Consider the following 54,329-nt stretch of genomic DNA (forward strand, 5'->3'; position numbering starts at 1 on the left):
GGTAGTTAAACGCCCATAAATAGTAGTATAGTTGTTTAGTATTTATACTTTAAACTATGAGACACTTTGGACAGATTCTAAAAAAACTAAGGAAGTCACGTGGCTTAACTCAAGAGCAACTTTCCCACAAGTTAAACTTGAGCAGGAGCCAAATCAAAAACTGGGAAACTGATCGATACCAACCAGATATAGATACTTTGGTTATTATCGCCTCCTTTTTCAATGTATCGGTAGACGTGCTTATTGGCTTCAAGAGTGATTTTGAAGATGAACCACTACAAGAACTATTATCCAATGTTCAAACAACGTATACGGCGTTGAATGAACATCAGAGAGAACGTTTCTGTAAGCAAGTCTCCGTATTAATCGATATGCTTGAAGATAATCAAGATATATTCTGATTTAAGTACATTGTAGAAGAAAAGGTTTCCATTGGATAGTGGTAAAAATTTACAAAATATCACAAATCCAACCAACAGGACTAATTGGTCCTGTTTTTTATTTTTCTTCGACAAAATATGACAAAATAGTTGTAACCGTTTCTGTTATTATGTTCTAGAAATCTTACATTTAATCACTGGAGGAACTACATAATGGGTAAAATTTTTAAGTTTGGGTGTTTAGGAATCATTGCTTTAATCGTACTTGGTGCTATCGGAGCGGCATTCGGCGGAGGAGACGACAAAGAAGAAAAAACTTCTTCTGATCCGAAACAAGAAACACAAGCTCCAGCTGCTAAGGAAGAGCCTAAAAAAGAAGTTAAGAAAGAAGAACCTAAAAAGGAACTTTCTAAAGAGGGTGAATCCTCAAACGTTAAAATCGCTGTTGGAACTGTTGAAACTTTAGAATCAGTTGGTTCAGAACATATAAACGAAAAAGCACAAGGTGTCTTTAAAGTTGTTGAATTAACTCTTACAAACAATCAAAAAGATGCAATTACATTAAGTAGCAACAGCTTTAAATTAGTTGATAACCAAGATCGTGAGTTTTCTCCTAATTCTGCTGCTCAAATCAAATTAAACGTAGCAAATGGCGGTAATTCTAAGTTTCTATTAGAAAAACTAAATCCTGGACTGTCACAAACAGGTAAAATCGTATTTGATGTACCTAAAGATGTGCAAGGTCTAGTATTAAAAGCTCGTGGCGGCATGATGGGTAAGGAAATTACATTAAAAGTTGAATAATAAATTGAGCACTCGAAAGAGTGCTTTTATTTTTTCTCAATGAACAAAACTACTTAACGTGATAAAATAATATTTGGATGAGAGTCCAATACATATTATTAAAATTAAAGTGGTTATCAAGTCGGAGGAAGGCACCTGTAGGTGTCTTTTCTTTTTGTATACTATAAAATTTCACGTACTATATCCGTTGTGTAAAACCTAATTCAGCGATAAGGCCTATTCTACCATCCCCCACCATAATAAAAACCCCCTAAATAGGAGGTTTACTATAAGAATTTATATAATTTGTATACTGTTTTTCTTGATACTCCCATCTTTTCTGCTAGTTGTTTTTTATTTAATGATGGATTATCTAGAATTATATTTTTAAGCTCATCTACCTTTTTTTGTCGTATTTCCTCTTGTTCTTTTAAATATTGTTCTCTTGGTATAGATTGTCTTGACTCTCTTTTTCTTATTTTATCAAGTTCTCTACGTTCCTCTATAGACATGGGAACGACATTATTCCTTTTTTTACTACATATTGTTATTTTCTTATTCTGCGAACCTTTTTTTCTTCCACCTTTGTTAGCTAACCCATTATTTATTGCATGTTTCATATTCTCTTCATTAGTCAACCATTCTAAATTACAAATACGATTATCTGTTTTTATACCATTGATATGGTTTACCTGTGGCTTATTATCTAAATTAGGGATAAAAGCATTGGCAACCAAACGATGAACAGTTAATGTATGACGTTTATCTACTGCATTTAAACTAACAATACAATATCCTTTATTAGTTAGACCTGGGCTTAAAATCTTACCACGTACTTTTTTCTTAATTCCTCTATAATCAACTACAATTCTATCTAATGATCTTACTCTACCTAAAGAAGAAACTTCATAAATTCCTTCATAACCAGAAACAGGCTTCCATAACTCAGTAATCACCAATAAAACCCTCTTTCTAAAAAATAATATAGTCCAATTACTACAGGTTTTAAAAGACACACCAGTGCGCACTTTAAAATTCCAAGTAGAAGTCCATATATATACGGTTTTAGAAGATTTACTAGTGCGCACTTTTATAATTGCTTCTTCAACTTACGTACATATGACTCAGAAATACCCATGATTTTAGCTATTTTACGTTGCGACGCCTTCGGATTTGCTTCCATAACCTCTTTTAATTGTGATAGCTTGTCCTGTTTCTTATCATTCTCAGCTGCTAGGTATTCTTCACGAGTGGCAACACCTTCAGCACGTCGCTTCGCACGCTTCCTTTCCGTGTCACGTCGTTGTTTCTCCACTTTATCTATTAAAGTACTCATTTTTTCTTTTTCATCTTGTGTGAAATCAATATTAAGTTTACGAATTACCGTATCATTTCGCATTGGTTTAATAATGTTCGGCGGTAATCCCGTACGCTTATAATCATTTTTCGCGAATTCATCAAAGAAAATCATAGCATCCTTATACGCATTCTTTGCTGTACGTTCCACTTCTTTTTTCGGTTGCGGATCAGCAAGCTTTGCATTTAACTGGAACGTCATTTCTAACGTCGCTGCTTGGTTCTTAACGATTAAAGCCGTCGTAAATGAGTAAATGTATGTTAAATCGTTTCGATTCTCTATAACGCCGTTTCTAAGCTCTACAATCATTTCTAAATCAGCTTTACGCTTCGTATTTAAACTGTAGAGGTCCATTACCCCTTTACGTGCTGGTAACGTCGTTAGAGTGCCTTTACGTTTCGTCTTACGCTTTTTCTCTAGTGGCGGTACATATTCATATAGTTCTTGTAATGAATACTCTCTTTCCGTCCATAAATCCACTGTGATTTGTTGTCCGGTTTTACCATGAGTGCTATATGGCAAACGGAATACACGGGATAAATCAGAACATGATCCGTCTGCACCTAGCGGCATAAGCATTTTTACAAAGTGATTTGTTATGTATTGAGTTAAATATGCCATTTGTGGAGCAGCGCCCCCACTTATGCTATAAACTAATTGCACCCCTCGACCATTCATAATGATATTTGGGCACGGCAATGATCCACTGAATACGAAATCATGCAATTGTTTTATCACATACTCTTTTGAGAGTCCTATTTTATAAAAGTCCAAGTCTACGCCTATATTTCTTATTTGCTTCAAATCAGCCGTTTTACGACTTCCGTGTTCAAATGCATTAAGAGATAGATAGACATCTTTTAGACCACGTTCTGATGCTTTTAACAAATGCTTTAAATCACGTAACCCATACCAAATTTGTTTATGTTGCTCGTTACTTAAATCAATCGTAACAACATATCCTGATTTCTTCCGTTCTGATAAGTAACATTCATACCAGGAATCAATGAATGTTTCCTCTTGCGGCTTCCGAATTGCCACCGACATACAAATAGCCTCCTTATACAAATAAAAGGAAGCTACACAAGAATATATTACACTTTACCTGTCTAATAGTTTTTGATATTATATAGACAGAAGTTAATAAACACCAAGAATTTTCTTGTGTAACTATTTGAAGGATCCATTCTCAAACTTTGGTCGGGGAGAGAATGGGTCCTTTCGTCTTTTATTCCGTTTTTTCTACAATTATTGTAACGCAAGATTCATATACTTACAAGGACAGATGACAAGCCTAGCGCTTGTCTTTTTTTATTTTAATAGCAGGTAAACACTTGTTGTTACAGAATTGATAAGCAATATGTTAAATTGACAAAAACAAAATGATATGTTTTCATTTTGTTATTATTACAACTACATAAAAATAATGTATAAATTACATTACGTTAATATTAACGTTAACATTAAATTGACGTAAAAATAACGGAGGTGCCTAAATGGCTTATAAATTAGCTTTTGTACAGAATAAAGGCGGTGTTTTGAAGTCTTCAATGACAGTAAACTTAGCTGGTCTTTTTGCAAAACAAGGTAAGCGAGTATTAATCGTAGATGCCGATCAACAAGGTAACTCTCTTCTTTCTTTCGGTAAGAATCCAGATAAGTATCGTACGACTTTACATGATGTATTAGTTAACTTTGCTCCTGCTAGGGAAGCTATTGTAAACGTCTATAAAAATATTGATATTCTTCCTTCTAATGAAATGATGAGTTTCTTAGATTTCGACATCCTACCAAACTTAGATAAATACATAAATCCGTTTTTACTTCTAAAAGTAGCGTTAATGTCTGTTGAAGATGAATACGATGTAATTTTATTCGATAGCCCACCGAGTTCAGGTTTAATCCAAAGTAATGTTATTTGTTGCACAGACAGAATTATCATTCCTTTCCAACCAGAACAATATAGTGTGCGTTCTTTAATTAAAATCATCGATGTTATTAATCAATTCAAACAAAAGCACAACCCGAATTTAGACATCGCTGGAGTAGTTGCTACACTTGTTCAAAAAAACACGAAGCTACATACAGAAGCGATTAAACAAGCGAGACAATTCTGTAATAAAGAAAACGTGCATTTCTTTAATGCTAATATTCCAAGAAGTATTTCATTCGCGAACTCAATCGCTTATAACAAATTACCCCTTACTTTAGCTAAAAAAGATACTGAATTCGCATTTTACTACAAAAGTTTATTTAAGGAGTTGAATGAACATGAGCAACCGCAATATAGCTGATTTGTTTGGTGACAGTGCAGTTAGAAATGATGATGATAACAATACACAAAAACAAAACGAAGAAGTGACATCAGAAGAAACGAATGACGTTAACGTTAATATTAATGATAATGTTAACGAAACGTTAGAGGAACAAAAACATAATGATAACAAAACAGAAACAAAACATAAAATTAATGATGTTATCGAGAATGACGATATCCTTGGATTCCTGAAAGAAGAGCAAGAGAAGAAAGTAGTTGGGTTCCATTTAGATAAAGATGTAAGACAAGCTTTCCAAAAGGTATTAGGGAAGAAACCTCAACGTGGGGCACAATCAGAACTTGCTAATAGAATTTTCCGTGACTTCTTTGAAAAGAGAGGATTGCTATAAACTCTACATTTTGTAGGGTTTATTTGTATTACTATAACGTTAACATTAATGTTAACGTTAACAAAACATTGCTAATACGTATTTATAATGTTTTGTTTTTGTTTTTGTTTTCAATCAAAGAAAAAAGCCCTTCATTGGGCTTTTTATTCTATATTCTTATACAAGTACATAACATAGATATTGCCTGTTACCCTTGTAACTCTTCCCATCTTCGACCGTACAATTGGGTGTGCAGTTTAGTTAGGGAAGAGTTACTATATTTCTGTTCAACAGGTGGTTTCATTTGTCTACTCAACATACTTGAAAGAAAAACCACCTGTACTCTTCCTTTCGCCATTCAGTACTTTATTAATGTGTTGACGACATATTCCATGTTCACGCGCAAATATCGATTTGGAACTTGCATATAATTTTTCGCCCGTCTTTAGATTTGTAGCTTCAAACCTTTTATGTCTTCTTTGATTGTTTTTTTGTTCAAAACTTGTAGCCCAAGTGCAATTTCTTTTTTCATAGTTTCCATTCGAATCTTTTCTTTCTAGCGTTGTTTCTTTTTCACCATGCTCTTTGACATGCTTTTCGTAACTTTCGTACATATCAGCCATGAAATTTTCGAATGTATGCCATTCGTCACACATTTTTATCCCTCGACCACCGTAGTTTTTATACGAAATGGAATTTGGGTCGTATATTCGCTTTCTAATATTTGCCCATATTCTATAAAATCTGGTTTGACTCATTCCATGAGAACGAGTCATATTTCTAAATTTATTTACAGAAAAACAGCCACAAGACCTAACTCTTCTACTATCTTTTCTGATTAAATCACTTCTTCGGACATTTGTCTCTTTGCCACATTCACATAAACAATGATAAAAAATCAAGTTTTTATTATTAATTCTTTGTCTCGCTAAACTAATTACAGTTAACAAACCGATTTTTTCTCCTATAAGTTCTTCCGGGCTAGCCATTGAATCTCCCCCTTTTCTTAATTTTATCAAACGCGGCTCATAATATAAAGTAACCGTCTTTTTTATTTTTGTAACTCTTCCCAGCTTCTACCGTACATTTCCGCATGTTGGATAGTTAGGGAAGAGTTATTATATCGTTCCTCTTCATCTCTCGGCGGCAGCATATGGACCATAAATGCATGTAATGGTTCTTTTGTATTCAAAATAGCAATTGAATAATGTTTAGGCGTTCGTAATGCGTCCTCTATTGTGAAAGTTGGATGCAATCTTTCTTTTGCGAGATCAAAAGTCCCTTTATGATCGTTGGCAAATAAGAACTGATTCACGCCACCAGCAATAAGATTATCCCGTAAATAATCCGGCAATTTACCCCAATGATGAAAAGCGAATATTGAACCCAATCGCTCTTTTCTGCCCTCAGTCGCTATGCGTCCCATTAATTTAGCAAGACCCTTTGATTCAACCTGCTCCGGTTCGTTAAAAATTAGGAAGCAGCCGTGTCTATCCTTATCTTCCTCACTCATTAGCATTCTAGTCATTAACACCTTTAAAGTAACCCAATGAGCTAATATATTACTAGCTGCACCTAATTTACGTTTAGGCATACGGATGATAATTACTTTCCCTTCCTTCATCCATTTCTCGAAATTGACGTTTTCTTTTGGTTGTTGGGCAAATATATCGTGTAATGTATCATCACCAAAAAACATATTTAGTCTGCTTAAAATAGCATCACACTTATTACTTAATGCTTCATTATCTCCCCACTGCAACAACTCTTTTGCTAGTCTTTCGTAACCTTCCTCCAGTAACTCACTTATTCTATCGACACGGAAATCTTCATCCTCAATAATTTTCTTAATGTTAGAAAGAGATCCTTTGCTGGCTTTTGCTGCTTCCATTAAATATTTCTCAGAACGTGCTAAACCTTCTAGATTCATAAAATCAATCATTTCTAAAGCAAAGCGCGAGCCACCTTTTCTTCCTAATTTCTCTATAACTTCCGTTAAATCCATCGGGATGATATAGTCCTCATTTGATAAATCTAAATCAATTATTTTATCAGGTGGTAGTAGATCGCGTATTCCATCAGCCATTCCTTTATGGCCGGGCTGACATATCCAATCAGGAATAACAAATGAAATATTATGTTTCATTGCACCTTCATAAACAAAATTTTGGATACTATTATCTTTTCCGCTCCCTTGTTTGCCAATGAAGGTATATCCGCAATAGAATTCTTCCTTTTGATCCGCTTGTAAACCAACATTAATTTTCTTGTCTTTATGTTCTGCATAACCAATCAATAGATTTTTAGGATTTTGCAGCACACTTGGAATATCCGTTTCCGTTCTCTTTTTCACACTTAACGCTTCTTCATACCGTCTTTGTAGCTCCGCTGTAGGCATTTGCATTGCTAACTTAGCCATTTCATCCGTTGAGATTAAATTAACGTTACCGTTCATTTTTGTGCGTTTGGAGAGGTGTAGTGTATTTAACTCTTGGAGAACTTCTTTCTTTCTGCTCTTTATGTTAATTTTAACGCCGTGTAATTCGTTATTATCCGCTATTTCGCTAAATGAGAGGGATAAGGTTTCGCTTATCGTTTCACGCGTCAGACGGTCTTGTGAGTGCGCTGCTATGCGTATATGACTTTTAAAAACGGGATTGTTTAATTTTTCACGACTTGCATTACTAATATGGCGTGAATTAATCTCATCCTCCAAGCTAAACGGATTTTCAACTACTTTCCCTTTCTCATATGACTTATTGCTTTTGAAAAAAGTATTCGCCAAAGCATTAAACAAATCCGTAATTAAGAAATTCACTTCATTCACGAAACCTCCAAGCGCCTGTTTTGAAGCGCCTAGCACCATCCTAGAGTTAATTGTGGCTCTTTGCGGTACTTTTCCTTTAGAAAGTTTCTCGTAAGCCCAAGACGCGTTCTTAATCCACTTCTGACGGTTCTCTGCTTCATTACAGATACTTAGCCTTGCAAAGTCTCCATCAAACTGTAATTCGTCTATTGTGTTCATAACTGCAGCAATCGGTGTCTTCTGCTCATTCGCGTTTGTGTTCAAGCTGAATATATCGTGTTTTAGATACTTCAACTCCTGGATAATCGTATTTTCTTCCGGGACTTGTATTTGCTCAAGAGAAGCTTCTTTTATGGTGACACTCATCTTATTTTCTAATTTTCGTTTCAACTTAGTTGCTTGGTACTCTGAAGTTGATACATAAAACTCAATTTTCTTTTGGCCGTTCTCTTGTTTAAATATCACATCGAACCAAAACAGATCCTTTTCACGGTATACAAATCGTAGTCCATCGCGTTCTAAACGTGTTCCTGGTGATTCATACATTTCGTACATCTTATAAATGGCTTTCCATAATCGACGCGTGTTATTTGTAACATTACTGTGTGGAATAATACGGTACACGACCATTTTGTTTTGCTGTGTTTGAAAGAAATCAGACCACGCTATTGTTTCAGTACGTTTCCACCACTTCTTTTTCTTCTTTGGTATTTCTGCCGGCACACCACCAAGATAAAGCGCGGGGTAATAAAATTTCTGCTCATGATCCGGTAAAAACTCTTCTTTCTTCTCATCCACTTCAAACACCTCCAAGGATTGTAAGTGCAAGAATCAAAAGAGCTGCATACCAACTTACTGTCTTCATAAGGCTCCCTTTCCCTAACATGGATGAAATGATGATGAATGCGCCTGCTGCGATTGTGGTGTATCCCATAATGTCGGGAAGGCTTACAACAAACCAATTCCATAACAACACACCGCATTCTTTAATGGAATGACCAATCGGTTTTAAAATGAATTCTATTTCTGTATGAATGATGCTATCGCTAAAATCGTTTAGTATATCCATAAATGATCCTTCCTTTGCCTTCTCACCGATGTAACCACCTGCATTTGCTAAAACCATTTGACCACCATCTAAGATGAATTTCATGATGCAATCCCCCTTATATTCCTTGTAAAAAGTTTCTGATATCAATCGCATGCCGAGCGAGCACATATCCACAAGATACACCAATAAGAATTTCTAACGCTTTTGTGCGATGCCCCAAAGCCCAACTTGCTCCACTAAAAATAATGACAAGTACTACTCCTGCATCAAACGCATTCATAATCGCGCCGTGGACATTTCCAAAAGTGCTGTTAACTGTGGCCGCAAACGCCGCTTTGGGTAGAATCGTGATAAGTGAACCGATAGTACCGGTAGTAACTCTTTTTAATACGGTAATATCACTTTTCTCCTTATTTTTGTAACTGCCATCCATAAACGAACGGAACGGTATTACCTCTGTTTTCGCCATGATGTACACCTCTCACATGTTATTTTTTTAACAGGACATACTAACGGTAAATCCTTAAAATTGGAGGGATTAACAATGCATGTAGCTATTGCTGTAACAGTAGGAGCAATTATCGGTACATTAGTTAATATTTTCGTGGGCTAGATGGCATAAATGGCAGTGAACTTGGAGAAGTTTGCTGCTTCTTTGTTTGCGATTTAAGTTGTTGGATTCTTTCGGATGCAGTTGGTTGCGATTTTGGTTTTGAAGGCGCAGCAGGAGTTAATGTTTTTTCTGTTTTAATTTCCGTTCCCTCTACTTTTGGATGTTCAGATTTCCTTGTATGCTCTTTTTCTACTTCCGCAAGACTCATAGCTTCCCAAATAAGTTTCTTCACGTATCCGCTAAAATTACGGCGTTTAACGTGTTGCAACATTAATCTATCTTTCTCGTTCTTCTCGTTGAAAGCTACTGGTTTGCTGAATTTAGCCATCTATAACACTCCCTTTTGGTAGTAGCGGTAACATCGCTTTGTTAAAAGGTATTTCGTGCGGCTTGAACAATATTCAATCTTTTTTGAAGTTTAGAAAGTTTAATTTTTGGACAGGCTGATTACAAAAAATAAAAGGGAGCGTTTAATCATGTTTGGTTTAGGTAAACGCAGATCTAAATTCGGGAGATTTTTAGATAAGAACGGAATTTCTCAACAAGATGTAGTAAGGGAGAGTGGAGTGAACAGAGGAACAGTCAGCAGAATTTGCCAAGGGGATGCTTTTTCTCCTTCTATGAAGAATGGGCAAAAAATCATTAAAGCCTTAAGAAAACTTACAGGTAGAAATATAGACTTTGATGACTTTTGGACTATGTAAAATGATAATACCGCTATTACTAAAATAGGCATAAAAAATAGCCCTACTTTTGCAGTGGACTTGTTGGTTAGCTATAAGCGCGCTATACGCTATTAGCTATATGTCGGGAACGTAAAAATATTGCATGTACATAAAATATTTTCTCAAATAAAAAAAGGCCGCCCAAAAGGACGGCTCTTTTCTCGCTCAAACTATTCTTTTGTATAGAAGTATTTAAGTCCTTTCGTATCTAACCATGCTGTTGCTCGATCTAGTTCATTCCCTTGGCGATATGCTGTTTCAAATCTAACTAATCCTTGTTTATCTCCATATGAGATAATACGAGATTCATACCCAAGAGCATCCATCATTCCTAACATCTCAGGTACTAACGCTGTACCAAACTCATACGTAACAACTTTGCTAAATTTATTCACTGTAATCTCCACCTCTCTGTTATTTGTACTTGATTGAATTGTTTTGCCAACAATAACCTCAGCTACCGCTTTAGCTGCCTTGTCAAAGTTAGCACGGTATTTTTGCATATCTGTTTCATTATCGATAAAGCAGATTTCTGGAAGTAGTCCGGTCTTCGTTTTATTAATCCAACCTAATTCTGTTGAAAACTTAATTCCTCTATCTCTTAATCCAAATGCATCGGCCATCGCTTTTGAAATTTTAGCTGCTAATTCTCTATTACCGTATGAAGGATGTAACCACACTTCACAACCTGTACCGCCTGGAGTGGCATTTAAATGGAACTGCAAATCTACATCACTATCTTTAACTCGTAAGTGGTTATTGGCTGCATTATTCCAAACATCGTATTTTGTCGTTCCTACTTCGTCAGAACAGTTCACATAATCCCATCCTGCTGATTGTACATATTTAGCAACAGCATCTAAGAAACGTCTATCCTCCACATGCTCGATTCCGTATTGACTATTTGCTCCTGGTACCTTTTGATTATGACCACCTGAACCTGCAAATTTACCCATTATTCAACATCTCCTTTTTGATTATCGTCATGATCTGACCAAATACCTAAAGCGATACCAACAGTTAGCAAATAAGGCGCCAGTTCATCTAAGAAACTCTTAGCTTCTGGCACACCAAATTTCGTAAACAAAAATCCAAGCAAAGAAAAAACCGCAACCCATGTTTTCCAGTTGCGGAATCGTTTTTTGATATTATTTTTTGATTGATTCATTACTAATCCATCTCCTTTTCTACATTGTCCAGTCTTTTATGAGCTTGTTTTGAGCTTTCTTCAACTCTTGTAACACGCTCGCTAAGCTGCTGCATTTGTTTTTCGTTCGCTTTTAAATCAATACGAATGTCATCAACACCTTTGCGAATGTATCCCAATTCCGCTTTCATTTCTGCCCCTTGTTGACCATCCGCTTTAATTTCTTTCGAGCGATTTAGTGCGTAAGAAAAGTATCCAATTACTGCTGATACGATTGCGATTAGTACTCCAATTTCAATTGTCATAACTTCACTCCTTAGTTCAAAATAAAAAAGCCCACCATTGTGCGCTTGTACCAACTTATAATTCAACTCCTGAAATTGTAACTGCAATCGCCCCTGCTGTACCTTGAGAACCTGTGATTAGGTCGCCAGCTTCTAATACACTAGATAGTCTATAAATGACTGTATCATTAGGAGGAATCTTTTTCCCTGCTATTACTTCAGTTCCATCAAATAAGATTGTTAATGTTGCTTCTGTACCGGATGTATTTGTAACTGTAATTTCTTTTACTATGGTCGTTTTTCCTGATGTAGCAGTAGCTAATGTCGCTGATGCCGTTCCCGGTTTGTTGTTATATAACTTTTTCGGTGTAGCCATTCTATCCCTCCTTATATACTCATCCAATGCAAGACTTCATTATCTTTGCTTCTTATTTCATTATCATTTGCCTGTAATTTCACTTCATTGATTGCTGCTACAATTGTAGTTTTGACTGTAGTTGTTAATCCGCTTAAAGCCCCCAACTCACCATCCAATTCATTAATTGCAGAAACTAATGTGCTTTTAGCTGTTGTTGTTAATGTGATTAATGAGCCATGTTCACTATCAAGCTCATTAACTGCAGCGACTAATGTAGTCTTAGCTGTTGTGCTCAAAGTACTAAGTACACCTAACTCCTTGTCCAACTCATTAATTGCGTCCACCAGTGTATTCTTAGCTATTGTCGTCAACCCTGATAAAGATCCAACTTCTTTATCTAATTCGTTTATTGCTAGTACTAAATTAGATTTCGCTGTAGTTGTTAGGGTTGATAATACACCCAATTCTTTATCTAATTCGTTAATAGAAGCAACGATCGTTGTTTTATCAGTTGTTGTCAAATTAGACAATAGGCCTACTAAATCAGAGTGCATAGCTTTTTCTTGCAACTCTTTTAAAGCTTCATAAGTTCGATTGAAAAACCAGTCAAAATAAGAGGCTGGAGGTCTTTGTGCAACCTTCCAGCCTGTATCTTTTAATTCCTGAGGTGGCTCAATCCCTTTATCAAGCCATTCTGGAATTCGCGAAATAAACTGAGTCATTTATCCCCCTCCTTTTTTATTTATTTAATCGAATCAAATCAATAATGTACCAAATATCACTTTCACGAAATCCACCTTCAGGTTTGCCAGGCGCAAAAACTGGTGAGTTAGAAATTAATAACTCATAATGATTATCCTTTATAATGTTTTGCTCTCTTTTTACAATTTCATTGTTTTCATTTTTATATTCAATCATCACTTCGACATGCTTACTCAATTTATTTTCTGTGATAATTGCTAATTCTTCTTTTATTGCTCGTTCGATTATATGAATCTCTTTTACTCTTGGGATTTCTAAATATATATCTCTACCCATTGGAGATTACTTCCTTTCTACAATTAAATTAAATTATCTTTGTTAATCGTATTAATTGCTGTAGGATCAATATTGATTTTATCGCTATGAATATTTAATCTCGCATTATTATTTGTAACAATGATGAAATTAGAAGCTGTTATATAAATCCCGTGTCGCGGGTTTTTTGTGATTGTAGTATTAATATTGACATCCTGAGTATTCATAACTCTTATGCCATCTAATTGGTTATCAAATGCTGATAAATTAGATATTTGATGAAAAACTCCTCCATCAATTAAAATCCCGTAATAACATCCATTCAAGTCCACTTCTAACGACATAGTATTGTTGCATGAAATCAAATGAATCCCATTACTTGCGCAATTTTTAACGGCAGCAGAAATATTAATTTTCGAACAATCCAACATATAAATGCCAGCTCCGATACATGTACTAACTTTTTCTTTCGTCAATACCACATCATCTACAGCAGTAACTTTAATCCCTTCTTTAGCAGATCCTTTAACCTTGTTGTTTCCTAACAAAACATCCGAACTACGTTCAATAGATGATAAACTTTCTATTCGAATCGACTCGTTTAATGAATTGTAGACCTCATTCCCGTCAACGATTAATCCATTAAAATGCTTGACGTAAACACCGTAGTAAGTAGGAGATTCAGATTTATTGTTTCTTATTACCAAATCAACCAACTTAGCATTAGAGCCATCGCAAGAAATTCCTGTATTCACACCTCGAGATTGATTATCTTCTAACCTAATCCCTTTTTGTTCTGATATTACATCAAATGTTGTCACTTTATACGCATCTGCTGTTGAACCGTGAACATCATTATTTATTACAGTAATATATTGTCCTCGGATTAAAAAACCGCCATTACAACCCGCCGCTTTATTTCTCTCGAATTTCCAATACATACAAGGCTCATGGCAATCGAACCCGTACCCTATAGAGTGACTTCCCTTATTTCCAATAACATCAATAAATACAGTAGGTATATTTCCTCCTCCGCTTATCCAATGACGGCAATTGCGGAATGAATTATTTTTAACAGTACCAAACCGCGTTCCTGCGCTTAAACAAATTCCATACCCTGTGTTTCCAATAGATAGACCAGCAGAAGTACAATCTTCGATTTTACAACCTTCAATATCGATACCATAAACTGTATCCACTAAAATTCCAGTATCCTCTGCTCCTGTAATATGAACGTTTCTAATTTTTATATTTCGTCCATATTTAATTTTAATTCCTGTATGAACACTTCCTACCCCTGCCATTTTTATAGATATATTTTCTATAACGATGTTTTCGATTGGAGTTACCTTTTTGATTTCTGTTTGAAACTTTGCATCATAAGAAAATATAGTGAATTCATTTAAAGTTAACCTTGTTTCACTTTCAATATGTTTAACAGTTACAAGTTCCCCTTTTTTCCATAATGTTGATGTAGTTCCAGGTATATATGGTTCCAAACTAGTAATGTAGAGTAAATCTCCTGACTTCAATCCCTGTGTGGATTGGACAGTAAGTGTGGAGCTCCATTTTGGTATATCAACAGGAATGGATACAGGATCACCAACACTTCCTGAAAGTTCAAATGCAAATCTTTCCGACAATTTATTTCCATAAGGTAAATCTGTTGCATCTATAATTGTTTTATTCTTTAAACCGACTATTCGAGTGTTTGGTTTGAATTTAATACTGTCACTAATTTTACAAGCTTCATTAAAATGAAACTCTGGATTCTCATCATTTAACATAGATACTGCCCGTTGGATTCTAGCGGTATCATCATTTTCTGGGATTTGAATTGGATACTCCGCCAAATAAACCTTGCTTTTTTTTACACTATTTATTTTTTTAATCTCTTTGTTATACTCTGTCTTATGGACTGCGTTATCCTGTAGTTCTTCAACTGCTTTATACGTAGTATGATGCATAAAGTTCATGTATTCAGCTGGAGGCCGTTCATTTTTCTTCCATCCTTCATCCGCTTTGCTAAGTGGCGGTTCAATCCCTGGCGCGTTCCAATATGGTAATCTTCTCTCGAATTCTGCCACGCACATCATCCTCCCTTACCATGGTTTTAATACGTCATTTGTGCCGTCTTTAAAAGTGTTTAGTTTAAAATAACCACCTAACTTACCACCTTGTCCCTCTTCAAAGTTAGCAAAACCTGTTTCATCATCCATTTGGCTATCTTCTGTACTACTAAAATAGAAATTTTCAGGGTAGAAAAATTCATTAGATACAGGTTGCCCAAAGCCATGATCCTTATCATCTTGTATTTGGTTTTCAAAGTCAGAGAACATAAAGGAACCAACAAAGTAGATGTCAGCATGAACACCACCTACAACTAATTCGTTTACGATGTATCCGAAGTCTTCTATGGCTATTCCTAAATTCAGGACAAACTCCATGTCAATTTCGATATGCAAACCGACTGGTTCTCCTGATTTCCATTTCTCTTTGATTCTTATATGTTGCTTTTCTACACCCAAAATAAAAGACAAGAATCGTAGAATAGTTGGAATCGTACCATCAGAGTTATTACGAATAATTCTCGCTTTTATAAGCCCTCTGAAAGTATCATCATCAAATCCCATACGATCTTGCCCTATGTTGCGTCCTATATAATCAAGCGTTACTCCTTCTGCTTGATCTATATCTCGCCAATCATGTATTTTGTTTAGTAAATCTTCATTTTCTTGAATATGATGTGCTGCTAACCTCATCATTTTTGAAACATTACTATTTTCATCCCGACGATAATTATCAGTGATCCTTTTGATTAACTTTTGATATACACTAGACAATTTTAATCACAACCCTGGTATAATCAGTAGTTGGTACTTGCAATCGGTCTGTTTTAAAATTTAAGCTGTTCCATTTCACACCATCTTTTGATAACTCTACAACACAATCTTTCACACCAGGTATAGTAGAAAAGATATTTGCTGTAATCTTCCCTACAACAACCGTGTCTCCCATGCTTAAACCGTTGTACGTAACCCCACTACTATCGAGGCCACCTATATATTTGATAACCTCTTTTTCAATCATTTTCTTACCCATAACGATTGCAGGGAATTCTCCGTCACGTTGTACAGTAACTCGTACATACACTTTAATTTCTTCAGCTCTACTGAATCCAATCGTATGCTCATTACCCGCTTCATCAATTATTTCAAATGTTTTTTCACCAAACGATCTTATTCCTGCCGGTTTCTTTTCTAATAATGCTTTTACAATCTCGGTATCCTCACCACCATAAACAACAGCTTCAAAAGAATGAGGGGGGCGACCGTACGTATCAGGGGCGCTGTCTGTATTTCCAAAGACTACAGCCGTTCTTATTCCTGGTACTTCATTTAACAATTTTGTACGAATACCTTCCACTGTCGATGAGTTTGTAGAAAAGGAATTTGCATACCTTCTGCGGAATTCAATATCTGTTTCTTCCTCATTTCCGTATAAGGTTTGCATGGGATTAGTAACAGAGTTAACCCCAACCGCTGGCGTAATGATTTCAGTAATGGTATTAGGTAATACATTCCCTTGCGTCCCTGGTATTAACGCTTTAATTGGAATGTCAATAATTCCGTCAGCATCTTCATCTCGAACAAAATCAGTAGTTATAAATTCGATATTATCCTTTGTAGCGACAATCGTCCCTTTATTCACTGATATTCCTGGTTCCACAGAGAATCTTACTATACCAATCGCAGATTCAGCTCGGTTCCGCTCCATTCCGCGATTTTTAGCAGTATAGTCTAAACTTACTCCTTCAGCAGTAAAGTAATATGCACTATAATATATCTGTTCTGCCTGCTCATTTTCCTCTGCTCTAGCAAAAGCAATGTTTTGAATAAACAATCCCAATGGGCCACGCTCTGATAAATTAACATCATTCCCCCATAACTTACGAGCTTGTTCTTCCATTTCCCTGATAAAATCAGCATACCGCTTTCGTATAAATCCTTGTGCCGTTAACACGCATTACACCCTCCCTTCTAATGTTTCTCCTGTTTCTTTTTTCGTGAATTTGAAATCGACAGAAAGCTTACGAATTGCTTTATTGTAGTCAAATGTAATGTCTTGTAAGTTTTCTACACGGTCATCTTGTAAAGCCGCTTCAAACAATGCATTTGTTACAAGTGCTTCATCATACTGTTTTGCTTGTACAGTCGTACGATCAAATCCATGACCATTAGGATTTAAAAACCATGACCCTTTCGCTGTTTTAAATGTTACAGTTACAGCCTGCACAAGTTCATCATCACCATGGACCATTTTGAAAGAGTTCTGTCCATCTAACTCAAGATCATTATTAGCAGGATTAATGTATAAGTTTTTCAAAAGTTAGTCCCTCCCGGCTGTAGTGGCGTACCGTTCACATCAACTGACCCTTTTAAGCTGATGTTTCCATTAATAACAACATTCCCTCCGCCAATAGTAAATGTCGCGCCACCAGACTTTTCACCAACCACGAGTTTATCTGTATCTGCTGCAGGTAAACCATTTGTAAAAAGGTTAATCCCACACACTACAACAGCATCATCTACCGCGAGCATACGCTGGCTTGCAGGGTTGTTAGCCTGATACATAATATTATCTATTTCCCTTTGCACAAAGACCACTAGCACGGTATCTCCACGTTTATATGGCATTCTAATAAAGAACTCTGCGGTTTGTTGTATTCCAACTGGTACGGATTTAATAAGAGTGTCACCAGGGAGCAATTTTACATCAGCTTTCGATTTAATAGGATCATAACTGACTATTTCACCGATAGCGCATGTATTTAAACCACCAACCACCTTTTCTTTAAACCTTCTAAAAAAGTCATTTGCTTCTTTCATACTGGATACACTTCCATTTCGGTAAAGTACGTGTTTCCATTTGCTTTATGCCTACCCTTCTCCACTCGAAAAATGCCATTAGCCGTTTTTGATTTAATTTGAAGAATACTATCCGTTTTAATTCGGTGGTGGAGTAAAGATACTACCTTAAACCCCTTCATCACAATTTTCTTTTTACTCTCATCAATACCAACTTCATAACTACTTTCCACTGGTGAAGGTGTACCAATTAATCCGTGTTCTTTGTCCAAGATAAAACCAATCCTGTCACCATCAAATTTATCTCGAATGAAGATACTTCCACGATTTATATGCATTTTTGCTCCACAATCTTTTGCTACTTCACCAATTGCTTGGCCTAGCATCGTTTTTACCGTTTTAGCATTCTTATACACTACATTTATTGGCAAAATAAAAGACCCAATCTGCAATCCACTCATGTTGATTAGATCACTTAACACTTGCTTTCCTGTAATGTTTTCTGCATAGGTTTTATCCACCCATTGCTCCATCCATTTATCGTTCACATCAATCACATTAATCTTTGTAATTTTGTCCACGCCACTCCATTCGGTACGGGGATTCCTGACAAAACCAACTAAAATAGCACCAACATCTGATTGATAACCTGCGTTTAAAATTACAGGTTGCCTATCTTGTATGCTATTAATTGTTGAGTCTTTCAAATTGTATACTTCAATTTCAGATATATTCGGATCAGCTCCATCATCAAATGGAACATCAAAATTTATAGTAAAGTCTTCATTTTTAAAGACTGTATTGCCTATAATCACTTCATATTTGCGCCCCCATAGCATACTCATAACAATCCCCCTATCTCTAATAACACGGTCTTGCCGAAGTTTTCAAAGGTGACTCGTGTTTCAATACCGCTATTATCTTTAGGAGTGACTGTTACTTTTGGAAGTCGCTTATCATTCAGCGCATAAAACAACGGTAAATCCAAAACTATTTTTTCTCCAGCGACAATAACCTGCCCATCTTTTTCAATACCAATTGTGAAAAAGTCAAACCGTTTATTATAATGCACTTCAAATGTAAATAACTCTTTTGCTAGTTCCATTTCAAAACGGTATGGAATCTCTTCCTTCGTAATTTCAATATGCACTTTATCACCTACCCTGTAGGTTGTTTACGTCCTGCTGAAGACACCGCTTTTGTTTGCATCGCTTCAGCTAAAACAGACGGTTTAGCAATCCGCACTGCCACTAAGGTCATGCTGAATTTTAAACCGCCTTTTACATCCACATCATGTGTAGTATTAAAACTTTCAATAACAACGTTGTACCAACCATTCCGGTACACATAATTCAATAACTTACCTTGCTTTTGATACGAAATTAATTTTAATAATCGTGCTGCAGCATCAGGTCCAGTGAGAACCCCGCTTAAATCCATTTTATCTGTTTCTCGTTCTACGTGATCTGCAATGGATTCTCCAGACTCAATTGGATGTTCTGTTACTTTCACCCCATACTTAGGATTCTCACTGTAAACTGTATCTAAAATAATGTCACCTAGCTTTGCTTTTGGCACAAGACCACCTACCTCTATGTTGCTAGATTCATGTCATTCCAAAATTCTTCCAATGCTTTCTTTGCCGCTTCTTTCGCCTTTTGTGCAATTGTATCCGCACTATCTCCACCGCCGTTAATATGGATAACGACTTGCGGTGCAAATGTAGCATTTGAAGAACCACCACTGCCACCACTACTTCCACGAGACGGGCCATCTTTTTCAAGATTTAACGTTGGTCTTGATCCAGTTGTTCCTAATATTCCTGCATCGCGTAAAGCGTTCGATTGCCGAGCAGTTAATACAGCTTCATCTTTATGAAGTATCGCTCGATACAATTTGTTATCCTAAAGGCTTTTTATCCTCTAGTTCCTGGAGTTTCCTCGCATTATGGTATGTCGATTCATACCAGGTTCAGCATATATTTTCACCCTTCTATTTAAAGTTAGGGTGTCGGACGCTCTTGGAGGCATTCTTGCTCTCTTAACGCTCAGCCTCTATGCGTTACGGTGGCGAGTGATATTCTCGCTTACCTCGGTATTAGCATGTTGAAGTGTATAATAAAAAACACCTTATATAAGGTGTTTTAGTAAAGTGTCGAGTTTTTGATACTGCTTAGAAGATAATCTAATTAACGGAATTCCTTTTTTCTTTGCAAATTCACTTTTCTTCTCATCGTATTTTTTCACTAATTCGAATTGTTCAACCGCTTCTTGCTCTGTGGGATAGCGGTAATACATTGGTTTAAAATGATGTTCTCCATCATATTCAATTAGGGTTATTGGTTCACCATTCTCATCATCTATTGAAAAATCATAAGACAATGGCATATTTCGTTTACCTTTTAATTCTTCAAATTTACGTTGATACGTATATTTGATAAGGTTTGTATCTAACCATCTTATAATCTCATTCTCTCCAGTAGAAATACTCATTGTACATTTACGACATCTTGTCCATCCGTAACGGAAATCGCTAAATGTTTTTTCGAAAAGGTCTCCACAACTACATTTAAATGTTAGCAAGGAATTCTTTCCTGTATATTCTCCTTTTATCCATTCAGCTCCCATTCCAGTAACTATCCGCTGAACTTCGCTAGGAGAGTGAACACGATCTCTACCTCTTTCGATATAACCACACGGTTCACACATATTAAGTTCTCTATTCAAAATTTGAGAAGGAGAAGCCTTCCAATCTTTTTCACAAACTGGACATATGTGATTTATCTTTGTAGCGGTATCAATATAAGGTTCCGTGTTTATTATATCTATCCCTTTTTGTAGCTTTTTCAACTGATATGAAGCTTCGTCTGATTTGTTGTGACCACCAATTGATTCTAAATGGCAGTTAGCGCATTTTGTACTATGCTTTGCTAGTATATTAGCAGGTGTTGGTTTCCAATCTTCATCGCCACATACAGGACATCGATGTTTAATTCCTTTATTTCTCCCGATTGGTATTTCTAAATGTTCAATTGTAATACCATTCTCTGCTTTTCTTTTTATATACTCTTCATTTGTCATACGTTGCGCTTTACCTCGTAATGCATGACCGCACTTCCTGCATTGACGTTGATATTTACCATCAGTCCTATTGAACTTTACCCATTCCACTTCAAATTCTTTCCCACACCCACATGTGAGTTGAAGTATTTTTCTTCTGTTACTAGTAGTAACTTTCTGATACGTACCATTGAATTTGCAATTCGAATTATTTTCAACATACTCTTTGATTTCTTCTTCAGTATATTTCTTCGACATTTACACATCCCCTTAAAGTGTTGTTATATATACAATTATACACCTTAAGGGACACACATTCAATTTAGCCTTCACCGATTTCGTCCAATTTTTCAAAATAGATTTCTCTATTAAGCGGCTATACAATAACCGTCGAACGGCACTTGTGCAAGACCTGTAGCGTGACTTCCATCCGCTCCACCGCCACCTAACCAGGATGGCAATGACGGAAAACTAAATGACGGCATCTTAAAGCTGGTTATTTTACCAACAAATCCATCCCAAGCACTTTTTGCCTTATCGATGAAGTTTAACAGCGGGCTGAAGAAATCCTTGATAGCTGCCCCGGCACTACTCATCGCATCACTTATGGCTGTTTTTATAGAATCCCAAGTGTCCTGTGTTGATTGTTTCACAGAATTCCATTTATCAACTATCCCTTGCCAAATTTCTTGTGCCTTGTTAACAACCTTCGTTTTTGCTTCATCAATCGCAGTACCCACATATTCCTTCACGGCATTCCATTTTTCCATCGTATCGGATTTTATGGATTCCCACTTTTCTTTTAAACTAGCCCACAATTCAAGCGCTTTTGCCTTTACTGTATCCCAGTTTAGATAAAGTAGTACACCTATAGCAATCAGAGCTGCAATTGCTGCGATGACCCAAGTAATAGGGTTTGCCCACATAGCGGCATTTAATCCCATCATCGCAATAGTTTGCATTAATGTACCTGCTCGCCATGCCATCATTAAGCCATTAATAATACCGATAACTTCCATTCCTACCATCGCTATCTTAAAAGCAGCGACACCAGCAGCTAAACTAATCAAAATATCAGAAATTGGACCCCAATTATCTATAATGCTTATTCCTATATCAGATAGCATTTGGAAGAATCCCTGTACGCCTTCTGAAGTAGCGAGGAAGTTCATGAGGTTATTTAACAAACCTAGCAACTTCTCACCAAGCGGAGCAAGAGCAACCCCTACATCTACAATGAAATCAACAAGATTTCCGAGCAGTTCCATTAAAACTGGACCGTTTGTTTTAACGTATTCTATGAATCCTTTAAATCCATTTGATTCACCGACTGATGCTGCCCACGCTTGAAACCTCTCAGTTAGGCTCAGTAAACCTTGTTCCATTTGCTTTGCTAGTGGTGTAAATGCTTGTAGTAATTCGAAAATACCGCTAAATGTATTTCCAAATATATGCGCCCAATTATAAAGACTACTAGATGCTGTTGTACTTAACCATTCAAAGAAGCTATTTAATCCGCCACCAGACATGTACTTGTTCAACTCTTCTAACAGTTGCGTAAACACAGCACTTACATTACCGATTGTAGGGGCTAAATTCGTTAATGTAGCTTGTGTTAACTTTAACCCTTGGTTGAAAGCATCGAATATAGGATTTTCAAATTGCTTTGTGAAGTCTCCCCAGAACGATTTAAATTCCTGTAATTGCGTCAATGCATCCTTTTGTGACTTACTCATATCATCGTAAACTGCCGCAAGTTCCTTCTGTGCCGCCAACTTTTCTTTTGCGGTATCTGCATTTGCTATTTTTTCTTCGAGTTTGGATACTTCATCAGCTTTTTCAAATAATTGACCAAGTACAGAAATAGAAACAGCACCAAATGCAGCAACTCCAATACCTGCCGCTGTAAATGATGCACCTAATCCTAATATGCCTGCTACAAGTGGAGCAATAGCAGCCGAACCAACTGCGGTTAATGCTACAAGTGCGGTTGTAATGAGTCCTATTTTTAAAGCTGACGTTTGAGCTTCATCGCCAACATTATCTACTTCTCTCGCTGCGCTTTGAGCTGCCCTTTCAAGTTCTCGCATGGATGCACTACCCGTTGCGCCCAATACCACAATTTGTGTCGCCGCATCATTTGCTTGATCTCCTATTTCATCAAGTGCACGGCCTGTCTGGTCTGCTTGGGTTTCAATTCCATCAAGCATTCCATCACCAACGGCTGCCAACTCTGCAAGTCCTGCTACTGCACCTTGCGCTTCATCACCGATTTCATCAATGGCATTTGCTGCACCATGTGCTTCTGAAGATATTTCATCAAATGCTGCACTACCAACTGCTGCGATTTCAGCGAATTCAGCCATTACCTCATCTATTTCATTGCCCATTTCTTCCAGGGCATCTTCTATATCATCAACATCTCGTTCTATTTGATCTAAGACAGCTGTATTTACATTATCAAAGTCAATACTGACTAATAACTCGCGTAATGATCCCATTATTCACGCCCCTTTACTTTGGGGTTTTCGGCATATTCTTTTTCGCGTTCTTTTCTGTTATGCCAATCGCAGCTAAAGACTCCATAACATCCTCTGCATCCCATGTTTTCACTTCCTGGGGACTAATGTTATAGTGGGCAGCAATTATATGCGCCCACCAAAACCTAGCTGCTCTTTTAATATAGAGCTTGTCAACATGTTCAATACCAGCAAGCTCTCGTAATTCCTTATTTTCCTTGTTGAAATCGGATAGCTGATAACACCACGTCGTCTAACTCAGCAGAATCCTCAAAATCATCAAGTGTTACTTTAGGTTGTACAATAATATTTTCTAATACTGCCGCATAAAGAGATCTACGTTTACTCCCTTTATTTTCATCAACCTCATCCATAATATCTAACCAAGAAGACGGTGCTACCTTTTGGAATATAAAATCTTTCTTCTCAACTTTACTAGTATGTTTTTTTTGCTTTGCCATATTTTTGGCTCCTCTCTAGTTTTATTTATCTATTAAACTGCTGAATAATCAGCTACATAAATCGGAATTTCTACACCACTTACTTCTGCTCCAAATTCTTGAGTTGGTGTTTTGAGAATACGACATTCGTTCCCGCCAGCCTTAAATTTGCTGTCATTTGCATCAATAACTTGAACAGGGAAGTTACGTTTTTCTTTAGATAATTTACGTAAATGTGCTAATGAAGAAGATGTATGCTTTAATGTAATCGTAATTGTCGCTGTATTATCAGCACTTTCAGCAAATGTCACATCACCATGTGCCCCAACATGAGGAATCACGTTATCTTCATTTTTTTCACAGTTTACAAAAGTACCATCCATGAATCCGACCATAAACTGACCATCCACAATGACACTTACTTTCTTTGGATCATAAGAATCTACTGCCATATTGTATGAACCTCCTTAGAGTGATTAAAGTTTTAATACACCATTGATTTTCACGTTCTCAATTGCACCAGCAATCGTCGCTTCCCATTTCACATCAGGAAGAATTCTTTGTGCTTTATCGTTTGTACTTACCTCTGCACGATTTGGAGCAGTAATTGTATAAAGTGGGTTTCCATCTAAATCAGTAGCAATAATTCCTTGATTTACACCCATCTTCAACGTTTTTTCTACTTCTGCTACTACTAATGCAATACCAGCATCCGTATATGGAATTTTAGGAGTACGCACTAATAACCCGAATACATTTTCCGTCATTCGAGCTTTTAAGAAATATTGTCCTTGCAGAATATCGATATACTCACCTGATGTAGTAACACCCTTTGAAGTAATATTCACACCACCCTCAGTGATATAAGTTGATGCATTATTTGTTTCAATCTCTCCAATTGCTGTCACATCGTACTCAGCCGAGGCAATTCCATTTAGTGTTTTAAATGTCCATGTGTACGACCCTACTTGTTGTGGCGCGCATACACCCACCCAAGCTGCTGCTGGATATGTTTCTGGAGCAGGATGCACAAGAATGACAGTATTTTGCGAGTTTAATGTTTTCGCCAGTGTTTTGTTGACTGTTGATGCAAAATAGAACTTTTCTTGTGTGTTAATCCATTTAGAAAGTTCCGTAACAACTGGATCAGTTTGATTAGTGCAATGTAAGTAAAAGAAATCATTGTGCTTCTTCACTAATTCATTTAACTCTGAGCTTAAATCTGTTGGTATACCCGTCTCAGTGTAAGTAACACCTAGCACAGCTAACTTCTCTGGACGTGGCGCTTGTCCTAAAATAGCCGATGCCATTTTATACGTTTCAGAATTAGTGCCATAATCGGTGCCAATCCCATCAATTTCCGTATATTCTTTGTAATCTAGCTTCTTATCTGTAGATAAAATAAGCGGTAAACCAAATCCTTTTTGGCTCACCGCTTTTGTTTGTCTTGTGATAGTTACGCTAACGTAACGATTACCCATTCGAGATTCCTCCTTCTGTTATCACAGCGCTATCAATCCACTCAATGTCTTTTAGCTGCTGGTGAGGTATTCTTAAAATGACATCAAAACCGTTTCTGCGTTCATAATCCTCAATTACGAATGCATCACGATTGATAATATCGGTCTGATCTGCAACTGCTACCCCAATACTTTGCAATGCATCTACTCCAGCAAAAGAGAACCAGTCATATATTTTCTGCGCTAAAGTAACAGAATCATCATCATCCATCGCGTAAGCAGTAAAGGAGATAGTAGTTTTGTAATCACTTAATCTCTGTAACTTATATTCACCATTGATAACAACACCTGTTTCTTCTGCTTGTCCGACTGCTTTTCCATGTGCAGTTGTGAACTTGTATGTTGCATGTGGTACTTTTGGTCTTTCACCCATTTGATCAGCCATAATGATAGGAGCAGCACAATACTTGTTTATAGCAGGAATTAAAACGGCTCTTAACTCTTTTATGTTCATCCGTCTATCCCCTTCGCATAGTACATATATACATCTGCATAATCTTCATAATCTTTATTTGTATCGATGGTATATATTTGCTTTTTATATTCAATCTTCTGCCCTATTTTTAACGGTGCTAGCGTATAAATCTTGCGGTCTTTTCTCGTATAGGTACCATTTGCTTCCTTTTGCAATTCATCCGTTGTAAGAGGAAGAATGATGCCTATCATGTGTTGCGGTTGCGCCTTTGCACCTGGTATCCATTTACCTCCATCGTCATAATGTCCTTTTGTTTCTTCAACATGGACAATAAATGACACCTGGAATTCTTCTACGAAATCAGCAAATTGAAATGCTTTTCCACTCATTGCTATTCCACCTCATGTCGTATAGCCCCAATCATGCGACCAGTATCATGCAGAGGATTAGAAGAACCTTTTACGTTTTTTGTAGATGCAGCGTTTGGTGGGCTTGATACAGTTCTCGCATGGCGTTGTATCATACCAGCTAATTCCATACCAATCATATCTGTAAATACATCTGGATCAATATTCAGCTCTATAACTTCCGTAAATAACATATCAATTTTGTCACCAATTTTATCAACGTTATTATCAAATCCCGTTCGAATAAAGGAGCGCTCTGGTATAGTGACTTTTTTAAGTAACGCGAAAACAGGTTCAATTTTATCACCGTTAACCCTAGCCAATACGCCGCTTCCATCATCCAAACCAATCGCTTTAAGATCAGGGAAATCTGATGCGCGCTTGTTTTTCGCTTCGGGTACCAATGGTATGGTTAAGAATTGAGCCTTTTTAGGGACGATAGTTGTGCCGAATTCATGCACACCTGCAATAGTAACTAAATCTGCATCATTTCCGTATTCATAATTGTCCTCACCAAAGATACCAACCTTTATTTCCTTTTTCCCTAACTTCTCTAATGCCCTCTTAACACGATTGGTATTACTCGTACTACGAATAGTGACACTCATAAAAACCTTACCTTTCGATACGGCTTTAATAAGCGATGCACCTCGTTTGTTGTGCCACCTTCAAAGAATGATTTCGACATATCTCCGAGACTTTGGCTTTGAACATTAGAATTTTCTTGATAAGACCTAACCATCTTTGCTACTGCTTGTTTTACACCACTCGGTAATCCTTCTAGAAATTCATTCCGGCAGTACTTTATTACGTAATCAATCGCATCTTCAAGAGCTACTTTTAAATAATCGTCCTGCTCATTACCAGTGATTTTTAGTCTAATTTTAAGTTCATCTAACTCCATGAATTATTCACCACCTAAAAGCTCAATTAACTCATCACGATTTAAACTACTGTACCCCTTGAGCCCTCGCTCTTTTGCTAATTCTTTTAATTCAGATACAGTTAAATCATTCAAATCGACTTGTCCTTTTTGTGGCTCGTCAATAGATATAAAGTCTTCATACCTTAGCAATCGACTTCCGTGTTCTTCCGATACACACCAAACGTGACCCGTCTTATTATTTTGAATCCACATCATATCAACTCCTAAAAAGAGAATAAGAGAGCTATATAAGCCCTCTTATGATAGTTTTTATGCACGTTTTGCACTTAATACTGCTAACGCTTCTGGACGTGTCACCTTCGCACCGTATAAGTGAAGACCTTTCACCGCATCAGCAAAGCGCTTCTCAGGACGGTATCCCTCAACTTGAGTTGCTTGCTCTGCATAAGACCAAGCGATATTATGACCAGCAATAATTTTCGAGTTCTCAGTTGCACCTGTTCCTGCTTTTGGTGTGTTGTTAGATTTTAATACAAGGAACCCAGCAGCTTGTCCGATTACACCATTTAATAAACGCTGATCAGAAGGTAAGTTTCCTGCTTTTACAAAACGGTCATCCTTTAACATCATGCCTTCATACCAAGGTGGTAGAACAACCCATCGTCCTTGTTCTGGTACATCCGCTTCATCTAATTTCACTGATAAATCTACAAGGTATTCATATGCATCGTTTTTAGTTGGAACAACAGGTGTAGTATCATCACCAATTACATGAGCAGCTTCTACATAATGAGATGCAATAAATTGATCCGCTTGATTTCGTAAAGCGTAAGCGGCTTCTCTCATCGCTTCATCCATTAACTTAGGGTTTTGCTGGATTTTATCAACATCATCAATTTGGAAGTTGAAGAATTTAGATTGATCAATAACAAGACTACGAGTAGCGTCTGTTAATGTTTCTGGATCACTCATATTTCCGTTCTTCGTATAATTGCCAACTGTTACTTTACCAATGTTGTTGATTTTCACTGTATCACCAGCAGATCTAATCTCACCTTCATAATCACGATTAACAACTCCTGGTTGTCCAAATACTAATGTCTTCTGTAAATTTTGAAGTAAACGAGCACTCCAAATTGTTGGGATAAAATTATTAATTGCCATAGCTTAACTCCTCCTATTGTCCTTTTAAGTAGTTTTCAATCTGCTCCCAATTTGCATTAATTTCATCAGGAGACATTTTTTCAATAGCTTCTTTTGTTAATGCTTTCCCTGGGTCACCTGGTGGTTTTGGATCACGTCCACCTTGTTTAAACTTTTCTTCAACTGCTTGCTGTACAGCTAACGAAAATACTTCCTCAAACGTATCAAGACCCTTAATTGTCTTTTCTTCATCACTCCCAATAAAGTAGTCAACTAATTTAGTAGGTAACCCCTTTTCGGTAGCAATAGATAACGCTTTATTTTTAAGAGTCTCTTTCTGTTTTTCTGCTTCTAATCGTTCAAACTGTTGTTTCAGATTACGTAATTGTTTTTGGTCTTCAGTTTCAGCAGGGAAACGTTTTGCGATTTCATCTTCAATCTTTTTCGGAAGTGTTTTTGTCTCGTATGTTTTAATAGCATCCGTTACTCGTGTATCAGTGAGTGATTGCAACCACTTCTTCCCATTATCATCATCATTTACAAACGACTGAACCGCTTCAAGTGTTATTTGTAGTGGTTCTGGGCTTGGTTCTGGTGTTGGTGTAGGGTTTGGCTCCGGACTTGGATTAGGGTCACTAAAATACTGCATGTTCCCCAATCTTAAAACCGGCTGATACATTTTTTTATATAATGATACTTTCATTTCGTAGTAACCTCCTTGCCCTCCATAGTTACCTATTCAGTCCCTATTGAAGTTCAATGTTTTTTAGCAGTTTAACGTCATGCTTAGGACAAAATAAAAAGCACCCGTCATAGGATGCTTAACTGTTGAGATTTATTTTTAGTGTTATACCCAATCCATTTATGAATTTTATCAAGTCGTTTTTGATCAAAAAATGATTGGTTAAGATACCATTGTTCTAAATCATTGATATATTTACTGTTATTGCATGAACAACAAGCAGGGATTATATTTTGTCTTGTATAACTCCCACCTTTTTTCAGTGGAATAACATGTTCTTGAACTAACTCCTCATTCCTTCCGCAATAAGCACATTCGTGATTGAAGTATTCAAGTGTTTTATCCCATATTTCGGCATTATAATATTGTAGTGAATGTTTTTTTCTTGTTCTTCTTTTTTGGTTGTTTATCTTTTTCAGACGTTTCCTATTTCCTGTTTTTTCGTATTTCCGATAGCATTCTTTACACATATGGTAATGTCCGTCTTTCACTGATGAACACGAATTGAAGTTGCTATATGGCAATTCATTAATACAAACAGTACATATTTTGTGACCCTCTTTAACTTCATATACCTTGTTCGGTTGTTTGACACCATATGACTTTCTTCCTGAACAAATCTTACAATGTGAATGTAAACCGTCTTTCTTAGTCTTATCTGAAGTGAAGTATTCTTCTGTAGCTGGTAATTCCTTCATACATAAAGTGCAAACTTTGAAACCATCTTTCTTAGCTATAAAATCAGTTTCTTTAAATCTTGATCCCATGCACACTTTGCAAGATGATTCGTAACCATCTTTTCTCTCGCTTCTTCTTCTAAAATGAACTGTGTCCATTGGTAATTCTTGTTTGCACTTAGAACAAACTTTATACCCTTCTTTAGCTTTATTCATTATGTGCATTTTACCTATACCGAATTTACCACCATTACACTTCTTGCAACAATAATAAAATCCATCTTCGTATGCTTTTGAATTTGTGAAATAAACTTTATTAGCAGGGAACTCTCTTTCGCATATAGGACACAGTTTAAGTGTTTTTCCCTCTTCCGTAGTTTCTTTTTCAAGTTCGTACCCTCTGCACTTTTTACATACATGTTCTAGCCTATCTTTTGCTGTATTATGTTTACGAAAATGAATGGAATCAGCAGGAAGTTTATTTTTACATTTGCGACAAACTTTCATTTCTACTTCAATCGTGTTATTATTCAATTGTCAACATCTCCTTGTTAGGTGTTGGTCAAAGTCTTGGGTGTTACCGCACCGCAAGGCTTTTCTTATGTCTTAATTATACAATAAATGTATTGCATGTACAATAAACACAAAGTATAATCTTAACTAAAAGGAGTTGAATTTATGCGCAAAAGAATAACATTTTCACTACCAGAAGAAATGATTGAACAATTAAAAAGAATATCGGAACAAACAATGATACCTCAAGCTCGATTAGTAGAACAAGCGATAAACCAAGTTATTGAAAAATATAACAAGTCAAAATAATGGCTTGTTTTATTTTTTTACCCTTTCTTTCTTCCAATCTTCAAATGCCATCTTCTCTAACTCTTTATGATTAGGTTTTTCAACCCTCTCAATAGAGAAAGTCAAGAAACAGCGGCAATTGATATTTTCAGAAGGTGCAACCCCTAATTGCCCTGGTGCAGGTCCTGTTCCGAGTTTCCCAACAAAGTTTTCTTCAACGGGAATCGTTTTATTATTTAACATGCGGTGATTCGCAATGCCTTTTTTATTTTTAGCAGGACGAACACGTTCATCTTCTAATGTGTTCCAAGTTTTAAGTGTGATAATTCCATTCTTCCGCGCATGATAAGCCGCGTCTAATTTCCCCGCCTCTTGTACTCGATGCCCTTCTGTACGAACAATACGAGTAGCTTTGACAACATCGCCTTCTAATGAATCCTTTAAGCGTTTTGCCATTTTAGCATATGTCTCATTCTCCTGTAAGCCTTGCGCGACTTCCTGCTGGATTTTATGAATAATATCTGCCCGGTTCTTTTCTAAACGAGCTTTCAATGTTAATCCTGCCACTGGATTCTGTAGCATTGCAGTAAGTGATTCTGGTCTCACGGATGCATATCCTAGTTTGGTACGTGTAGTTGTTTCCACGCCCCATGCTGTTAGGTAGTACCCATCTTTATATACTTCTCCTAACACTTTAGTCATTTGTTTACTGACTTCTTTATGATTAACTCCCATAATCCAGTTAATCCGTTTGTTCAGCTTTTTCAGCCGATCATATTTGAGCATTTCTTCAAGCGTTAACTCTCCGTTTTGCTCATACTTTTCATATTGCTCTGCCATCAGTTTTCTAATCTCAACTAATGTTTTCGCATATTGACGAGCAATAGCCCGTTCTGCCTTTTTAATTAATTGACCAATACGCCGATTAATCAGTTTGAAGATTTCAAACAGGTTCATATCTAATCACCTACTCAATTTCTTCTTCATTGTCATCTGGTGGTAAATTATCTAAATCGATAGAACCCTCTTTTTCCTCTTCCATTAACTGCAGCTCATAGTCTACATCATCAATATAAGGTATTTGCTCTAAAACTGTTCTGTCGCTATGAATACCTTTTAATTTTGATGCAAAATCAGCAACATATAAGAGATCAATCGGAAGGTTCCTCTTAAACTCCCAGAACACATCTAAATAGTTGATATGAATTTCTTTCTTTGTCCATGCACTACAAAGAACTTTAAACTGTTCACGTAGCCCTTTTCCGAACTTACGTGCTTTTGTTCCAGCTTTATTCTCAAGTTCGATAAGTTTCCACTTACGACTTTCTCCTGTTTGTGCAGCACCGGAAAACTTCTCATCGGCCATATCAACAGATGCAGAGAACTTGTGTATGTCTTCATTTAAGTTTTTCCGGTTATTTTCTACAAAGGTATCATTGATATTTTTGGTGATAAAGTCTACATCGCCTTCTTCAGGGACTTCAAAAGCGCCTGTTTGCTTTGCGTTATCAATAACTTCCTTGTCAACTGTTGTACCTTTAAATTTCATATACGCATTAGCAAATGTTTCTATTTCATTAACTGAATCACTACGATTCTTGTCATACGCATCAATTAAAGCTTCTACCTTTTCGAAATCGCCCTTCTCTTCGTTGTTATTTTGGAAAAGAATAACCGGAACGTAATTAAACATGTGTTCTTTTACATCTTTATTATCTTCCTGATCTGCAACGAATTTACCATCCTCATTCTCGATGAAAAAGTAGATGTTTTTAGAATCATACCACTCTACTTTCGTGCGTTCTTTTTGTTCATTACCTACTATTATAGGAACTGTATAGTACCGGATAGCATGACTAATTTCATTTTTATCTTGGATAAACACAACTTCCCAAGGATTTAGATTCATAACTCTCTCGGTTCCACTTTTATCAACATATAAAAGCCTTGCAGCATAACCACAAATACTAATTAATTTCCCTAACTCACTGTCTAAATCATCGATAACATTAAGAGTATTAAAGTTAGCAAGATGACTAGTAAATGTTTCATGCTTTTTCTCATCATATTTCATCTTATCAATTTGATATGAAATCGGTTTTCCAAACAAATAACCAACTGATTGATTAATAATGTATCCTCGATAATCATGCGGTAATTTATTATTTGGTTTCTTCGGATCCGGCATAAGACGTTTTTGTATTTCTAATCCCTCTTGGTCATAACGATTGTACAAACTTAAAGTAGTATTTTTTGAAGTGGAATGCAGTTTAATTATTTCTCTAATCACATCACTGGTTGGATTATTAACTGACTTTCTAATAGTTGACCTTCTCATTATTTCACCTCACTTTAATATAGGGATGGCACTGCCTTCGCTTTCTTTTGCCCACTCTTTTCTGTATAAACGGCATATCTTACTGCATCTAATACATCGTCCCACTCTTTTACTGGTTCGCCTGTACGTTCATTCCATACATACATGAAAACTTCTTTTTTAAACCGTTCTACACGTTGCGAAACTGCTTTAAATTGTCCTAACTTTATATATTTAGCTACTATTTCAATGCCAGAAAGAACGGATTTATCAGCATTTCTCGCCTTTATCCCTTCTCTTTTAAACCTCTTTACATGCTCCGGTCTTGCCGTATCGCAATAAAAAAAGATGTTACCATAGCGTTCTTTCACACCTTTGGCAACATCTACCCAGTAATCTATTTCTTCATGTTGCTGTGCATGTTCTTCTAAAAGATATAAGTTCTCTTCTACATCTTCACCGATAACAACAATGGACCCGAAATGCTCATAGCCCCAATCGACACCAGCAAAGTATTTCGTGAATTTAATATTCTTTAGTTCAGTTTCTTCTATATAATGTACATCCTTATTGAAGTCTTTATATACTACTCCATCAGCACTACACCATAGACCCTTTATGTTTCGGTCATAAAACATCCCAACAGGAGTAGAAGCTTTAATACGTTCTCTGTATCTATCGTTTAAGAAAGTATTATCATCCAGTTCATATTGAAACGCTTTGATTGTTACATTGTCATCTTTATCGATGTAATCAACTTTAAGCCAATGTTCTGGATGGTCTGGGTTCGTATCAACTAATATACGAGCGCCTTCACCACTACAACGTGATTTAATCTCATCGAATACATCCTTATTAGCAAGAGAACCTTCATTCACATATGCCCCATAAGCAGTCATACCACGAATGGTATCTAAATGGCTTATCTTAGAATGACCAGTGCAGCATACCAAAACCCCAAACAGTTTAAATCGATTGTATTTATCCATTTGAAAATCAATACCGTATTTGTTTGTAAGTTCAATAAGTACATTCTTTGCTAATGTACCTAACGATGCACCAGCAAGTATATACTGTGGTAAATCTACACCTTCATTATCAGCAATTCTTCTCACTCGTCTTAACTCAGCAAGGAATAAATCATTGTTTAAGATTGTTTTACCAGTACGCTTTGCACCGTGTTGTATTAACATGAAGTAATCATTGTTGTAAACGTAGTCCAACACTTGTTGTTGCTTCTCGTTATACAGTTCGTTCATACTCATTTCTTAAACGCACCTTCTAACTTATCTAAGTATTGACCAATCTTATCTTCAGCAGGATTCTCATCCTTCAATTCATTTCTAATCTTATCTATCTGAGCATTCATCAGACTAAGTTTAGTACGTCTTTCATCATCTATATTAGCTAACTTATCAAAGTCTCTAATAAGAGAGGACAACGTGCTCATCGCTCTTGATTGAGCGTTAAGGAAAGCAGCATGTTTATCCCAAGCAAATTGAATCTCATATTCGATTTCTTCACCACTATCAGAAGATTTTTCTTTCTTAACTTCCTTCGTCATATCTTCCTGATCCACTACAAACATTAATCGTTGCGCCCTAATAATAGCCGTATACTGAATCGTTATGTTTTCCCATAGCATATCAATCGGATTCTTTTCCATAATCTCAGCAGCTAAGTCAGCCACATCTTCAGGGAAGTGCTTACGGAAAAAACCATGAGTAACAGCATTGTCATTTTCTTTTGGTGGACCATGACCTACAGCGTTCTTATTACCCCATTTAGGGTTCTTGTTACCCGAATTACCCACTGCATTCTTATTACCAATGGGTGCGCCTGCTTTCTTTTGTGTGCGTACTTTTTCATTGTTTGTATGCACACCTTTTCTGTCCCATTTATACCTAGTCTTCCATGACTTCACTGTATTTACACTGACATCATGTTTCTCAGCAATATCTTTATACTTCATACCGTGCATGTAATCTTCTTGAGCTAACTCGTGTTTTTGCTTAGTCACGTCACACCACCACACCACCTCTATATTAATAGGAAGGAACTTATTTCATTCCACACCTTTTATACAATCTATCTATACTAGTGAGAAACGCCTTACGCTTCACCACAGGTAGGATAGTCTCGCCGTTCACGACCTTCATGTAATAAGCAAAAGAGACCTTCAAATGACGCGCTAATTGTTCGTCCGTCATTTCTAAGTCTCTTTTTGCTACTGCTATTTGTTTTTGGAATTGTTGATTATTAATATCTACCACCTCATGCTAATCGCTTTATAAAATAAGAAGGCAAACACTTTTATTTAACGTCAGCCTTCTCTTCTTTCTTATCCTTATTAAAGAACTTCATTACTTTAAACGTTAACAACACTGGCCAGAAAGGACAAATAATTGCTAGGAAAAACAACGAAAAAAGAAACTGTATTACAATCTTAGCTTTTTCCTCTTCTGTTTTTGAATCACTCTCTTTAACTAACTTTCTCAACGGACCATACATACCCGTAGCTACAATTATCATTCCAATTGCTATATACAATAAGAAATAAAGCATCAAATCACCTCAAAATAATCTTATTTTAAAAAATCCATAACGAAATTTATTGTATGCATGGGAAATGAATACACATAACATACTAATAACTGTTAAATTGTAAACTCAACTTAACAATCACTTCCTATAACATTGATTATGGTAACCTGATATTTTACAAGAATCCCTATATATCAGTAATTTCCCGTCTTCCCTATAATTTATGATTAATTGGAATTAAATGTAATAGTATGCAAATCTCATACATTACTTTATTTTCGGGTGTTTTACGTGTCAATAGTCATTTTCCCATGCATAAACTTCACTTTGTTAACCATCTCTATTTTTGTTCAAAAATTGCACATTGTAATCGATATCCTTCTAAATACCAAATTTGATCCGTAATTCGTTTCTTGCAAATTTCAATCCCGATATTCACATCGTAATTAATCGGATCTACACAAGCGCTTGATTCAGTTAAAATAAATCCGTTTGGTAATTGCGCAACTACTACTGTACATTTACCGTGGAACTCTTCTACTGTCCAATGTGTCTTTTCTAAAATATTATTAATATCTTCTTGCGTTACTGTATTCTTCATTATTCAACAACCTCCCAATTTTCAGCGAATAACTCAATATTCGTTTCTTTCCATGGCACTCTTCCAAATCGACTATCAACATATAAGTATGGAGCAGTCATTTTACTATGTTCATCAGGGAATTGAGCGCGAATTACTACGTCAGGACTCCATTGTGGTAATCTCATGCCTTTACCTTGTTTTACTTCTTCAAACGCTTGACCAAAATTCATATGTATTCCTCCTCTATTTTCGTTCGTTGTGTTCGTTTGTTTTGTTAACCGACTTAGTTCCAGTCCAAATGGAAAGCGAGCAGAGAAAAGTGAAACACAATAACCCGGTTACTGTAATAATTACTAATCCATCCATTCCCCTCACCCCTTAGCTTCCGCTCTCTGCTCCAAATACTCCTGAATCACAATATCCATCGCTTGTTCTTCAGTAAATCCAGCAGCAACTAATCCTTCTTTCATATTGAATAGCATTTCTCCAACTGTCTTATATCCTTCGTATACCTGATTCATTTGGTCATTCTTAATTTCAGAGAACATATTATCAAAAGGATTATCACTCGTAGTACCTAATATTTCTTTTTCAAGCCCTTTAGCTAACCCTTCTGCAAATCCTTTGAACAATTCTGCGCCTAAATCTACATTAACCTGTTTCTTCTTCATCCCTTCTCCTCCTTATCTTTCCTTAACAACAAACAAGACGCCCACCAGATCACGGTAGCGCCTACGATAATTGCTATTGGTTTAATCATTTACATCCTCTTCTATATCAGCAGCAAGTGATTCTGCGTAATACTTATCTTCTTCATATGTTTCAATATAACTTCTCTTCAAAATTTCTAAGTAGTTATCGTTCATATGTCTACCTTCCTTTAGGTGCCAACTTCACGTTTAATATGTATTTTCTATATAACAACAAAATAAAAAGCCCCATTACTCCTACTAATAACCCAAGTGGAACTTGAGCCTTCGAAGTAATCAGGCTTTTTCAAGGGGATGGGAGAATTCTTCATATACGAAAGAGGGGACCTTCGCATTATGGATGATTAATTCAAGGATAAAAACTAATTCTTATCCTTCTCCAAGCCACCGCATCAACTAGTATGGCTACACGCCCTGTGTTCGGTGACTGGGAGAAGAGCAAGAATATGCTCTTTATATCCTTTGAAGTAAGTATTGCTCGAGTTACTTACTTCTGATCAATCTGCGCTCAGTTGCGCCGGGGAGCAAGTCCCAAAATATGAGGCCTATAACCTCTTTCAACATACAGTTTTCTATATGCTCAAAGAGAGCTAAGGACTCTCTTATAAAGGATTTTTAATTTATATCAAGACGTGTATGTTTCTTCCGACGCCTTGTTTGAACCAATATACAAGGAGGACAGTAGACTGTCTATATTGGCTCAAACAAAGAGCGGATGCTCTCTGCACAACGAAAGATGTGAGTAATCCGTTGAAAGTGTAAATCATGTCGCCTGAACAGGTGAAGTGAAGCCTATTTTAATATTTGTTTTCTTTCAATAAAAGTGATGTTCATTTAATCATAAATAAACCACCCCATTCCATTTCCAGAAACAAATAACAGAGAGTAATAGACTTATATTCACTATCAGCCCAGAGGACGCATCTGAGCTGAATACTAAATACAATAGAAACAGTATGACGAATGCGAGTTATCTCACACCCGCCACACTGGAATATGTCTTAATTAGTTATAATTCATTTTAATTGTCCTCTTTTAAGGGAATCTTACCACCCTTTATCGCGGGTTCTTACCGCCCATGCCCGGTCTTCGGTAACGTTTTGTTAACGGGGCCAACATCATAATGGACGCTCCTCTTAAGAGGTTATGAAAATGGTTACGCTATCCCCTTAGTTATGCTGTTTTCAAAGAGCAATTAACTGTAGGTATAGCGTACCGTTTATTCAATTGTTAAAAGGTACTTAAAAAGGTGCCCAAAAGTGACATTTTCTTAGATTTACGAGATCATTCCAAGCGCTTTAGCAACACTTAATACAGCAGCCTTTCTTTTTCTATAAAACGTTCTTTTGTGTAGGCCGAGCACAGTATAAATGTAATCATCATTTAGCAATTTTATATTCATATACTTCATTTCAAGTATAGCTTTCTGATCTTCATCTAACGTTTCTTCTAACGTTCGTTTGATTTGAATATATCGCAGGTAGTCTTGATTCTCCTCCTCTTTATTGGTTCGTAACTCTGGGAATAATAGTTCTACGCCAAATGCTGTACGTTCTTGTCTATTTTGATACTTCACTTTAAGCACACGATAATCTTGCAGTGCTTCAATTACATATGGTCTGATTGTTTTTTCATCAATTAATTGTTTTTGTCCCAAACTAGAATCCCCCTATTTCTGAATTTGTCTTTTTACATTCACATCAGGTACGTGAAATTTTACTATCTCTTTGTTGAATAAGGGAACATCGCGCATTAACATAGCCCCCACCACACTATTGCGCATTGTTCCGCTATCCATTAAGCTGTTTGTTTTTTGTTACCCTGCACTTTCTTATCTTCTACCCACCCTTCACTGAATAACTGCTTTAATTCCTTAAACTTAAAAGTACCGTACATCCAAACTTTATGACGTTCCCAACCAAACCCTGATTCTTCTCTATACAAAAAGCATTCTTTACTTCCTGTACGTCTTTTCATCTATTCAACTCCTTTATGATCTTGTCCATTCACCTAACTCCTTGTCCCATATCACAACGATTAACTCCTGTTTATTTAAGTACTCCCATAACTTCTTACGTATCGGGAATCCTTCATTAATAGCCTTCTTACTTCCCTTCACATCTACAACCTCTACACGTCCATCTGAGTACGTTACTTTAAAGTCTGGAGTAAACCTCATAGCTGTCTTTTTAGACTTCCCTGACTTCGTTATACTGCTCTTAATCTCAAAAGATGGTACTAAGGTGTAGGATGGATGACACTCAATATGAGCAACATCCTCCCGTCCCTTTAAGTACTTGTAATAGTTCATTTCCGACTGCGAATCAAAATCAATTCCGTCATAAGTTACTTTCTTTTGTTTGATCCGTGGTGCGTTCTTTTTCTTGATTACAACCTTTCTTCTAACCACTTAGTATCCTCGCCCTCTATTCCATTTGTTCTTTGCACTCTTCAAGAAAATCAATAACTTCCTGAACATGCTCCCTTGTTGTCATACTCTCCATCACGTACCCTGCATCGTTATAAACATTAACCTTATCCCCTGTAAACTCCATCCCGCACATTCCGTCTGCGCCTAATAGCTTTACGTTACCTTTCATTCTTTTAACCTCGCTTTCTATTCAAAGGATTATTTTGTTGAGTTTTATCCGTAAATTACTCTCACTTCATGGATAAGATCTGTTTCTTCTGTCATAATTCTAGCGATTTCATATACATCGTTAATATCTTCATAGTTATAAGCTTCAACACACTCACCAAGTAAAAAGATACCTACTTTCATTCCCCTCTACCTCCTTTTGTATTAAATGTGACAATCTACTATTACAACTACATCCCCAGCTTCTAACGGATTAATAAACCGTTCTGTAAATTTACCATCCCAATCATCTGACTCCACATCTGTTTCTGATGACATTCCGAACCATCCCATATCGCCTTTCGCGATCCAATTACCCTGTTTATCAATGACCGCATACGTAGATAATGTTTTTGAATTTCGTTGTACATATTCTTCTTCTGTTTCCCCTTTTCGTGCGCCATACATAAGAACTTTTAATACATCATTCGGAGATTCTTGCATTGCTTTCCAATCATTCTTTGCAGATCGAACATTCTTATCTTTCATCGCTTGTAGGTCTAATTCTCCTGCATATGCTGCATCACAACTGTTCCCATCTTTATCGATTAGTAAGTTGCTCCATCTTCCACCTACAACATACCAATCCCATTTAGAATTTGGGTTATAAGTACTTAAATGATTTCCTTCTTCATCAATCTGCTCACCGTCATCTATGTACCAGTACTGCAACCATGCTTCATATGACGTCTCATTTGCTTCTGAAGACTTATTGTATTCTTCAATTAGTTCTTGCTTAGTTTTATAAATATATGGAGTTACTTCTTTTTCTTCATCGAATGGTGCCATAACACTCTCTAAATACTTTCTATCCCCAGCTTTTTCTTTTGGAATTTGTACCATAACCGCAAAATGACTCATAATTAACTTCCTCCTTGTTTTTTATTAAAATGAAATTTTTATACTAATCTTCCTCAAGTTCCGTAACAGTTATATAATTTCTAGCATTTTTTCGTTCTGCTACTCGCCTTTTATATGCTGGTCTCTTATAAAATTTAACGGTTTCAGGACGTACGCCCATATGTTGAGCGCATTGCAGTATGGTCCCGACGCATACGAATGATTCACCTTTATAAACGACGTACTCCTTTACCTTCACTGTTCATTCTCCTTCCTTCCCAAATAGCGTTTTTGTTAGATATCAAACAAACTACTTAATCATTATTTATTTCAATTGTTATTTTGACATTTTTACCTTTAAATTCTTCTAGTAAATCATCCAATGTTTCACTAGGACATATACCACGATCAGCATCTTCTTTATTATCAAATAAACCTAATTTGTCATAGTCTCCGCCTAGCCACCCACCAATTTCTTTCATAATGTCCACTCGCTTTCTATTCCAATAACGATTTTATTTTGTTTCTTCACATGTACAATCGTGTAACCACTCGTCACACTTATTACACACACAATCGCATTTCTCTATTTCCTTATCACACTTAGCGCAATAATCTATAACTTCATAAATCATCGTAATCCCTCCATAGCTAGTTTCATCGCTTCATGCAGACTATCCGACGACCAATGTCCCTCGTCTGCTAATGAATCATAAATTTCATGCGTTGTTAGCCCTACCATGAGCTCAACTTGAATTCTTCTAATTAACTTTCCGAAGTTATTTGTATAATTCAATTGATCCACCCTTTTCTTCAAAATAACTATTTTGTACTAATTGAATCCCAATCAAATGTTTCTAATATATTCAACAGTCGTTCTACTTTTGGCGCTCTCCAAGCCGTCATAGCGTATGTATGGGCTTTCGAAGTGTAATGATGCTTGTTTAGTTCTAAGTGACGTTTCGCTTCTTCTTTTGTTAGAAACATAGTGTTAGGTACAATAAACTCTTCTTCTTTAACAAAAACTGTGCCATAGTACCCACATTCGTTCATATTGTCCTCTACATACTCCCATAACTCATCGAAGTTCTCATTTTCGTCATTGATAAGATTCTGTAATTCTTCATCTTCTTCAATTTCATCTTCAAAATATTCTTCTAAGAACTCTTTTAAATCACTAAAATTAGAGAATTTAACATGATCACCATCGTTAAAGAAACGCTCCTCATTCCCACTGTCATAGTTCTCGTTTCCTGGAACAAATCTATAATCCATAATCGTCCAAAAACGCGGTGCTGCTTGTGAATCATAATCATGTTCACCTTCGTGCTTCAAAATTGCTTGTAGTTCTTTTAAAAATTGAATGTCCTTGTTCATTTCCCATTCCCCTTTACGAATAATCTTTTTTACATTACACATACTACCCGTAAGCCGACTTCCCACGGCGGTACTCTTTCAAAACGGGGCTCACTCCTCCGGGTTATTTAGGTGCACGGCAGGTAACTTAGTCAATTACCTGCCATTTTCTATTCAAATAACGCTTTTGTTTAATTAAAAACAAACCATCCTATAACGACCCCTATTCCAATTAAACCGATTGAACCGATGAATACGGCCCACTTAATCATTTTTCCTAAACCTTCAAAATCAGCACTACTATACATATAATCACTTCTCCATTTCTGTACAAAATTCAAATTTGGTCTTAATATCCGCTTTCCTGGCGTTGATGGTTTACTTCATTCTTTTTCATATATGCTTGTTCAATTTGTTCTTCAGTGAACCCTAACAATCTGCCTAAATACAAATACTGTTCAATTAACTGTTCGTATTCACTTTCCAAGTAATTTTCTTCATTTTCAACTTCACGATCTATATATAAAACGGTATGAGTTAGTTGTTTATACTGTCTGATAATGTGTGTTTCATTCTTCTCTGACTTCAAACAATGAACCGCTGAATATTTAGGTAAAATTCTTATAAAATCAGCTTCTAATAGGTCTAATCCTGTCTCTAGTACAAAATGCAATCCGTCCACATATTCCTCTAATAATGTTGCTTTCGGCTTAGGATTTTCGCTCCAATACTTAAAACCACGCCAATCGTTCGCACACTCCATAAACTCCACTAACATTGCAAGCATCATTTTCGGAAACTTATCATTTCCTTTGTATCCGATATGCTTTTTCAAACCTGCTTGTACCTCATATAATTTAGTTAATTCCATATAAATTCCGCTCCTTATAAGTAACTTTTCAATTTCTCTTTCTGTTTCTTCAACACTTCCAAGGAAAGTTGCGTTTTCCGTTTCTCGTTATTCAATCCAACCAAGTGATATTCCATTTTACGAATCTCATCCTCTACTACATCGAGTTCGCTTTGCACCTGCACCGCAGTTTCTTTCTTCACGCAATCCCTCCTACAGTCCTAAATGCTCCATGATCTTGCCGATATTCTCATCAAAACCTCTAAAAATATGTTTATCTTCATTGTTTTCAACAAACACTAGCGTTGGTAGTGTGCTAGATTCGATTATTGAAACTAAGTAGTCTCTAGCATCTTCGTTTTCATCAACATTTCTTTCAATGATTTCAATATCAACCGGACAATTCTCTAACATTTCTTTTGCTCTTTTGCATTTGCCACAATTTTCACCTGTATACATAACGATTTTAGTTGCCATTCTCTTCAGTCTCCTTCGCTTCTGCTAATAATTGAGTTACTTCAAACGCTCCGTGCTGCGTATATTTCATTGTTCTTCCTCCTCACGATCAGATAATAGGTCCTCTAATGCGATTGCCGTATTTTCTAATGTGTGCCACTGTCCTTTATGAAATCCAGATAACCCTAAATCCCTACTATCAAAAGCTTTGTCAGCTTCTTTTCTGCTCTCTACTGCCGATTCACGTAATCCTCTTATAAGCTCTTCAATCGCTTCTCTCATTTTCTCCATCTCCTTTTAACAGCCCCGCCAGTTCCTCGCAACTCCCTTCGAATAAGTCGCGCCCATCCGGTAGCTTGAATATGTGATTATCGATTAATTTGTTGATTAAAACGTCTTGCTCCATGTTGCCTCCTAGCTGATTTGTTTCTTTTTATACTTACGTGGTGGCTTTGTTGCTGCTTCGTAAGGCTTCATTCCTCTTTCCACTCTTTGATAAAAGGTAACGTCCTTAATCCCGTTCTTTCTCGCCAATTCTAAATGTGCTGCGTATCCTACTGGCTTTGTAGCCGCCTCATATAGATCCATACCATTTTTAACTCTTTTGAAAAAAGTCGGTTTACTTATTCCGTTTTGCTCAGCGAAAACTATCATCCCGGCATAAATGCCGCCATTTCGCTTTCTTACAGGTACCGTTATAGCGCGTTCTATCTCCCATCCGTATTCATTAACCCGTTGATATACATTTGATTTGCTAATGCCATTCTTAGCGGCTTTCTCGTAATCTTCATTAGTAATGAACGGTCCGCCATAATTCACAACGTTTCCTCCTTAACTTTCATAGAGCAACGTCTTCCCGTATTAATAACTGGCGTTGTTGCCGCTCGTTCGATGTCCCATTTTTGAGTGCAAATCCGTGAAAGAAACGTATGATATCCAATGCCGTTGTTCTTTGCGATATCTAACCACTTTTTCTCTATTTCACCTTTTCGTCTCACTGGTTTAGTTGCCGCGTTTTGATATGTCCAACCTAATCTCAATCTGTTATAAAAATTATGTTCCGGAATGCCATTCTCTAATGCGGTTTCCTTCCATTGTCCATGTTTACGATTCCTTCCCCTATGCGGTCTTAATGGAGTCGTTATCGCTTCCTCTACACTCATTCCCATAACAACAATTCTTGCGTATGCAGTTTTGTAAGATATTCCATTTGATTCTGAAATTGCTCTCTCTTCTTTTGTGAATATCCCCCCTCGTACTGGAGGTGTTGTTATCGCTTCTTTTATCGTCCAACCACTTCTAATCCTGTCGTACAACGTGTGGTAGCTAATCCCGTTGTTTAATGCTTTTTGTAAATTTTCTTCGCTTATCCAACTCGGCATTTTCTCCCTCCTAATCTAGCGCTAAAAATTCAGCCCTTGTACGATTTGAATGTTTTATCTCAATCTTCTGAATACCCTTTCCATGTTCTTTTACCGCTTCATTCCACGCTTCACTTTCGGTATCAGTATCAAAGCAGTCCATCTTTTGCCTTTCGTCTTGGTCGAAGAAGTGAACCTCGTATGACGTTATGACGCTAGGCTTCGCTAGGAATTGCTCGGCCGTACTTTTTGCTTTGTAATCGAAAGTCCCCAATATGTCGTCAAAGCTTAGTTGACTTCTCATTGTTCAAACCTTCTTTCCAAGTTAACGAACTTTCCATACTCCTTAATGAATGCCAATTCCACTACACCGACTGGACCATTCCTTTGCTTCCCTATAATGATTTCAATTGTGTTTTTGTTCTCTGTTTCTCGGTCATAGTAATCTTCCCGATAAAGGAACGCTATGACGTCTGCATCCTGCTCTATTTGCCCGCTCTCGCGTAAATCTGACATCATAGGTCTTTTGTCTTGGCGCTGTTCTACACCACGGCTCAGCTGAGATAGAGCAACCACACACACATTTAATTGTCGAGCCATCGTTTTCAGCGTCCGGCTAATTTCTGCAATCTCCGCTTGTCTGTTTCCCTTATGTACCGGATTCCCTGTTATGAGCTGTAAGTAGTCGATGATCACCATGATTTGTCTGCCTGGGAACTCATCGCATAACTTTTTAACTTTTGACCAAATGAAATTCGTTGTAATCCCTGCATCATCAAAGATACGAATATTTTTGTTATTCAAAGCTCCCATAGCCTGAGTTAACTTCGTCCAATCCTCTGGGTTTAGCTCGCCTGTTTTCATGCGATTCCCATCGATATTCCCGTTAATGCTAACCATTCTTTTTAGGAGTTCCTTTTGGCCCATTTCTAGTGAGAAGATAGCAACGACATCGCCCTCCCCGTACTCTCCTGCTGCATTATTTCCTACGTTTAAACAGAATGCTGTCTTCCCTACAGACGGGCGAGCCGCTACAATAATTAGTTCCTGCGGTTTGAATCCTGCCGTCATGCGGTTTAATTCAGTGAACCCTGTGTCCATTCCAGCCAATCCGCGAACTGGATTTTCTAATTCGCCGAAAACTTCTATAAGTCCGTCCTTGATTCGCCCGTCACTGTTCTTGTCTTCCCTACTTAAATTCAGTAGTGCAGCCATTTGAGTTTGTATAGCAAGTTCCGTATCGTTCCCGCTGTGAACCGCCTGTTTTAATGCTTCTGTATTTCTAACAACTTCTCGATCTCGCCACTTACTCCACACGATTTTTTCATAGTATTTAATATTAGAAGTACCTGGCGTAGTCTCTGATAATTGAGCAAGATAACCAATTCCACCGACATCCTCTATAAGCCCTTTCTCAGCCAATCTAGCGGTCAAAGTTACAAAGTCTACTGGTTCGTTTCCGCTATCGATTTCGAGCATTGTACGGAAGATATGGACGTGCTGAGGGCGATACATCTGCTCAGGTTGTAAATTAATATCTTTTATCTTGTCAGGGTCTAATAACAGACCTCCTAGAAGACCTTGCTCCGCTTGAATGCTATATAATCCCTCATAATCTAAAGTGTGATTCACTGTCTTCCCCTCCGTTTAATCCCCAATATCTTTGCTATTTCTTTTAGATGCTTTTCCCGTTCCTCCGGCGGCGCTACGTCTTTGCTATTTTCATCCCACCGATTGAACATTGTTTTTGTCTCCGCTACAGTTGGTCCTGTATATTTCACTTCATGATCTTCTTTTAATAAGTCAGCTGGTTTAGGAGGAAATTGATTGTATTTCGCATAGTTAGAAAGATTTTTAATCATTTCCTCGTATTCTTGTTCTGATAGAATAGTAGTCCATAAGTCAATTTTCATTTGTGTTACTTCAAATATCGGATATAACGCACTAATTGCCTTTAATAATTCAAACGTTTGCTTCTTAATCAAGGTTAAAGTCCTCCTCTCTTAGCTCTTTCTTACCTTTAACGACTTTCGGCTGATTTTTTGCTTTCTCTTTCTTGATCTTCACTATCAATGCATCAAACTGTTTTCTTAACTTAGCCGGAGAAAGAATGTTAGTACTCCAGAAGTCATCCTTTTGTGTCCAGTTGATAAGGTATTTAATTTGTTCATCCGTTCTATTGTCTTTCTCCCTCATTAAACGGAAGTCATTAGCCCATTTATCGAAGTTAGGTTCTTTTGCTGATGGATTGTTTAGTAACATTAATTCAAATAACAATTTCGCATTCTCCAGGTCAGAAGTTGAAAACTTTTGACAAGAAGGTTTTTTCTTTGTTGTAGTCTCTGTAGTAATCTCTGTTAAAGAATTAACCCTTTCGGTAAGTTCCATTTCACCCAAAGGGAGATTTGGATTTTCCCCAAAGGTCAAAATGGATTTTACCCTTTGGGTAACTTCGGAAATATTTAACTTAATATGATTTGTAGGAGCACCGTTGAACTTGAATTTTTGTACTTCTACAAGTCCTTTATTTATTAGAATCTTGATCGCTCTGTCATATTGCTTAGGTGTTATTCGGATTTCTTCTTTCCAATCCTCACGACTTTTAGCTAACCAAAACTCCCCGTTCTTTTTAACTCGCAACTTACTTTTCCCTTGTTCATTAGGCATGTACCAATAAACGATTTGTCCTAATAAAATTCCTGCGATTAAATCTTCAGTTATATCCACATAAGCGAGTCGCACCATATATCCGCTTCTTGCAAATGTTTCTAGTTGAAATATGTTGCTACTCACTTAGTTCACCTTCTTTAGCCAAAACTCGTAAATCAACCTTTCCTCTACACCGGCGTATCGATATCCACCTTTGATGTTCTTGTGTTCGGAATACAGATAATCTTTTCTTGTTTGAAATATTTTTTCGTATGGCTTCACACACTCGTAACCTTTATCTTCTAACTCCCTCACTCTTCGTATTGCCTTGATTAAATTGGTGCTTCTTATCCTAATTGGTTTTAAATGAGTTGAACGTAATTCCATCAATTTTCACTCCCGTTCGCATATTGCAAATCCTTTCGATACTTTCAGGACCCTATAACCTGGGTAGCGTTTCGGATTTATATATTTCAGTACATTTTGTTTTACTTCGTCAGTTGATTTGGCATCCTTCCAGCACCAAGCCGGAAGGAGTACCTTGCTTTGTTTTTCGATCATTGTTCAAATACAATTTCTGATTGTTCTTGGTTTGTTGTTTCTTCATTTGGTTCTTCCGCCTCAATAAATTCAGGTTCTGCCGTAATATCTTTTCTAACTACTTCGTCATGCTGCACTTGCGTTTGAACCTCAATACTGATTGGTAAGTATTTAAACATCGATCTCACGACTGTTTTCTTAGCCATTTCTTCATAATCACTTTTCCAAGGGCCAAAATCTTTTGATTTAGAACGACCTCTTCTCTTTTCAATCTCGCTTTCTGGCATAAATTCCATTTGATATCCACCATCTTTGAAGTGAGCTACTGCATAAGCTCCAATGAACTTCCCTCTATCTCCAAATGAAGGTTTATGTGTCAACTTAGGATGTAACCCTAATTCGTATTCAAACTCGTCATTTTCGTACACCGCGTGAGCATATATGCTTTGGATATGACCGGAACGTCTCGCTAAATCAATCATTCCTTTGTATCCGATGATGAATTGAACTTCCTTAACCCACTGAGGATTCTGTTTTGTACCTGCGTTTTTGTTAAATGGAAGCAAGTAGCAATGACCAAGTAATCCTGGTTCTAATCCTAGTTGTACTGCTGACATAACCGCACCCATAAGGGAAGGGACAGTACATTCGAGCAATGTAGGGTTTGTTCTAATCGTTGTAAGCGCTATGCGGCTCATACGTTCAATATCCATGTGTTTAGGTAAAACCTCTGCCATTCTCGGACCCATCTTTTTCATGTAGGCTTCAACTGTTTTCTCTGGAGTTGCTGGATTGTTATTATTACGGTTAGCTAATTGATTTTTAATTTCCTGATTTGTAGCCATTATTTACCCACCTTTTTCTTTTCGTAATATTTTTTAGAATGTTTTTTAGCGCATATTCTGCAATATCGTTCTCCTTTTTTGGTTAAATACGTATTTTCTTCTGTAAATTTATGCCCATGCTTGCAATGCGTTTTACGTGCGTTCTTTGCTGTGACCCCTTCGCTTCTAAGGGTATTTTCTTTTGGTGTTACAACTTCAAGGTGACTAGGATTTACACAAGATCTGTTTTTGCATTGATGATCAATTTGCATACCATCTGGAATAATTCCATACTCAATTTCGAACGAGTATCTATGAGAAAGAACCATTTTCTTTGAATTTAAGCGGAAATGACCATATCCGTTTTCACCGAGTGATCCATTCCAAATCCAACACGAGTCTGTTTTATCTACTTTTTCGAAAAAACGTTCTTCTGTTGTTTTTCTCGGATCACTTGTAGAACCGTGCCTTTTTAATCTTGCTAAATGCATCGCGCATAATCTTTTAGCGTGATTTGGCTTTGAACAACCATCTACACTACAAACTGCCATTGTTCATTTCCTCCCTATTTAACTGTGAACTTTCTGCTTTTAGATTCTTTTGTATACCGTTTGTACAATTCCGGTTGTTCTTCTTTTAAACGCTTGCTATCAATACGATTAGAAACCTGTGTTTTCCAAGAAACCTTATAGTTCTCTGTTTTTCCGATTTCATTTGATCCAAGCTTCGCTTTAATTTTGTTTTCGTACTCTGATTTTTGTTTCTCTAACTCTTTAATTTCTTTATCCACCTGATCACGAGCTTCTATTAATAACTCAACTTCATTCCCTAGCTCGACTTCGCTATCCTCAACCGAATCCGGATACATTTCTTTAAGTAATGTAGATGATGCTTCTGAACCATCAAACATTGGAGGGATACCCTTCTCAACGTGGTTTAACCAGAAGTCTTTTTCAATATCTATTAGGTACTGAATGATATCTTCATCACGTTCAATCTTTTTATAGATGAATTTATTACCACCGATTAACACCGCAATCCACCATGCTTTATAACCTGTAACTGCCATATAGTGTTGACACTGTAGAAGGTAAGAAGCTGGAATTTCTTCACCTTCCCACTCTTTCTTTAGGTATTCAGAAGCTGTTTTACACTCAAGTCCTATTTTTTCGCCAACAACTAGCCTGTCCACATTTGCTAACATCCAAGGGTAATCGGGATGCTGCAAGATTGCGTTGCATGTTCTAACCTTCAAATTGGTACGTTTACTGAATTCCTCTGCTACAATTTCTTCTAGCACATTACCGAAGTAAGCTGCTTCGCTTGGTAATTGATCTTTAACCGTTTCACTTGTTTTGTCGTAATAAACCGCAATTGGAGAACTCCATTTATTTAAACCTGCAATAGCAGCTGCATCAGATCCACCGATACCTGCTTTTCTTGCTTCTAACCATTGTTCATGGGCCATATCTTCAGTTGTTATAAGTACGTTCGCTTTCATCTTATTCACCTGCAACTTTCGTAATTGAATTCTCAACTACATACTCTTCAACACATTCCGTTGAGTTATGGATGTAATCTCCGTCAAAATCCAAGTACTCTTCACCCAAATAAATCTCTTGAGAGCATCCTTCACAATTACCAATAGAATCAATAGCTGATGAGTCATGATGATTACCAATTAATATTCCATTTTCAATCATTTCCACATTCCTCCTTATTTACTTGGAAGAAACAACGTTGTATAATAGAGGTACATAATAATCTGTTGTTTCTCAAACCATTCGATTAGGCGTAGTCGAATGGTTTTTATTTTGTTTTGATGCTGTACGCATCATCATGACCAGAAACGAGGTGGAGGAGGAAGGGTGTCCGCTCCTGATCATGATGACAAGCACAACGCTTGTCCTATTTAGCTAGGGTAATAAACTCCTTATGCATTTCCCAAATCCTATATGCACTTCTATGTAACCCTTTTTCTTTTAAATCACGTATCATTTTGATAATGTTCGCTTTCTCTTCTTTGTCCCGCTGCTGTCTATCCATCACTTTTCATCCTTCATAAACCTTTTGTCTATCCAATCCATCAGATGAATAAATCCTGCGACTAAAATGACAATTACCAGAATCATTAAATGTGAGAATGTGCTTTCTTCCATCATTTAAACCGCTCCTTCTAATGGTCTTTCTGGCGGATACCATCCAGATACAAATTTCATAGCGTTCTGATAATATTTACGTGGAATCTTATCGTATTTAGCTACTCCGAAGTGTTTCTTCAATGCTCCGTAAACCGCTTGATATGATGCGTTGCTATAACCTTCTTCTTTCAGTTCGAATACGCGACGTTTAACCTTTCTGGATAGAGCTTCTTTATTTTGTTCAGTGAGCCAAACTTCGTTATCTACAAGATGTTTCACTTTGCTCAGTTCCTCATTTGTTTGTTGCTGTTGTTCTTTAATTTGCTTTAATTCCTTCATACTGTGGATTACTGCATCTTCAATACTGATTGGCTGCTGTTGCATTTTTTGAATGTGTTCTTTCATTCGTTTGAATTCATTTAGAAACTTAATTTTCATTTTCATTGCTTCTGGTGTTATGTAGCTCATCGCTACGATTGCGAATGCATCCTCTGTTAAGTTGTATTTCGAATACCATTGCTTATTTTGATAATGTTGGTATTGGGTATGCTCAAAGTTGAGCTGACCCCAATCTGACTCATTTGCTTCAATTAGTTTTTCTAATTGAACCTCGATATCACGAATTACGTTCTTATGCTCTTTCCCGAACATTTGAGAAACTGTTAAACTATCTGTTACTACTTTGTTTCCTTCCATAAAAACAAATTCACTTACTGGATGTTGCGCTGCTTGTAATTGATTCATTTTATTTCCTCCCTATTCTATTTTCGAGACGTCTCTTTTTGAGACCTGTAAGGTAAAAAAAAAGACTACTTTGTTAATTCATCAATAGTAACTTCATACAAACCAGCGAGTAAAGACAATCTATGTAAGTTAGGTTCACGCTTCCCTGTTTCTACTTGAGAATATGAGTTTCTATTCGTGTAACCCATTGTTTTAGCTACTTCAACCTGCGTGAAACCTTTAGAAAGTCTTAGCTCCCTAATCTTTTCAGTGTTTAATTTCATTCGGTATCACCCTTTGTTCATTTCGTTAAATCGAGTATAACACAGGGAGTCTCTTTTTGAGAACCCCTAAATTTTAAAAAAATAAAAGTTTTTAAAAGTGTTGTCATTTTGAGAACATATTTGTTAAATTTAAGATATAGGAAATGTATTTATATAATTATTTTTGGTGTTAGTAAATAAAAATTACTAATCAATATTAAGGGGAATAAAAATAATGGATTACAAATTAATTAGTAGACGTGTTAAAGAGATAAGGACTGACATACTACAACTTAGTCAAAGAGAATTTGCTGAAGCTTTAGGGATGCAGAGTCGATCTGCAGTTTCAATGTGGGAAAATGAAGAAAGTACAAAATGCCCATCTAAAAAGATGAGCTTAGAAATTGCAAAACTTGCTAATGTATCTGTTTCTTATGTGTTAGGCGAATCGGATGAAAAGAATCCTGATGTCGCTGCGAAAGATGAATGGGAAAAACTTATGATGCAAGTTAAAACGAAATCACCTGAGAAGCAAAAAGAACTTTTAGATCTTATTACTAACTTAGTTAAAATATCTGGCGATTGATAGCTTTAGTTGCTACCAATCGCTTTTTTTATTTCTGATAATATATCAAAAGATACTGAATCCCCTTTTTCAGCGCTGTTTATTACATCCATTAATGCATCCCCTAATTTATCAACTACAGTTGTGTTCTCTAATTTCTCCATCCCTAAATCCTCCAATGTTATCTTTATAGTTTGTGAATTAAATCACAATGTTTTCTCAAATATTAAATTTGATATTTAGGAAATATCCCTAGAAACAGCGAATGCGATCGCCTCTATTGAGACAATCGCATTCATAATATTTATATCGTAACCCTGAAACGTGGGATATTAACCCATTCCGCCTCCAGGATCAACCATCATTTTGTACGTATTTTCTTGAACAACCTTTGCTGTTTGTGCCGATTGTTCTTTTTGCTCTTTAGCAGGAGATATGTATAGTACTCCAACTAACGCAAATGTCGCTACTATAGCTAACACTTTTTTCATTTAGCATCACCCACATATATTATACCATTTTTATTAAATTCTACCAACATCTTTCTGGGTAATTTACTATAAAATCTGTTGCCAGCGCACTCAAAGTCCACTATTGACTCTTCAATTAATTCAATATCCTTCAATGCATAACCTAATATACATTTTTTCGTAGGGCTTAACTTCCCATCTTTTCTTTCAGCTTCCTTTAAAAGTTTTACCGCTACATCAGAACGACCGATTCTCACTTGATAGAAAGCTTCTTCGCACACGTTATATATTTCAATTTCCTCTAGTCCTTTATTACAGACTAGTTTAATAAAAGCAAAAGTGTTTATAACGCTTTCTTTTCTTTTTATCACTCTTTCAAAGTGACAAGCATCCAGCATTTCTAAGGATTTATTGATATACCAAGATGCTCTTTCGTAACTTTCGAAAGTGTAGGACTCCGCAAGGTAAACTAAAGCTGATGCCCTTAAAAGAGAAAAACAATTTTTATCGTCTTTCATATTCATTATTTCATGACACAATTCTCTGGATTTTTCGACGTTGTCTTGCATTAAGTAAGCATAAGATAATCCTTCTTTAATTCTTCCTGAATATGCTGTTCTAATGAAATCATCTGGTATTTCTTCAACTTTTGGTTTTAATACTTCGGCATATTCAAACAATGAATTGAATTTTTCTAAATCATACATCGTATAGAAAGTTAATATTCCATATAACACTTTCATTTCTTGTGTCTTAATTACTTTGCTCCCTTTACGATCTTCCAATTTCTCTAATAACCCTTTACCACTAACGACACCCTTACTTCGCATCCATACCAATTCATATACGTAAGCCCATTCTCTATTCATCGCCAACGAGGAGGACTTTTCTATATCTACGATTAACTTTAATAGTTCCAAATCACCAATAGCATTTGCATATTCCATCGCAATTCGCATATTCTGTTTACTCGTTGTAACTGAACAAAACCTATGTAACATTTCTTTTCTCTTTAATGCATCATCATACAAGATGTTAAGCAACTTAATCATATTCCAAAAATTAAATTGACTCTTGCCTGATAAGTTTTTCGATAGTGAACCACCTTTGATACCTAATTCCTTCGCGATGTCTTCTTGATTTCTTCTTTGGAAATCAATTTCGTCAATAAGTTCATGCAAGAATTTGCTTAATGCTTTCTTTTTAAATTCCTCTTGTTTTTGTTTAGGCGTTTGATTCATCAGATTTGCTCCTTCTGGAACAAAGACGCTTCGCTCTTTTTTTCTCAAATTATAATTAGGAAATTCATACCATAGTAATGCTTTAGTAATATCGGCATGTTATAATGTAATTGTTACTCATGAAGTGACCGAAAAGAGACTTATGGCAGATGTTCCCCTAGTGAGTCGGGCGAACGGTGTAAGAGTGGTGCGAACACTACTTACACACGCTGTGAGTCTTTTTTTCGTTCCGTTTATTATATTTGTTTTCATAATATCACATTTTTGGCAAATTTCAGTCATGCAGTTATCTGATAATTATTGAGAAAGTTGTAAAACCGTTATATACCAACGTTTATCAGCTTACATGAAAATAAAATATGCAAATATGCATGAAACGTTCTAAGACCTCACATGCATATTTTACCACTAAACATTCAAAATGAGAACACTAGTTCTTATTTTTATTTCCACAAACAGAAACTTTAACTACCATTTTATCATTAAAGGTAGTTAAACGCCCATAAATAGTAGTATAGTTGTTTAGTATTTATACTTTAAACTATGAGACACTTTGGACAGATTCTAAAAAAACTAAGGAAGTCACGTGGCTTAACTCAAGAGCAACTTTCCCA

80 protein-coding genes are annotated in these 54,329 nt (G+C 36.5%); 7 read left to right on the forward strand and 73 right to left on the reverse strand.

Annotation, left to right across the window (positions count from 1 at the left end; all coding sequences use genetic code 11):
• Positions 1 to 56: 56 nt before the first annotated feature.
• Both RCJ96_RS25790 and RCJ96_RS25795 read left to right on the forward strand, forming a co-directional pair.
• Entirely contained in the window at positions 57 to 401 is a 345-nt protein-coding gene (locus tag RCJ96_RS25790; RefSeq protein WP_001215553.1) for a helix-turn-helix domain-containing protein, read from the forward strand.
• A 192-nt stretch (positions 402 to 593) separates the two neighbouring features.
• Complete coding sequence (locus tag RCJ96_RS25795; RefSeq protein WP_446699873.1) at positions 594 to 1,184, forward strand: DUF4352 domain-containing protein; 591 nt, start codon at positions 594 to 596, stop codon at positions 1,182 to 1,184.
• Between the two features lie 266 nt (positions 1,185 to 1,450).
• Here RCJ96_RS25795 and RCJ96_RS25800 read toward each other — a convergent pair whose 3' ends face one another.
• Both RCJ96_RS25800 and RCJ96_RS25805 read right to left on the reverse strand, forming a co-directional pair.
• Positions 1,451 to 2,119 carry an NUMOD4 motif-containing HNH endonuclease gene (locus RCJ96_RS25800; RefSeq protein ID WP_446699874.1) on the reverse strand — a complete coding sequence of 223 codons (669 nt, stop codon included), beginning with the start codon at positions 2,117 to 2,119 and terminating at the stop codon, positions 1,451 to 1,453.
• Between the two features lie 134 nt (positions 2,120 to 2,253).
• Complete coding sequence (locus RCJ96_RS25805) at positions 2,254 to 3,567, reverse strand: AsnC family protein (RefSeq protein ID WP_446699875.1); 1,314 nt, start codon at positions 3,565 to 3,567, stop codon at positions 2,254 to 2,256.
• A 449-nt stretch (positions 3,568 to 4,016) separates the two neighbouring features.
• Between RCJ96_RS25805 and RCJ96_RS25810 the strand changes: the two genes are divergently transcribed.
• Both RCJ96_RS25810 and RCJ96_RS25815 read left to right on the forward strand, forming a co-directional pair.
• On the forward strand, positions 4,017 to 4,814 hold the full coding sequence (locus tag RCJ96_RS25810) for a ParA family protein (RefSeq protein ID WP_416504633.1): 798 nt from the start codon (positions 4,017 to 4,019) through the stop codon (positions 4,812 to 4,814).
• Positions 4,792 to 5,187 carry a hypothetical protein gene (locus tag RCJ96_RS25815; RefSeq protein ID WP_446699876.1) on the forward strand — a complete coding sequence of 132 codons (396 nt, stop codon included), beginning with the start codon at positions 4,792 to 4,794 and terminating at the stop codon, positions 5,185 to 5,187. The genes RCJ96_RS25810 and RCJ96_RS25815 overlap by 23 nt, the downstream gene beginning before the upstream one ends.
• Before the next feature lie 287 nt (positions 5,188 to 5,474).
• Here the strand turns inward: RCJ96_RS25815 and RCJ96_RS25820 are convergent, their stop codons facing one another.
• From RCJ96_RS25820 to RCJ96_RS25840, 5 genes are all read right to left on the reverse strand, one after another.
• Positions 5,475 to 6,155 carry a hypothetical protein gene (locus RCJ96_RS25820; RefSeq protein ID WP_446699877.1) on the reverse strand — a complete coding sequence of 227 codons (681 nt, stop codon included), beginning with the start codon at positions 6,153 to 6,155 and terminating at the stop codon, positions 5,475 to 5,477.
• 62 nt (positions 6,156 to 6,217) lie between these two features.
• Positions 6,218 to 8,770 (reverse strand): ATP-binding protein, encoded by a 2,553-nt coding sequence (locus tag RCJ96_RS25825; RefSeq protein WP_446699907.1) that lies wholly within the window; start codon positions 8,768 to 8,770, stop codon positions 6,218 to 6,220.
• A 1-nt stretch (position 8,771) separates the two neighbouring features.
• Positions 8,772 to 9,125 carry a hypothetical protein gene (locus RCJ96_RS25830; protein ID WP_446699878.1) on the reverse strand — a complete coding sequence of 118 codons (354 nt, stop codon included), beginning with the start codon at positions 9,123 to 9,125 and terminating at the stop codon, positions 8,772 to 8,774.
• Positions 9,126 to 9,138: 13 nt separating this feature from the next.
• Entirely contained in the window at positions 9,139 to 9,492 is a 354-nt protein-coding gene (locus RCJ96_RS25835) for a glycosyltransferase (RefSeq protein WP_446699879.1), read from the reverse strand.
• Positions 9,493 to 9,616: 124 nt separating this feature from the next.
• Positions 9,617 to 9,964 carry a hypothetical protein gene (locus RCJ96_RS25840; RefSeq protein WP_446699880.1) on the reverse strand — a complete coding sequence of 116 codons (348 nt, stop codon included), beginning with the start codon at positions 9,962 to 9,964 and terminating at the stop codon, positions 9,617 to 9,619.
• A gap of 148 nt (positions 9,965 to 10,112) precedes the next feature.
• Between RCJ96_RS25840 and RCJ96_RS25845 the strand changes: the two genes are divergently transcribed.
• A complete protein-coding gene (locus tag RCJ96_RS25845; protein ID WP_098672002.1) occupies positions 10,113 to 10,340 on the forward strand; it encodes a helix-turn-helix transcriptional regulator in 228 nt (75 codons plus the stop codon).
• A gap of 191 nt (positions 10,341 to 10,531) precedes the next feature.
• Here the strand turns inward: RCJ96_RS25845 and RCJ96_RS25850 are convergent, their stop codons facing one another.
• The 28 genes from RCJ96_RS25850 to RCJ96_RS25985 form a co-directional block, all read right to left on the reverse strand.
• Positions 10,532 to 11,317, reverse strand: a complete 786-nt coding sequence (locus RCJ96_RS25850) for an N-acetylmuramoyl-L-alanine amidase (RefSeq protein ID WP_438879126.1) — start codon at positions 11,315 to 11,317, stop codon at positions 10,532 to 10,534.
• Entirely contained in the window at positions 11,317 to 11,529 is a 213-nt protein-coding gene (locus tag RCJ96_RS25855; protein WP_446699881.1) for a hypothetical protein, read from the reverse strand. The genes RCJ96_RS25850 and RCJ96_RS25855 overlap by 1 nt, the downstream gene beginning before the upstream one ends.
• Before the next feature lie 2 nt (positions 11,530 to 11,531).
• Positions 11,532 to 11,813: a hypothetical protein gene (locus RCJ96_RS25860; RefSeq protein ID WP_446699882.1), complete on the reverse strand. Its 282-nt coding sequence runs from the start codon at positions 11,811 to 11,813 to the stop codon at positions 11,532 to 11,534.
• 55 nt (positions 11,814 to 11,868) lie between these two features.
• Positions 11,869 to 12,168, reverse strand: coding sequence for a hypothetical protein (locus tag RCJ96_RS25865; RefSeq protein ID WP_416504640.1), 300 nt, complete (start codon positions 12,166 to 12,168; stop codon positions 11,869 to 11,871).
• A gap of 11 nt (positions 12,169 to 12,179) precedes the next feature.
• The gene (locus tag RCJ96_RS25870) at positions 12,180 to 12,872 is read right to left on the reverse strand and encodes a hypothetical protein (RefSeq protein WP_446699883.1); all 693 of its coding nucleotides are present in this window, start codon (positions 12,870 to 12,872) and stop codon (positions 12,180 to 12,182) included.
• 16 nt (positions 12,873 to 12,888) lie between these two features.
• Entirely contained in the window at positions 12,889 to 13,188 is a 300-nt protein-coding gene (locus tag RCJ96_RS25875; protein WP_416504642.1) for a hypothetical protein, read from the reverse strand.
• Positions 13,189 to 13,211: 23 nt separating this feature from the next.
• Complete coding sequence (locus tag RCJ96_RS25880; protein ID WP_416504643.1) at positions 13,212 to 15,254, reverse strand: right-handed parallel beta-helix repeat-containing protein; 2,043 nt, start codon at positions 15,252 to 15,254, stop codon at positions 13,212 to 13,214.
• A gap of 15 nt (positions 15,255 to 15,269) precedes the next feature.
• The gene (locus tag RCJ96_RS25885; protein ID WP_416504644.1) at positions 15,270 to 15,932 is read right to left on the reverse strand and encodes a DUF2612 domain-containing protein; all 663 of its coding nucleotides are present in this window, start codon (positions 15,930 to 15,932) and stop codon (positions 15,270 to 15,272) included.
• A 70-nt stretch (positions 15,933 to 16,002) separates the two neighbouring features.
• Positions 16,003 to 17,190, reverse strand: a complete 1,188-nt coding sequence (locus RCJ96_RS25890; protein ID WP_416504645.1) for a baseplate J/gp47 family protein — start codon at positions 17,188 to 17,190, stop codon at positions 16,003 to 16,005.
• 3 nt (positions 17,191 to 17,193) lie between these two features.
• Positions 17,194 to 17,553 (reverse strand): contractile injection system sheath initiator, encoded by a 360-nt coding sequence (locus tag RCJ96_RS25895; RefSeq protein ID WP_416504646.1) that lies wholly within the window; start codon positions 17,551 to 17,553, stop codon positions 17,194 to 17,196.
• Positions 17,550 to 18,056, reverse strand: a complete 507-nt coding sequence (locus RCJ96_RS25900; RefSeq protein WP_416504647.1) for a Gp138 family membrane-puncturing spike protein — start codon at positions 18,054 to 18,056, stop codon at positions 17,550 to 17,552. The genes RCJ96_RS25895 and RCJ96_RS25900 overlap by 4 nt, the downstream gene beginning before the upstream one ends.
• On the reverse strand, positions 18,053 to 18,880 hold the full coding sequence (locus tag RCJ96_RS25905) for a phage protein (RefSeq protein WP_416504648.1): 828 nt from the start codon (positions 18,878 to 18,880) through the stop codon (positions 18,053 to 18,055). Before RCJ96_RS25905 ends, RCJ96_RS25900 begins: the two co-directional genes overlap by 4 nt.
• A complete protein-coding gene (locus RCJ96_RS25910) occupies positions 18,877 to 19,185 on the reverse strand; it encodes a phage baseplate plug family protein (RefSeq protein ID WP_416504649.1) in 309 nt (102 codons plus the stop codon). Before RCJ96_RS25910 ends, RCJ96_RS25905 begins: the two co-directional genes overlap by 4 nt.
• 8 nt (positions 19,186 to 19,193) lie before the next feature.
• Complete coding sequence (locus RCJ96_RS25915; protein WP_341119515.1) at positions 19,194 to 19,613, reverse strand: phage baseplate protein; 420 nt, start codon at positions 19,611 to 19,613, stop codon at positions 19,194 to 19,196.
• A 14-nt stretch (positions 19,614 to 19,627) separates the two neighbouring features.
• Complete coding sequence (locus RCJ96_RS25920; protein ID WP_416504650.1) at positions 19,628 to 19,930, reverse strand: hypothetical protein; 303 nt, start codon at positions 19,928 to 19,930, stop codon at positions 19,628 to 19,630.
• A gap of 234 nt (positions 19,931 to 20,164) precedes the next feature.
• A complete protein-coding gene (locus tag RCJ96_RS25925; RefSeq protein WP_416504651.1) occupies positions 20,165 to 21,352 on the reverse strand; it encodes a hypothetical protein in 1,188 nt (395 codons plus the stop codon).
• A gap of 110 nt (positions 21,353 to 21,462) precedes the next feature.
• Positions 21,463 to 23,595 (reverse strand): hypothetical protein, encoded by a 2,133-nt coding sequence (locus tag RCJ96_RS25930; protein ID WP_416504652.1) that lies wholly within the window; start codon positions 23,593 to 23,595, stop codon positions 21,463 to 21,465.
• A 227-nt stretch (positions 23,596 to 23,822) separates the two neighbouring features.
• Entirely contained in the window at positions 23,823 to 24,074 is a 252-nt protein-coding gene (locus RCJ96_RS25935; RefSeq protein ID WP_446699884.1) for a hypothetical protein, read from the reverse strand.
• Positions 24,075 to 24,106: 32 nt separating this feature from the next.
• The gene (locus tag RCJ96_RS25940; protein WP_446699885.1) at positions 24,107 to 24,505 is read right to left on the reverse strand and encodes a phage structural protein; all 399 of its coding nucleotides are present in this window, start codon (positions 24,503 to 24,505) and stop codon (positions 24,107 to 24,109) included.
• A gap of 24 nt (positions 24,506 to 24,529) precedes the next feature.
• Positions 24,530 to 25,534 (reverse strand): DUF3383 family protein, encoded by a 1,005-nt coding sequence (locus RCJ96_RS25945; protein ID WP_341119508.1) that lies wholly within the window; start codon positions 25,532 to 25,534, stop codon positions 24,530 to 24,532.
• Positions 25,527 to 26,027 (reverse strand): phage neck terminator protein, encoded by a 501-nt coding sequence (locus RCJ96_RS25950; protein WP_446699886.1) that lies wholly within the window; start codon positions 26,025 to 26,027, stop codon positions 25,527 to 25,529. The genes RCJ96_RS25945 and RCJ96_RS25950 overlap by 8 nt, the downstream gene beginning before the upstream one ends.
• Entirely contained in the window at positions 26,024 to 26,377 is a 354-nt protein-coding gene (locus tag RCJ96_RS25955; protein WP_446699887.1) for a hypothetical protein, read from the reverse strand. Before RCJ96_RS25955 ends, RCJ96_RS25950 begins: the two co-directional genes overlap by 4 nt.
• A 2-nt stretch (positions 26,378 to 26,379) precedes the next feature.
• On the reverse strand, positions 26,380 to 27,003 hold the full coding sequence (locus RCJ96_RS25960; protein ID WP_446699888.1) for a hypothetical protein: 624 nt from the start codon (positions 27,001 to 27,003) through the stop codon (positions 26,380 to 26,382).
• Positions 27,000 to 27,299, reverse strand: coding sequence for a head-tail connector protein (locus RCJ96_RS25965; protein WP_446699889.1), 300 nt, complete (start codon positions 27,297 to 27,299; stop codon positions 27,000 to 27,002). Before RCJ96_RS25965 ends, RCJ96_RS25960 begins: the two co-directional genes overlap by 4 nt.
• 3 nt (positions 27,300 to 27,302) lie before the next feature.
• Complete coding sequence (locus tag RCJ96_RS25970; RefSeq protein WP_446699890.1) at positions 27,303 to 27,533, reverse strand: Rho termination factor N-terminal domain-containing protein; 231 nt, start codon at positions 27,531 to 27,533, stop codon at positions 27,303 to 27,305.
• A 57-nt stretch (positions 27,534 to 27,590) separates the two neighbouring features.
• On the reverse strand, positions 27,591 to 28,445 hold the full coding sequence (locus RCJ96_RS25975; RefSeq protein ID WP_341119499.1) for a P22 phage major capsid protein family protein: 855 nt from the start codon (positions 28,443 to 28,445) through the stop codon (positions 27,591 to 27,593).
• A 13-nt stretch (positions 28,446 to 28,458) separates the two neighbouring features.
• Complete coding sequence (locus tag RCJ96_RS25980) at positions 28,459 to 29,127, reverse strand: DUF4355 domain-containing protein (protein ID WP_446699891.1); 669 nt, start codon at positions 29,125 to 29,127, stop codon at positions 28,459 to 28,461.
• A 107-nt stretch (positions 29,128 to 29,234) separates the two neighbouring features.
• Positions 29,235 to 30,377: an HNH endonuclease gene (locus RCJ96_RS25985; RefSeq protein ID WP_341119497.1), complete on the reverse strand. Its 1,143-nt coding sequence runs from the start codon at positions 30,375 to 30,377 to the stop codon at positions 29,235 to 29,237.
• Positions 30,378 to 30,521: 144 nt separating this feature from the next.
• On the opposite strand from RCJ96_RS25985, the gene RCJ96_RS25990 reads away from it, so the two are divergent.
• A complete protein-coding gene (locus RCJ96_RS25990; protein WP_341119496.1) occupies positions 30,522 to 30,665 on the forward strand; it encodes a ribbon-helix-helix domain-containing protein in 144 nt (47 codons plus the stop codon).
• A gap of 9 nt (positions 30,666 to 30,674) precedes the next feature.
• On the opposite strand, the gene RCJ96_RS25995 is transcribed toward RCJ96_RS25990, so the two are convergent.
• The 35 genes from RCJ96_RS25995 to RCJ96_RS26165 all read right to left on the reverse strand — a co-directional run bounded on the left by RCJ96_RS25995 (position 30,675) and on the right by RCJ96_RS26165 (position 51,460).
• Entirely contained in the window at positions 30,675 to 31,601 is a 927-nt protein-coding gene (locus RCJ96_RS25995) for a phage minor head protein (RefSeq protein ID WP_341119495.1), read from the reverse strand.
• 10 nt (positions 31,602 to 31,611) lie between these two features.
• Positions 31,612 to 32,982 (reverse strand): phage portal protein, encoded by a 1,371-nt coding sequence (locus RCJ96_RS26000; protein ID WP_446699892.1) that lies wholly within the window; start codon positions 32,980 to 32,982, stop codon positions 31,612 to 31,614.
• 14 nt (positions 32,983 to 32,996) lie between these two features.
• The gene (locus RCJ96_RS26005; RefSeq protein WP_446699893.1) at positions 32,997 to 34,226 is read right to left on the reverse strand and encodes a PBSX family phage terminase large subunit; all 1,230 of its coding nucleotides are present in this window, start codon (positions 34,224 to 34,226) and stop codon (positions 32,997 to 32,999) included.
• Entirely contained in the window at positions 34,223 to 34,942 is a 720-nt protein-coding gene (gene terS / locus RCJ96_RS26010; protein ID WP_446699908.1) for a phage terminase small subunit, read from the reverse strand. Before terS ends, RCJ96_RS26005 begins: the two co-directional genes overlap by 4 nt.
• Before the next feature lie 332 nt (positions 34,943 to 35,274).
• Positions 35,275 to 35,526 (reverse strand): hypothetical protein, encoded by a 252-nt coding sequence (locus tag RCJ96_RS26015; protein WP_446699894.1) that lies wholly within the window; start codon positions 35,524 to 35,526, stop codon positions 35,275 to 35,277.
• 319 nt (positions 35,527 to 35,845) lie between these two features.
• Positions 35,846 to 36,106 carry a Gp49 family protein gene (locus RCJ96_RS26020; protein WP_446699895.1) on the reverse strand — a complete coding sequence of 87 codons (261 nt, stop codon included), beginning with the start codon at positions 36,104 to 36,106 and terminating at the stop codon, positions 35,846 to 35,848.
• A complete protein-coding gene (locus RCJ96_RS26025; protein WP_446699896.1) occupies positions 36,106 to 36,318 on the reverse strand; it encodes a Thoeris anti-defense Tad2 family protein in 213 nt (70 codons plus the stop codon). Before RCJ96_RS26025 ends, RCJ96_RS26020 begins: the two co-directional genes overlap by 1 nt.
• Positions 36,319 to 36,459: 141 nt before the next feature.
• Positions 36,460 to 36,759 (reverse strand): hypothetical protein, encoded by a 300-nt coding sequence (locus RCJ96_RS26030; RefSeq protein WP_446699897.1) that lies wholly within the window; start codon positions 36,757 to 36,759, stop codon positions 36,460 to 36,462.
• A 1,315-nt stretch (positions 36,760 to 38,074) separates the two neighbouring features.
• A complete protein-coding gene (locus RCJ96_RS26035) occupies positions 38,075 to 38,455 on the reverse strand; it encodes an ArpU family transcriptional regulator (RefSeq protein WP_446699898.1) in 381 nt (126 codons plus the stop codon).
• Positions 38,456 to 38,595: 140 nt separating this feature from the next.
• Complete coding sequence (locus RCJ96_RS26040) at positions 38,596 to 38,775, reverse strand: hypothetical protein (protein WP_100635118.1); 180 nt, start codon at positions 38,773 to 38,775, stop codon at positions 38,596 to 38,598.
• A 13-nt stretch (positions 38,776 to 38,788) separates the two neighbouring features.
• Positions 38,789 to 39,208: a DUF1064 domain-containing protein gene (locus RCJ96_RS26045; protein WP_100635119.1), complete on the reverse strand. Its 420-nt coding sequence runs from the start codon at positions 39,206 to 39,208 to the stop codon at positions 38,789 to 38,791.
• 16 nt (positions 39,209 to 39,224) lie between these two features.
• Positions 39,225 to 39,398 (reverse strand): hypothetical protein, encoded by a 174-nt coding sequence (locus RCJ96_RS26050; protein ID WP_181360166.1) that lies wholly within the window; start codon positions 39,396 to 39,398, stop codon positions 39,225 to 39,227.
• 44 nt (positions 39,399 to 39,442) lie between these two features.
• Positions 39,443 to 39,580 (reverse strand): hypothetical protein, encoded by a 138-nt coding sequence (locus tag RCJ96_RS26055; protein ID WP_000862742.1) that lies wholly within the window; start codon positions 39,578 to 39,580, stop codon positions 39,443 to 39,445.
• A 21-nt stretch (positions 39,581 to 39,601) separates the two neighbouring features.
• Complete coding sequence (locus tag RCJ96_RS26060; RefSeq protein ID WP_000017813.1) at positions 39,602 to 40,297, reverse strand: hypothetical protein; 696 nt, start codon at positions 40,295 to 40,297, stop codon at positions 39,602 to 39,604.
• Between the two features lie 43 nt (positions 40,298 to 40,340).
• On the reverse strand, positions 40,341 to 40,535 hold the full coding sequence (locus tag RCJ96_RS26065) for a hypothetical protein (RefSeq protein WP_000864997.1): 195 nt from the start codon (positions 40,533 to 40,535) through the stop codon (positions 40,341 to 40,343).
• Positions 40,536 to 40,590: 55 nt separating this feature from the next.
• Positions 40,591 to 40,767 (reverse strand): hypothetical protein, encoded by a 177-nt coding sequence (locus RCJ96_RS26070; protein WP_446699899.1) that lies wholly within the window; start codon positions 40,765 to 40,767, stop codon positions 40,591 to 40,593.
• 140 nt (positions 40,768 to 40,907) lie between these two features.
• Positions 40,908 to 41,072, reverse strand: a complete 165-nt coding sequence (locus tag RCJ96_RS26075) for a hypothetical protein (RefSeq protein WP_416504688.1) — start codon at positions 41,070 to 41,072, stop codon at positions 40,908 to 40,910.
• 26 nt (positions 41,073 to 41,098) lie between these two features.
• The gene (locus RCJ96_RS26080) at positions 41,099 to 41,653 is read right to left on the reverse strand and encodes a hypothetical protein (RefSeq protein WP_416504673.1); all 555 of its coding nucleotides are present in this window, start codon (positions 41,651 to 41,653) and stop codon (positions 41,099 to 41,101) included.
• Positions 41,654 to 41,981: 328 nt separating this feature from the next.
• On the reverse strand, positions 41,982 to 42,503 hold the full coding sequence (locus tag RCJ96_RS26085) for a dUTP diphosphatase (RefSeq protein WP_416504674.1): 522 nt from the start codon (positions 42,501 to 42,503) through the stop codon (positions 41,982 to 41,984).
• Positions 42,504 to 42,517: 14 nt separating this feature from the next.
• A complete protein-coding gene (locus RCJ96_RS26090) occupies positions 42,518 to 42,685 on the reverse strand; it encodes a hypothetical protein (protein WP_000712301.1) in 168 nt (55 codons plus the stop codon).
• Positions 42,686 to 42,695: 10 nt separating this feature from the next.
• Positions 42,696 to 42,959, reverse strand: coding sequence for a glutaredoxin family protein (locus tag RCJ96_RS26095; RefSeq protein ID WP_242302941.1), 264 nt, complete (start codon positions 42,957 to 42,959; stop codon positions 42,696 to 42,698).
• 66 nt (positions 42,960 to 43,025) lie between these two features.
• On the reverse strand, positions 43,026 to 43,220 hold the full coding sequence (locus RCJ96_RS26100) for a glyoxalase (RefSeq protein ID WP_242302942.1): 195 nt from the start codon (positions 43,218 to 43,220) through the stop codon (positions 43,026 to 43,028).
• Complete coding sequence (locus RCJ96_RS26105) at positions 43,204 to 43,344, reverse strand: Fur-regulated basic protein FbpA (protein ID WP_106102765.1); 141 nt, start codon at positions 43,342 to 43,344, stop codon at positions 43,204 to 43,206. Before RCJ96_RS26105 ends, RCJ96_RS26100 begins: the two co-directional genes overlap by 17 nt.
• An 8-nt stretch (positions 43,345 to 43,352) precedes the next feature.
• On the reverse strand, positions 43,353 to 43,757 hold the full coding sequence (locus RCJ96_RS26110) for a hypothetical protein (RefSeq protein WP_242302943.1): 405 nt from the start codon (positions 43,755 to 43,757) through the stop codon (positions 43,353 to 43,355).
• Positions 43,754 to 44,320 (reverse strand): nucleoside permease, encoded by a 567-nt coding sequence (locus RCJ96_RS26115; protein WP_277932929.1) that lies wholly within the window; start codon positions 44,318 to 44,320, stop codon positions 43,754 to 43,756. Before RCJ96_RS26115 ends, RCJ96_RS26110 begins: the two co-directional genes overlap by 4 nt.
• Before the next feature lie 10 nt (positions 44,321 to 44,330).
• A complete protein-coding gene (locus RCJ96_RS26120; RefSeq protein WP_001257508.1) occupies positions 44,331 to 44,603 on the reverse strand; it encodes a hypothetical protein in 273 nt (90 codons plus the stop codon).
• Complete coding sequence (dnaB, locus tag RCJ96_RS26125; protein ID WP_446699900.1) at positions 44,600 to 45,931, reverse strand: replicative DNA helicase; 1,332 nt, start codon at positions 45,929 to 45,931, stop codon at positions 44,600 to 44,602. Before dnaB ends, RCJ96_RS26120 begins: the two co-directional genes overlap by 4 nt.
• Entirely contained in the window at positions 45,928 to 46,284 is a 357-nt protein-coding gene (locus RCJ96_RS26130) for a replicative helicase loader/inhibitor (protein WP_163258462.1), read from the reverse strand. The genes dnaB and RCJ96_RS26130 overlap by 4 nt, the downstream gene beginning before the upstream one ends.
• Entirely contained in the window at positions 46,277 to 47,092 is an 816-nt protein-coding gene (locus tag RCJ96_RS26135) for a hypothetical protein (protein ID WP_446699901.1), read from the reverse strand. The genes RCJ96_RS26130 and RCJ96_RS26135 overlap by 8 nt, the downstream gene beginning before the upstream one ends.
• Before the next feature lie 413 nt (positions 47,093 to 47,505).
• Entirely contained in the window at positions 47,506 to 48,333 is an 828-nt protein-coding gene (gene recT, locus RCJ96_RS26140; protein ID WP_446699902.1) for a recombination protein RecT, read from the reverse strand.
• Complete coding sequence (locus tag RCJ96_RS26145) at positions 48,333 to 48,863, reverse strand: HNH endonuclease signature motif containing protein (protein ID WP_446699903.1); 531 nt, start codon at positions 48,861 to 48,863, stop codon at positions 48,333 to 48,335. Before RCJ96_RS26145 ends, recT begins: the two co-directional genes overlap by 1 nt.
• A 14-nt stretch (positions 48,864 to 48,877) precedes the next feature.
• Complete coding sequence (locus RCJ96_RS26150; protein ID WP_446699904.1) at positions 48,878 to 49,813, reverse strand: YqaJ viral recombinase family nuclease; 936 nt, start codon at positions 49,811 to 49,813, stop codon at positions 48,878 to 48,880.
• A gap of 1 nt (position 49,814) precedes the next feature.
• Positions 49,815 to 50,015, reverse strand: coding sequence for a hypothetical protein (locus tag RCJ96_RS26155; protein WP_252213252.1), 201 nt, complete (start codon positions 50,013 to 50,015; stop codon positions 49,815 to 49,817).
• A gap of 459 nt (positions 50,016 to 50,474) precedes the next feature.
• The gene (locus tag RCJ96_RS26160) at positions 50,475 to 51,197 is read right to left on the reverse strand and encodes a Rha family transcriptional regulator (RefSeq protein ID WP_446699905.1); all 723 of its coding nucleotides are present in this window, start codon (positions 51,195 to 51,197) and stop codon (positions 50,475 to 50,477) included.
• A gap of 65 nt (positions 51,198 to 51,262) precedes the next feature.
• A complete protein-coding gene (locus RCJ96_RS26165) occupies positions 51,263 to 51,460 on the reverse strand; it encodes a helix-turn-helix domain-containing protein (RefSeq protein ID WP_000774091.1) in 198 nt (65 codons plus the stop codon).
• Positions 51,461 to 51,674: 214 nt separating this feature from the next.
• Between RCJ96_RS26165 and RCJ96_RS26170 the strand changes: the two genes are divergently transcribed.
• Positions 51,675 to 52,025: a helix-turn-helix domain-containing protein gene (locus RCJ96_RS26170; protein WP_000384874.1), complete on the forward strand. Its 351-nt coding sequence runs from the start codon at positions 51,675 to 51,677 to the stop codon at positions 52,023 to 52,025.
• A 5-nt stretch (positions 52,026 to 52,030) separates the two neighbouring features.
• On the opposite strand, the gene RCJ96_RS26175 is transcribed toward RCJ96_RS26170, so the two are convergent.
• The 3 genes from RCJ96_RS26175 to RCJ96_RS26185 form a co-directional block, all read right to left on the reverse strand.
• The gene (locus tag RCJ96_RS26175; protein ID WP_165570324.1) at positions 52,031 to 52,168 is read right to left on the reverse strand and encodes a hypothetical protein; all 138 of its coding nucleotides are present in this window, start codon (positions 52,166 to 52,168) and stop codon (positions 52,031 to 52,033) included.
• A gap of 168 nt (positions 52,169 to 52,336) precedes the next feature.
• Complete coding sequence (locus RCJ96_RS26180; protein ID WP_165570325.1) at positions 52,337 to 52,495, reverse strand: hypothetical protein; 159 nt, start codon at positions 52,493 to 52,495, stop codon at positions 52,337 to 52,339.
• On the reverse strand, positions 52,492 to 53,715 hold the full coding sequence (locus RCJ96_RS26185) for an AimR family lysis-lysogeny pheromone receptor (RefSeq protein ID WP_446699906.1): 1,224 nt from the start codon (positions 53,713 to 53,715) through the stop codon (positions 52,492 to 52,494). Before RCJ96_RS26185 ends, RCJ96_RS26180 begins: the two co-directional genes overlap by 4 nt.
• Between the last annotated feature and the right edge of the window lie 614 nt (positions 53,716 to 54,329).

This window comes from Bacillus sp. BSL6 (genome assembly GCF_052928345.1).

Bases quoted from the DNA above. Each gene is read 5' to 3' on its own strand.
- RCJ96_RS25790 (WP_001215553.1), top strand. From the start codon at position 57: ATGAGACACTTTGGACAGATTCTAAAAAAACTAAGGAAGTCACGTGGC.
- RCJ96_RS25795 (WP_446699873.1), top strand. From the start codon at position 594: ATGGGTAAAATTTTTAAGTTTGGGTGTTTAGGAATCATTGCTTTAATC.
- RCJ96_RS25805 (WP_446699875.1), bottom strand. From the start codon at position 3,567: ATGTCGGTGGCAATTCGGAAGCCGCAAGAGGAAACATTCATTGATTCC.
- RCJ96_RS25810 (WP_416504633.1), top strand. From the start codon at position 4,017: ATGGCTTATAAATTAGCTTTTGTACAGAATAAAGGCGGTGTTTTGAAG.
- RCJ96_RS25815 (WP_446699876.1), top strand. From the start codon at position 4,792: ATGAGCAACCGCAATATAGCTGATTTGTTTGGTGACAGTGCAGTTAGA.
- RCJ96_RS25820 (WP_446699877.1), bottom strand. From the start codon at position 6,155: ATGGCTAGCCCGGAAGAACTTATAGGAGAAAAAATCGGTTTGTTAACT.
- RCJ96_RS25830 (WP_446699878.1), bottom strand. From the start codon at position 9,125: ATGAAATTCATCTTAGATGGTGGTCAAATGGTTTTAGCAAATGCAGGT.
- RCJ96_RS25835 (WP_446699879.1), bottom strand. From the start codon at position 9,492: ATGGCGAAAACAGAGGTAATACCGTTCCGTTCGTTTATGGATGGCAGT.
- RCJ96_RS25840 (WP_446699880.1), bottom strand. From the start codon at position 9,964: ATGGCTAAATTCAGCAAACCAGTAGCTTTCAACGAGAAGAACGAGAAA.
- RCJ96_RS25845 (WP_098672002.1), top strand. From the start codon at position 10,113: ATGTTTGGTTTAGGTAAACGCAGATCTAAATTCGGGAGATTTTTAGAT.
- RCJ96_RS25850 (WP_438879126.1), bottom strand. From the start codon at position 11,317: ATGGGTAAATTTGCAGGTTCAGGTGGTCATAATCAAAAGGTACCAGGA.
- RCJ96_RS25855 (WP_446699881.1), bottom strand. From the start codon at position 11,529: ATGAATCAATCAAAAAATAATATCAAAAAACGATTCCGCAACTGGAAA.
- RCJ96_RS25860 (WP_446699882.1), bottom strand. From the start codon at position 11,813: ATGACAATTGAAATTGGAGTACTAATCGCAATCGTATCAGCAGTAATT.
- RCJ96_RS25865 (WP_416504640.1), bottom strand. From the start codon at position 12,168: ATGGCTACACCGAAAAAGTTATATAACAACAAACCGGGAACGGCATCA.
- RCJ96_RS25870 (WP_446699883.1), bottom strand. From the start codon at position 12,872: ATGACTCAGTTTATTTCGCGAATTCCAGAATGGCTTGATAAAGGGATT.
- RCJ96_RS25875 (WP_416504642.1), bottom strand. From the start codon at position 13,188: ATGGGTAGAGATATATATTTAGAAATCCCAAGAGTAAAAGAGATTCAT.
- RCJ96_RS25885 (WP_416504644.1), bottom strand. From the start codon at position 15,932: ATGATGAGGTTAGCAGCACATCATATTCAAGAAAATGAAGATTTACTA.
- RCJ96_RS25900 (WP_416504647.1), bottom strand. From the start codon at position 18,056: ATGAAAGAAGCAAATGACTTTTTTAGAAGGTTTAAAGAAAAGGTGGTT.
- RCJ96_RS25905 (WP_416504648.1), bottom strand. From the start codon at position 18,880: ATGAGTATGCTATGGGGGCGCAAATATGAAGTGATTATAGGCAATACA.
- RCJ96_RS25925 (WP_416504651.1), bottom strand. From the start codon at position 21,352: ATGTCGAAGAAATATACTGAAGAAGAAATCAAAGAGTATGTTGAAAAT.
- RCJ96_RS25930 (WP_416504652.1), bottom strand. From the start codon at position 23,595: ATGGGATCATTACGCGAGTTATTAGTCAGTATTGACTTTGATAATGTA.
- RCJ96_RS25935 (WP_446699884.1), bottom strand. From the start codon at position 24,074: ATGGCAAAGCAAAAAAAACATACTAGTAAAGTTGAGAAGAAAGATTTT.
- RCJ96_RS25940 (WP_446699885.1), bottom strand. From the start codon at position 24,505: ATGGCAGTAGATTCTTATGATCCAAAGAAAGTAAGTGTCATTGTGGAT.
- RCJ96_RS25945 (WP_341119508.1), bottom strand. From the start codon at position 25,534: ATGGGTAATCGTTACGTTAGCGTAACTATCACAAGACAAACAAAAGCG.
- RCJ96_RS25950 (WP_446699886.1), bottom strand. From the start codon at position 26,027: ATGAACATAAAAGAGTTAAGAGCCGTTTTAATTCCTGCTATAAACAAG.
- RCJ96_RS25955 (WP_446699887.1), bottom strand. From the start codon at position 26,377: ATGAGTGGAAAAGCATTTCAATTTGCTGATTTCGTAGAAGAATTCCAG.
- RCJ96_RS25960 (WP_446699888.1), bottom strand. From the start codon at position 27,003: ATGAGTGTCACTATTCGTAGTACGAGTAATACCAATCGTGTTAAGAGG.
- RCJ96_RS25965 (WP_446699889.1), bottom strand. From the start codon at position 27,299: ATGGAGTTAGATGAACTTAAAATTAGACTAAAAATCACTGGTAATGAG.
- RCJ96_RS25970 (WP_446699890.1), bottom strand. From the start codon at position 27,533: ATGTGGATTCAAAATAATAAGACGGGTCACGTTTGGTGTGTATCGGAA.
- RCJ96_RS25975 (WP_341119499.1), bottom strand. From the start codon at position 28,445: ATGGCAATTAATAATTTTATCCCAACAATTTGGAGTGCTCGTTTACTT.
- RCJ96_RS25980 (WP_446699891.1), bottom strand. From the start codon at position 29,127: ATGAAAGTATCATTATATAAAAAAATGTATCAGCCGGTTTTAAGATTG.
- RCJ96_RS25990 (WP_341119496.1), top strand. From the start codon at position 30,522: ATGCGCAAAAGAATAACATTTTCACTACCAGAAGAAATGATTGAACAA.
- RCJ96_RS25995 (WP_341119495.1), bottom strand. From the start codon at position 31,601: ATGAACCTGTTTGAAATCTTCAAACTGATTAATCGGCGTATTGGTCAA.
- RCJ96_RS26000 (WP_446699892.1), bottom strand. From the start codon at position 32,982: ATGAGAAGGTCAACTATTAGAAAGTCAGTTAATAATCCAACCAGTGAT.
- RCJ96_RS26005 (WP_446699893.1), bottom strand. From the start codon at position 34,226: ATGAGTATGAACGAACTGTATAACGAGAAGCAACAACAAGTGTTGGAC.
- terS (WP_446699908.1), bottom strand. From the start codon at position 34,942: ATGCACGGTATGAAGTATAAAGATATTGCTGAGAAACATGATGTCAGT.
- RCJ96_RS26015 (WP_446699894.1), bottom strand. From the start codon at position 35,526: ATGCTTTATTTCTTATTGTATATAGCAATTGGAATGATAATTGTAGCT.
- RCJ96_RS26020 (WP_446699895.1), bottom strand. From the start codon at position 36,106: ATGAAGAATACAGTAACGCAAGAAGATATTAATAATATTTTAGAAAAG.
- RCJ96_RS26025 (WP_446699896.1), bottom strand. From the start codon at position 36,318: ATGAATTTTGGTCAAGCGTTTGAAGAAGTAAAACAAGGTAAAGGCATG.
- RCJ96_RS26030 (WP_446699897.1), bottom strand. From the start codon at position 36,759: ATGAAGAAGAAACAGGTTAATGTAGATTTAGGCGCAGAATTGTTCAAA.
- RCJ96_RS26040 (WP_100635118.1), bottom strand. From the start codon at position 38,775: ATGAAAAGACGTACAGGAAGTAAAGAATGCTTTTTGTATAGAGAAGAA.
- RCJ96_RS26050 (WP_181360166.1), bottom strand. From the start codon at position 39,398: ATGAAAGGTAACGTAAAGCTATTAGGCGCAGACGGAATGTGCGGGATG.
- RCJ96_RS26055 (WP_000862742.1), bottom strand. From the start codon at position 39,580: ATGAAAGTAGGTATCTTTTTACTTGGTGAGTGTGTTGAAGCTTATAAC.
- RCJ96_RS26060 (WP_000017813.1), bottom strand. From the start codon at position 40,297: ATGAGTCATTTTGCGGTTATGGTACAAATTCCAAAAGAAAAAGCTGGG.
- RCJ96_RS26080 (WP_416504673.1), bottom strand. From the start codon at position 41,653: ATGAACAAGGACATTCAATTTTTAAAAGAACTACAAGCAATTTTGAAG.
- RCJ96_RS26085 (WP_416504674.1), bottom strand. From the start codon at position 42,503: ATGGAATTAACTAAATTATATGAGGTACAAGCAGGTTTGAAAAAGCAT.
- RCJ96_RS26095 (WP_242302941.1), bottom strand. From the start codon at position 42,959: ATGGCAACTAAAATCGTTATGTATACAGGTGAAAATTGTGGCAAATGC.
- RCJ96_RS26100 (WP_242302942.1), bottom strand. From the start codon at position 43,220: ATGAGAGAAGCGATTGAAGAGCTTATAAGAGGATTACGTGAATCGGCA.
- RCJ96_RS26105 (WP_106102765.1), bottom strand. From the start codon at position 43,344: ATGGAGCAAGACGTTTTAATCAACAAATTAATCGATAATCACATATTC.
- RCJ96_RS26115 (WP_277932929.1), bottom strand. From the start codon at position 44,320: ATGCCGAGTTGGATAAGCGAAGAAAATTTACAAAAAGCATTAAACAAC.
- RCJ96_RS26120 (WP_001257508.1), bottom strand. From the start codon at position 44,603: ATGAGAAGTCAACTAAGCTTTGACGACATATTGGGGACTTTCGATTAC.
- recT (WP_446699902.1), bottom strand. From the start codon at position 48,333: ATGGCTACAAATCAGGAAATTAAAAATCAATTAGCTAACCGTAATAAT.
- RCJ96_RS26145 (WP_446699903.1), bottom strand. From the start codon at position 48,863: ATGGCAGTTTGTAGTGTAGATGGTTGTTCAAAGCCAAATCACGCTAAA.
- RCJ96_RS26150 (WP_446699904.1), bottom strand. From the start codon at position 49,813: ATGAAAGCGAACGTACTTATAACAACTGAAGATATGGCCCATGAACAA.
- RCJ96_RS26155 (WP_252213252.1), bottom strand. From the start codon at position 50,015: ATGATTGAAAATGGAATATTAATTGGTAATCATCATGACTCATCAGCT.
- RCJ96_RS26160 (WP_446699905.1), bottom strand. From the start codon at position 51,197: ATGAATCAATTACAAGCAGCGCAACATCCAGTAAGTGAATTTGTTTTT.
- RCJ96_RS26165 (WP_000774091.1), bottom strand. From the start codon at position 51,460: ATGAAATTAAACACTGAAAAGATTAGGGAGCTAAGACTTTCTAAAGGT.
- RCJ96_RS26170 (WP_000384874.1), top strand. From the start codon at position 51,675: ATGGATTACAAATTAATTAGTAGACGTGTTAAAGAGATAAGGACTGAC.
- RCJ96_RS26175 (WP_165570324.1), bottom strand. From the start codon at position 52,168: ATGGAGAAATTAGAGAACACAACTGTAGTTGATAAATTAGGGGATGCA.
- RCJ96_RS26180 (WP_165570325.1), bottom strand. From the start codon at position 52,495: ATGAAAAAAGTGTTAGCTATAGTAGCGACATTTGCGTTAGTTGGAGTA.
- RCJ96_RS26185 (WP_446699906.1), bottom strand. From the start codon at position 53,715: ATGAATCAAACGCCTAAACAAAAACAAGAGGAATTTAAAAAGAAAGCA.